Genomic DNA, 57,671 nt, shown 5'->3' on the forward strand with positions numbered 1-57,671 from the left:
GTCGACGAGCTGGCCCACGGTTTCGACGGCGGCGCGCTCTGCCTTGGCATAGTCGAGCATTTCGGACTGGCCGAATTTCCTGGCGATCTCCTCGTGGCTGGCCTTGGCGCCGCCGAGGCAGTTGAAGCCGCCATTGCGGCCCGAGGCGCCCCAGAACGGGTGCTGGGCGTCGAGCACGGTGACGCCCACGCCGGCCTCGGCGAGGTGGAGGGCGGCGGAGAGGCCGGTGAAGCCGGCGCCGACGATGACGACGTCGGTGGTGGTGTCGCCGTCGAGCGCGGGCCAGTCGCCGGGCGCCACGGTATCGGCCCACCAGCAATCGCGGATCGGTTCGGGGCCGTAGGCCTGTGCTTCCCAGATGCGGGCGAGTTCGGTCATGTGCGTATGGCTGCCTGTTCGTCGGCCCGCTGGCGCAGGGTGGCCCGCTTGGAGATCAGCGAGGCGGTGATGACGCCGACCGTGACGATGGCGATCAGGATGGTGGACAGCGCGTTGATTTCCGGGCTGACCCCCAGGCGGATCGACGACCAGATCTTGATCGGCAGGGTGGTGGAGGAGGGGCCGGCGGTGAAGGAGGCGATCACGAGGTCGTCGAGCGACAGGGTGAAGGCCAGCAGCCAGCCGGAGATGACGGCGGGGGCGATGATCGGCAGGGTGACGAGGCGGAACGCCTCGGCCGCGGTGCAGCCGAGGTCGAGCGCGGCCTCTTCGAGCGAGCGGTCGAAGCTGACCAGCCGGGAGGAGACGACGACCGAGACGTAGCACATCGAGAAGGTGGTATGGGCGAGGATGATGGTGAACACCCCGCGGTCGAGCCCGATGCCGATGAAAAGGAGGAGGAGCGAGAGGCCGGTGATGACCTCGGGCATGACGAGGGGGGCGTAGATCATGCCGGAGAAGAGGGTGCGCCCGGCGAAGCGGCCGGCGCGGACGAGCACATAGGCCGCCATGGTGCCGAGGATGGTGGCGATGGTGGAGCTGACGACGGCGACCTGAAGCGTGACCCAGGCGGCGTCGAGGAAGGCCTCGTTGCCGAGGAGTTCGCCGTACCAGCGGGTCGAGAAGCCGGCCCAGACGGTGACGAGCTTGGAGGCGTTGAAGCTGAAGATCACCAGGATGACCATCGGCAGGTAGAGGAAGGCGAAGCCGAGGGTCAGGGAAGTGGCGTTGAACCAGGTGAGGCGTCTCATGCGGTGGCCTCCGGGTGGGGGGCGATTTCTTGAAAAGAAATCTGTTCGAAATCTTTTGAAGATTTCGGGGGCGCGGTCGTCGTCATTGCTCGGCCTCCCGCTGTTTCTGTTCGTTCCGCTGGAAGAGGATGATCGGGATGATCAGGATCAGCAGCAGGATGACGGCCACGGCGGAGGCGACGGGCCAGTCGCGGTTGTTGAAGAACTCCTCCCACAACACCTTGCCGATCATCAGTGTGCGTGAGCCGCCGAGCAGCGAGGGGATGACGAATTCGCCGATCGTGGGGATGAAGACGAGGAAGCAGCCGGCGATGATGCCGTTCTTCGAGAGCGGCACGGTCACCAGCCAGAAGGCCGAGATGCGGGAACAGCCGAGATCTTCGGCCGCTTCGAGAAGCGAGCCGTCGAGCCGTTCGAGCGCCGCGTAGATGGGCAGGATCATGAAGGGCAGGTAGGTGTAGACGATGCCGATATAGACGGCGGTGTTGGTGTTGAGGATGGTGAGCGGCGTCGAGATCACGCCGAGGCCGAGGAGGAGCTGGTTGAGATAGCCCTCGGTCGACAGGATCCCCATCCAGGAATAGACGCGGATCAGGAAGCTGGTCCAGAAGGGGAGGATCACCAGCATCATCAGGGTCGGGCGCCAGTGATCGGGGGCGTTCGCCATGCCGTAGGCGATGGGGTAGCCGACGCAGAGGGTGAGGAACGTGGCGATGGCCGCGATCTTGACGGAGGAGAGGTAGGCCTTCCAGTAGAGATCGTCGGTGGTGAGGAACTCGAAATTCTCGAAATCGAGCTCGGCGAAGAAGTCCTTGATGCCCTGCCAGCCGGCCGAGAGGTCGAGCGTGGGGGTGTAGGGCGGGATGGCGAGGGCGATGTCCGACAGGCTGATCTTGAGGACGATCAGGAAGGGCACGAGGAACAGCGCCAGCAGCCAGAGGTAGGGGACGAGGATGAGGACGGCGCGGCGCATCTCTCAGCGCTCCAGCAGGACGCCGGCGGTATCGGACCAGCTCAGGTAGACGTCGTCTTCCCAGGTGAAGGGCCGGTGGGCGAGGCGGCGGGTGTTGGCGGTTTGCGCCTTGACGATTTTGCCGTTGGCGAGCTTGACGTGGTAGGTCGAGATGTTGCCGAGATAGGCGATGTCGTGGATCTTGCCCTGCAGGATGTTGCGGCGGTCGGCGGGCTTTTCCGCTGAAATAGAGACTTTCTCGGGCCGGATGGCGATGTGGCAGGACTGGCCGTTGGCGAGCTGCTTGTCGGTCTGGCAGAAGAGCTTGGGCTGGCCCTCGGCGAAGTCGATCTCGTGGCCGTTCTCGACCTTGGTGGCGGTGCCGTCGATGATCGTGACCTCGCCGATGAAATCGGCGACGTAGACGGAATTGGGCTGTTCGTAGATCTTCGCTGGGATGTCGGCCTGGACGATCTTGCCGTGATCCATCACCGCGACGCGGGAGGCGACGGTCATCGCCTCTTCCTGATCGTGGGTGACGATGACGAAGGTGGTGCCGGTCTTCTCCTGGATATCCATCAGCTCGAACTGGGTGTCCTGGCGCAGCTTGGCGTCGAGGGCGCCGAGCGGTTCGTCGAGGAGGAGGAGCTTGGGCGCCTTGGCGAGAGAGCGGGCGAGGGCGACGCGCTGGCGCTGGCCGCCGGAAATCTGGTGGGGTTTGCGGCGGGCGAACTGTTCGAGCCTTGTGAGCTTGAGCATTTCGGCGACGCGGGAGTCGATCTCGTCCTTGGGCCGGCGGTCGCGCTTGAGGCCGAAGGCGATGTTTTCCCAGACGGAGAGGTGGGGGAAGAGCGCGTAGGACTGGAACATCATGTTCACGGCGCGCTTGTTGGGCGGGATCGGCGCGATGTCCTGTCCGCCGAGGAGGATGGTGCCCTCGGTCGGGGTCTCGAAGCCCGCGAGCATGCGCATCATCGTGGTCTTGCCACAGCCCGAGGGGCCGAGAAGGGCGAAGAATTCACGCTCGTAGATGTCGAAGGACTGGTTGTCGATGGCGGTGAAGTCGCCGAAGCGCTTGCTGACGTTCCTGAACTGGATCAGCGGTTTGGCGTCCGGGTCGTTCCACGGCTCGAAAACGGTCTGCCCCATGCCTGTTCCCCGATTTTGCATGTGGAAAGGGGCCCGCGCGGGTGGTCGCGCGGGCCGGAAAGGCGGGTCTTAGGTGCCCGACTTGATCTTGGTCCAGAGGCGGGTGACGACCCGCTGCACCTTCGCCGGGTAGGGCGTGGTGGTGTAGAGGTTCTCTAGTGTTTCCTCATCCGGGTAGATCGCCGGGTCGCCGATCACGTCCTCGACCAGGTGCTCCTGCGAGGCCTTGTTGCCGTTGGCGTAGTAGACGTAGTTCGACGCCGCGGCGATGTTCTCGGGATCCATGATGAAGTTGAGGAAGGTGTGCGCACCCTCGGGGTTGGGGGCGTCGACCGGGATGGCCATCTGGTCGAACCACATCAGCGCGCCTTCCTTTGGCGCGTTGTAGGCGATGGTGACGCCGTTGTCGGCCTCGTCGGCGCGGTCGCGGGCCTGGAGGATGTCGCCGGACCAGCCGAAGGCGACGCAGATGTCACCGTTGGCGAGCGCGTTGATGTATTCGGAGCTGTGGAACTTGAGGATATGCGGGCGGACCGCTTCCAGCACCGGTTCGACCTTGGCGATCACGTCGGGATCGTGGCTGTCGGGGTCTTCGCCGATATAGGCGAGCGCCGCCGGGATCAGCTCGGTCGGGGCGTCGAGGACGTGGACGCCGCAGGAGGCCAGCTTTTCCATGTTGGCGGGGTCGAAGATCAGGTCGAGCGAGCCCATGGGCGCGTCTTCGCCCAGCGCTTCGGTGACCTTGTCGACATTCACGCCGAGGCCGGTGGTGCCCCACATGTAGTTGATCGAGTATTCGGCGCCCGGGTCATAGGCGTCGGTGCGTTCCTGGATGGTGTCCCACATATGCTCGAGGTTGGGGAGTTGTTCCTTGTCGAGCTTCTGGAAGGCGCCGGCCTGGATCTGGCGTTGCAGGAAGGTGCCGGAGGGGACGACCACGTCGTAGCCCGAGCCGCCGGCGAGCATCTTGGTTTCGAGCACTTCGTTCGAATCGAAGACGTCGTAGACGAGGTCGAGGCCTGTTTCCTCCTCGAACTTGGCGAGCAGGTCCTCGTCGATATAGTCGGACCAGTTGTAGACGCGTACCTCCTGGGCGGAGGCGGCGACCGTGCCCAGTGCAAGCGTGGCGGCGGTCGTCAGTATCAGCGATCTCATGTCATTCTCCCGTTGGATCGGCGTTGGATCGGCATCGTGTCATGCCCTGCCGCGGATTTGATCAAAATTTTCCGGGCATGGCAATATAGTAATGTTTCCACCTTGCCGTTAAACTCGCAAGAACAGGTGTGAGGTGGGTGAAAACATGAACCGACGACTGCAGATCGCGGCACAGAAAATGGGCGCTCCGGGGGAAGATACCGGGCGTTTGCCGGCGCATGAGCTGATTTACCGGCAGTTGCGGGCGCTGGTTCTGTTCGGCGACCTTGCGCCGGGGCAGCCGGTGACCATCCAGGGGCTGACCGACCGTTTGAACGCGGGCATGACGCCCGTGCGCGAGGCGATCCGGCGGCTGATCGCGGAAGGGGCGCTGGAGTTCCAGGGCAACAGGCGGGTTTCGGTGCCGCAACTGACGGCGAATCATGTCAGCGAGTTAATCGTTGCGCGCCAATGGCTTGACCCCTACCTGACCCAATGCGCGACCGAGCGGGCGAGCAAGGAAGACCTGGACCAGCTGGCCGATCTGGATGCCGAGCTGGACCTGGCGATCGAGACTGGGGACCTGCGGATTTACCTGGAGCGCAACTACTCGTTTCACAAGGCGATCTATGACCTGGCCGATCAGCCGATCCTGGCGAACATGGCCGACGGGCTGTGGCTGCGATTCGGACCGTCGCTTCGGGTGGTCTGTGGGCGTATGGGGACGCAGAACCTGCCGGACAAGCACAAGGAGGTGCTCGACGCGATGCGGGCCGGCGACGGCGAGCGCGCGGCGCGGGCGATCTGCGACGACGTGGTGCAGGGGATGGAGCAGGTGCGGCTGTCTTTCGGCAAACCGGGGCCTGCGACCTGATTCGATTGACATTGATTAATTTGATCATATTCTGGTCGTGACCGCGGCAGAGGCCGCATTCACGTGATTCCTGCCAGAAGAGGTTTTGCCATGACGATGATCACCAATCACATGCCCACGGCTGAACTGCAGGCGCTCGACGCGGCGCACCACCTGCATCCGTTCACCCACGGCAACGACCTGAACAAGAAGGGCGTGCGCGTCATCACCCGGGCCAAGGGCGTGACGCTAACCGACAGCGAAGGCAACGAGATGCTGGACGCGATGGCGGGGCTGTGGTGCGTGAACCTCGGGTACGGCCGCGACGAGCTGGCCGAGGCGGCGGCGCGGCAGATGAAGGAGCTGCCCTATTACAACACCTTCTTCCAGACGACCCACGTGCCGGCCATCGCGCTGGCCGAGAAGATCGCGGCGCTGACGCCCTATGATCTGAACCACACGTTCTTTGCCAGCTCGGGGTCGGAGGCGAACGACACGAACCTTCGCCTCGTGCGGACTTACTGGGCCGAGAAGGGCCAGCCGGAGCGCAAGATCGTGATCTCGCGCAAGAATGCCTATCACGGGTCGAGCATGGGCAGCGCCAGCCTTGGCGGCATGGTGCCGATGCACGAGCAGGGCGACCTGCCGATCGAGAATATCCACCACATCAACCAGCCGCACTGGTACGCCGAGGGCGGCGACATGGACCCGGAGGAATTCGGGCTGATGCGCGCGCGGGAGCTGGAGGAGAAGATCGAGGAGCTGGGCCCGGAGAAGGTGGCCGCGTTCATCGGCGAGCCGATCCAGGGTGCCGGCGGCGTGATCATTCCGCCGAAGAGCTACTGGCCGGAGATCCAGCGGATTTGTGACAAGTACGGTATCCTGCTGATCGCCGACGAGGTGATTTGCGGGTTCGGGCGGACGGGCGATTGGTTCGCCTGCGAGAGCTTCGGCATCAAGCCGCATATCATGACGATCGCCAAGGGCCTGAGCTCGGGCTATGCGCCGATCGGCGGGTCGGTCGTGTGTGACGAGGTGGCAGAGGTGCTGAACGGCTGCGAGTTCGCGCATGGCTATACCTATTCGGGGCATCCCGTGGCCTGTGCCGTGGCGCTGGAGAACCTGCGGCTGCTGGACGAGGAAGGGATCGTCGAGCGGGCCGGGAAGGAGACGGCGCCGTATCTCAAGGGCAAGTGGGAGGCGCTGGCCGATCACCCGCTGGTGGGCGAGGCGAAGATCCAGGGCTTGATGGGCTCGATCGCGCTGACGCCGCACAAGGAGAGCCGCGCGGCCTTTGCCGCCGACAAGGGGACGGCCGGGCTGATCTGCCGCGAGCATTGCTTTGCCAACGGGCTGGTGATGCGCCACGTGGGCGACCGGATGGTGATTTCGCCGCCGCTGGTGATCACCAGGGAGGAGGTCGACATGCTGGCCGAGCGGGCTTGGAAGGCGCTCGACCTGGCGCATAAGCAGCTTCAGGACGAAGGGCTTATGAAGGCGGCGAACTGAGGCTTGTTGGGCCGGGATAGGGTCTAATCAAGGAAAAGGCAGCCGGGTTGGCTGCCTTTTTTGCGTTTGGGGCCGAGTGATGCCGGGCTGAAGCCCGGCCTACGGGGCTTATGGGGCCTACGGGGCTCAGTCCTTGATGAACAGCTTGCGGGGCATGTCGCAGAGGGTTTCGGCCTCGCCGGTTTCGGTGATGAGGATGGTTTCCGTGGTTTCCAGCCCCCAGGTTTCGAGCCAGAGGGCGGGCATGAAGTGGAAGGTCATGCCGGGTTCGAGCACGGTTTCATCCTCGGGGCGGATCGAGGCGGTGCGTTCGCCCCAGTCGGGCGGGTAGCTGAGGCCGATGGGATAGCCGCAGCGGCCTTCGCGGTGGATGCCGTGTTTCTGCAGCACGCCGATGAAGGCGTTGGCGATGTCGCAGGTGCGGTTGCCGGGGCGGGCGGCGGCGAGGCCGGCCTCGATGCCCTCGAGCTGGGCCTTTTCGGCGTTGAGCACCTCCTTGGGGGGCTTGCCGAGGTAGACGGTGCGGCAGAGCGGGGCGTGGTAGCGCCGGTAGCAGCCGGAGAGTTCGAAGAAGGTCGCTTCGCCCTTGCGCATCTCGTCGCCGTTCCAGGTGAGGTGGGCGGCGGTGGCGTCGAGGCCGGACGGGGTGAGCGGCACGATGGCCGGGTAGTCGCCCCAGAAGTCATCGACACCGGCGATGCCGGCGCGCATGATCTCGGCCACCAGCTCGTTTTTCTTCAGGCCGGGTTCGGCCTTGTCGATGGCGGTCTGCACGACCTTCTCGGAAATCTTCGCGGCCTTGCGGATGAAGGCGATCTCCTCGTCCGACTTGATCAGGCGCTGCCAGTTCACCAGCGCAGTGGCGTCGACGAAGGTGGCGTCGGGCAGCATCTCGGTGAGGACCTCGTGCGCCTTGGCGGAGTAATAATAGTTCTCCATCTCGACGCCGATGCGGACGGAGCCGAGGCCCAGCGCGTAGATGCGGCCGGCGAGATCCTGCATCGCGTGGCGCTCGGTCGATTGAACGAAATGGTCGCCGTAGCCGAGGATCTGTTCCTCGGCCATCCAGCAGGTGCGGCGGGCGCCGAAGGAATCCATGCGCCGGCCCCACCAGATCGGGTCGCCCTCCATCGGGACCAAGACGCCCTGGTGCACGTAGAAGGACCAGCCGTCATAGGCCGTCAGCCAGTTCTGGTTCGAGGGGTCGGTGACGAAGAGCAGGTCGATGCCCGCCGCCTCCATCGCCGTGCGGGTCAGGTCGAGCCGCCGGTCGAATTCGGCCTGGGTGAAGGGAAGGTCTTTCTGAAGCATGGGTTATCCTGAATTATCGGTCGTGTCCGGGGTACCGTGGGGGGCAATGCCGTGCCTTGCCCCAAGAAACCCGCCCCCTGATGTCGTTTTTGAACCTCCAAACGGCGGTGCAGTTGACGTAGGCAGGACCGGGGGCAAGAGTGCCCGGAAGACGAGGGAGTGAACCATGACGCCGACCTTGGCCGATATCCATGCCGCCGCGCAAGTCTTGCGGGGGGTGGCCGATGGCACACCGCTGGTGCCGTCGCCTTTCATGACGGAGGCCGGGGGACAGGACTTCCTGCTGAAGCTGGAGAACATGCAGCCGATTGGCGCCTTCAAGTTGCGGGGGGCATTCAATGCTGTTGCCAGTGTTACGGATGCGCCGGGGGTGACCTGTTGTTCGACCGGCAATCACGGGCGCGGTGTGGCGTTCGCGGCGCGGGAGAAAGGGATGCGGGCGGTGATCTGCATGTCGGAACTGGTGCCGCAGGCGAAAGTGGATGGCATCAGGGCGCTGGGCGCCGAGGTGCGGATTGCCGGGCGGAGCCAGGATGATGCGCTGGCGGAGTCGCTGCGGCTGGTCGAGGAGGAAGGGCTGGTGGAGATTTCGCCCTTCGACGATGCGGCGGTGATCTGTGGGCAGGGGACGATCGGGCTGGAGATGTTGGCGAAACGGCCCGATTTAGAGACGATTCTGGTGCCTTTGTCGGGCGGCGGGCTGGCCGCCGGGGTGGCGCTGGCGGCGAAGGCGATCAAGCCGCATATCCGGGTGGTGGGGATCACCATGGATCGGGGGGCGGCGATGTACGAGAGCATCAAGGCCGGGCGGCCGGTGGAGGTCGAGGAAGTGGCCTCGCTGGCCGATAGCCTGGGCGGGGGGATCGGGATGGCGAACAAGCTGTCGTTCCCGATGTGCCGGGATCTGCTGGATGAGGTGGTTCTGGTGAGCGAGGAGGAGATCTATCACGCCATGCAGGTGCTGTATTACGAGGACCGGATCGTGGCGGAGGGGGCCTGTGTTGTCGGTATGGCGGCGGTTTTGACCGGGAAGGTCAAGCTGAGCGGGCCGACGGCGACGATCGTGACGGGGCGGAACCTCGATATGGAAATGTTCACGCGGATCGTGACGGGGCAGGACGTGCAGCTTGGCGATGTGACGGTCAAGGGCAAGCCTTACAGGAGGGCGGCATGACACGCGTCGTCTGCCTGCTGGGGAGCCCGCGGCCGGGCGGGAACAGTGACCAGCTGGCGTCGCGGTTCTGCGAGGTGGCGGCGAAGCAGGGGGCGGAGATCGTGACCCATGCGCTGCGCGGGTTGCAGTATTCGGGATATGTGGGCGATGGCAGCGCCGGTCTCGACGGGCCGGAGGATGACCTGACGCCGGTGCTGGAGGATGTTAAGGGCGCGGATGTGCTGGTGCTGGCGACGCCGATCTATTTCTGCAACATGACCGGGCAGATGAAGCTGGCGCTGGACCGGTTTTTCGGCCTGTTCAGACCCGATTACCTGACCAATCCGGAGCCGACGGAGTTCAAACCGGGCATGGCGCTGGTGCTGGTGCAGGTACAGGGCGAGGGGCCGGAATTTTATGGCGACCTGCTGGAACAGTACGGGCCGGCGCTGAACCGGATGGGGTTCGTGCGGCGGGAGTTGATCCGAGCGTGCAACGTGCGGGCGGCGGGGGACGTGATGGAAGACGCGGGCGCGTTGGCGCAGGCCGAGAGGCTGGCGGAAGAGTTGGTGCAGGGAGAGAGTGATGGCGAATGATATCCGGATCATGACGGAGGCGGAGCTGCGCGAGGTGGTGGCGCTGGACCTCGAGACGGTGGACGTGATCGAGGCGGCGTTTGCCGCGCTGGCGGGGGGCGAGGTGGTGATGCCACCGATCCTGTCGATGGACCTGCCGGCGGCGAATGGCGAGGTGGATGTGAAGACCGCCTATATTCCCGGTTTCGAGGGGTTCGCGATCAAGGTGAGCCCGGGGTTTTTCGACAATCCGAAGCTGGGGCTGCCGTCGCTGAACGGGCTGATGATCCTGTTCTCGGCGCAGACGGGGCTGGTGAAGGCGTTGTTCCTGGACAATGGCTATCTGACGGATATCCGCACCGCCGCCGCGGGGGCGGTGGCGGCGAGGCACCTGGCGCCGGAGGTGGTGAAGACCGCCGGGGTGATCGGCACCGGGGTGCAGGCGAGGCTGCAGATGCAGGCGGCGCACCTGGTGCGGCCGTTCGAGCGGGTGATCGTCTGGGGGCGCGACGAGCAGAAGGCGGCGGAATGTGCCAAGGACCTGATGAATTCGCTGGGGGTGGAGGCGGAAATCGTCTCTGATCCGGCGCAACTCGTGGCGGAAAGCCAGCTGGTGGTGACGACGACGCCGGCGCGGGAGCCGGTGCTGAAGGCCGAGTGGCTGCACCCCGGGTTGCATGTGACGGCGATGGGGTCGGACCAGGATGGCAAGAACGAGATCGAGGCGGCGGCGCTGGTGAAGGCGGACCTGTATGTCGCCGACCGGGGCAGCCAGACCGAGAAGGTGGGCGAGCTGCGCAGTGCGATCGCGGCGGGGCTGTGGACGGGAGGCGCGCCGGTGGAGCTGGGCGATGTGATCACGAAGAAAGCCGGAGGTCGCAAGGCCGCCGGGGATATTACCATTGCCGACCTGACCGGGACGGGCGCGCAGGATACGGCGATTGCCAGCCACGTGGCGGCGAAGCTGGCCGGTGGGGATGCCGGGACGGTGATACAGTCATGAAGCTGGGGGTCTATCAGTGTCGCGCGGGGGCGACGCAGGACGAGAAGCTGGCCGGGCTGGAGAAGCACATGGCGGGGCAGCATTGCAGCCTGGTGCTGTGCCCGGAGCTGTTCGCGACGGGCTATGACGCCAAGGCGGATTACGGGAAGCTGGCCGAGGCGCCGACCGGGCCGTTCGCCAAGCGGATGGCGGGGCTGGCGATCCTGCATGGCACGGCTTTGGCCTGGGGCTATGCGGAGCGGGGGGAGGATGGCGTTTACAATTCCGCCGCGCTGATCGGGCCGGAGGGGCAGATGCTGGCCAATCACCGCAAGCGGCTGGCCTCGCCGCAGAGTTTCGAGGTGGAGGCGTTCGGGCTGGGCGAGGCGGTGACCTTTGCCGAGGTCGGGGGCGTGCGGGTGGCGATGATCATCTGTTACGAGGTGGAGTTTCCCGAGAGCCTCCGGCAGGCGGCGCGGGGCGGGGCGCAATTGGTGCTGGTGCCGACGGCGCTGGGCCGTGATTGGGGCATCGTGGCCGAGAAGGTGGTGCCGACGCGGGCGTTCGAGAACGGGATCTATATCGGGTATGCGGATCATGCGGGCGAGCTGCACGGGCTGGGCTTCTATGGCGGCGGGCGGATCGTGGCGCCGGATGGCGAGGTGAGTGCCGTGCCGGTGGGCGAGGAGGGGTTCGTGACGCTCGATATCGACCTCGACCGGGTCGCGGCGGCGCAGGCCCGGCTGCCCTACCTTGTCGATAGCCGGAAGCTTTGAGGCATGGTGCGTCTGGACGACCGGGATCTCGCCATCCTGAAGGTGCTGTCGGTCAGGGGGCGGATCACCAAGGCGGAGCTGGCCGAGGAGGTGGGATTGTCGGCGAGCCCGTGCTGGGAACGGCTGCGCAAGCTTGAGAAGGCGGGGGTGATCGAGGGGTACCGGGCCGAGATTAGCCTGAAGAAGCTGGGGCCCTATGTTCGGGTGTTCGTGGCGGCGGAGCTGGCCGATCATACGGCGGCGGCGTTCCGGGTGTTCGAGGATTCGGTGCAGGGCTACGAGGAGATCGTGGGCTGCTGGGCGCTGGGCGGGGGGTTCGATTACCTGCTCGAGATCGTGACGCGGGATATCGACAGTTACCAGCGGCTGATCGACACGATGCTGGATGCGCGGGTGGGGCTGGCGAAGTACTTTACCTACGTGGTGACGAAACGGGTGAAGGGGGGCATGGCGCCGCCTTTGGATATCCTGACGGGGGATGGGGGTGTGCCGGGCTGAAGCCCGGCCTACGGGGCTGTGGCCTTGCAGAAGAATCTTCTGCAAGGCTGGCATTGTTCAGTCTCACCTCCCGGCGGAACGGATCATACTTCGGCTCAACAAGGAGACGGAGTATGGCAATGCTGGACACGGCAATCACGGCGACGGCGGATATCGGCGACAAGGCCCTTGTTCGCAGCTTTTCCTATATCGGCGGCAAGTGGTGCGCGGCGGGCTCGGGCGAGACGCTGGCGGTCACCGATCCGGCGACGGGGGATTTCATCGGCGAGGTGGCGATGCTGTCGGCCGAGGAAAGCGCCGGGGCGGTCGACGCGGCGCAGGAGGCGTTCGACAGCTGGTCGATGACCTTGCCGCAGGAGCGGTCGGCCATCCTGCGGCGGTGGTTCGACCTGATGATCAAGCACAAGGAAGACCTTGCGCGGATCATGGTGCTGGAGCAGGGCAAGCCGCTGTCGGAAGCGCGGGGCGAGATCGATTATGCCGCCAGTTTCGTGGAGTATTACGCCGAGGAGGCCAAGCGGCCGAATATCGAGGGGGTGACGAGCCACCTGCCCGATGCGGAGGTCGAGCTGTGGCTGGAGCCTGTGGGGGTCGTGGCGCTGATCACGCCGTGGAATTTCCCGTCGGCGATGCTGACCCGGAAGGCGGCGGCGGCGATTGCGGCCGGGTGTTCCGTGGTCGCGCATCCGAGCCACGAGACGCCGTTCTCGGCGCTGGCGCTGGCGGAGCTGGCCGAGCGGGCGGGCGTACCGGCGGGGGTGTTCAACGTGGTGACGGGCCGGGCCTCGACCGTGGTGCCGCCGTGGACGGCGGATGCGCGGGTAAGGGCGCTGTCCTTCACCGGGTCGACGGCGGTGGGGCAGCTGCTGTACCGGGATTCGGCGCAGACGGTGAAGAAGCTGGTGATGGAGCTTGGCGGGCATGCGCCGGTGATCGTGTTCAAGAACGCCGATCTGGACCGGGCCGTGGGCGAGGCGATCAAGGCCAAGTTCGCGACCTCGGGGCAGGATTGCCTTGGCGCGAACCGGATCTTCGTGGAGCGGCCGGTCTACGAGGAGTTCTGCAAGCGGTTCGCGGAGGCGACGAAGGCTTTGAGCATCGGACGGGGGATGGACGACCCGGATATCGGCCCGCTGATGAACGAGGGCGCGGTGGCCAAGCAGGAGGAGCATGTGGCGGATGCGCTGGAGAAGGGCGCGAAGCTGCTCTGCGGGGGCAAGCGGCACGCGCTGGGGCCGCTTTTCTACGAGCCCACGGTGCTGGCCGATGTGCCGGACGAGGCGCTGATCATGCGGGACGAAACGTTCGGGCCGGTAGCGCCGATCGCGCCGTTCGATACCGAGGCCGAGGTTGTCGCCAAGGCGAACGCCACGGAATACGGGCTGGTGGCCTATGTGCACAGCCACGATCCGCGGCGGATCTACCGGATGACCCGGGCGCTGCAGTTCGGGATGGTGGCGGTGAACCGCACCAAGGTGACCGGCGCGCCGATCCCGTTCGGGGGCGTGAAACAGTCGGGGCTTGGCCGCGAGGGGGCCCGCCGGGGCATGGAAGAGTTCATGGAGATCAAGTACGTCTGCCGTGACTGGGCCTAGATCGGAGGATGGCATGAACGTACTTTTCATTCTCGCGCATCCCGAGCCGACATCGTTCAACGGCCAACTTGTCGAGGCCGGTCGGGAGCATTTCCAGGCCCTCGGACATGATGTCGAGGTGATCGACCTTCATGCGCGGGGGTTCGACCCGGTCGAAAAGGCGGAACACTACAGCGATCGGCTCAATCCTGACCAGTTCGCGCCTTTGGCCGAGCAACGCCACGCGTGGAATTCGAACACCGTCCCGCCGGAGATCATGGAGCAGATCGTTGCGCTCGAGCGGGCCGATCTGGTGGTCTTCCAGTTCCCGATCTGGTGGCATTCGGTGCCGGCGATCCTGAAGGGCTGGTGCGACCGGGTTTTTGTCAGCGGCGGGTTGTATACCAGCCGCATGCGGTACGATGCGGGGTATTTCCGTGGCAAGCGGGCGATGTGTTCGATCACGTCGGGGGCTCCGGCCGAGGCTTTCGTGCCCGGTGGCCGCGGCGGCGAGCTGGACCAGATTCTTTGGTCGATGCAGTTCTCGCTCTATTACATGGGGTTCGACGTGCTGCCGCCGCATGCCTCGTTCGGGGTGGCGGGCCACGGGTTTTCCTACGTCTCGGACGAGGCGTTCGAGCAGCAGTTCAAGACACTGAAACAGAATTGGATCGACCGGCTGAGCGGGCTTGGAACCGACACGCCGCTGACCTATCCGGGCTGGGACGACTGGGATGACCTGGGCCAGCCCAAGACTATTCACACCAACAAAGCCAAGGATACCCAGACATGCTGAGGAACGATCAACTGGACCAGTGGGACCGCGAGAATTTCTTTCACCCTTCGACGCACCTGGCGCAGTTCGCGCGGGGCGAGGCGCCGAACCGGATCGTGAAGGGCGGCAGCGGCAGCCATATCGAGGATCGTGACGGCAACAAGCTGCTCGATGCGTTTGCGGGGCTTTATTGTGTGAACGTGGGTTATGGCCGGACGGAGATCGCCGACGCGATTGCAGAGCAGGCGCGCGAGCTGGCCTATTACCACGCCTATGTGGGGCACGGGACCGAGGCGAGCATCACGCTTTCCAAGATGATCCTCGACCGGGCGCCCAAGCATATGAGCAAGGTGTATTTCGGGCTGGGCGGCAGTGACGCGAACGAAACCAACGTCAAGCTGATCTGGTATTACAACAACATCCTCGGCCGGCCGGAGAAGAAGAAGATCATCAGCCGCTGGCGTGGGTATCACGGGTCTGGCCTGATCACCGGGTCGTTGACCGGGCTGGAGCTGTTTCACAAGAAGTTCGACCTGCCGCTGGTGCAGATCAAGCATACGGAGGCGCCCTATTACTATCGCCGCGACAATCTCGACCAGAGCGAGGCGCAGTTCGTGCAGCATTGCGTGGACAAGCTGGAGGAGATGATCGAGCGCGAGGGGGCCGACACGATTGCCGCCTTCATCGGCGAGCCGGTGCTGGGCACCGGGGGGATCGTGCCGCCGCCCGAGGGGTATTGGGAGGCGATCCAGAAGATCCTGGTCAAGCACGACATCCTGTTCGTGGCCGACGAGGTTGTCACCGGGTTCGGCCGGCTGGGCAGCATGATGGGGTCGGATCATTACGGGCTGAAGCCCGACCTGATCACCATCGCCAAGGGCTTGACCAGTGCCTATGCGCCGCTTTCGGGCAGCATCGTGGGCGAGAAGATGTGGAAGGTGCTGGAGCAGGGCACCGACGAGTTCGGCGCGATCGGCCATGGCTGGACCTATTCGGCGCACCCGATCGGGGCGGCGGCCGGGGTGGCGAACCTCAAGCTGCTGGACGACCTGGACCTGATTTCCAACAACCGCGAGGTTGGCGGATATCTCAAGAAGACCATGACCGAAGCGCTGGGTGATCATCCGAACGTGGGCGAGGTGCGTGGCGAAGGGATGCTGTGCGCGGTGGAGTTCGTGAAGGACCGCGACAGCCGGACGTTCTTTGATGCCGGTGACAAGATCGGCCCGCAGGTGGCCAGTGCGCTGGCCGAGAGTGGCGTGATCGGGCGGGCGATGCCGCAGGGCGATATCCTTGGTTTTGCACCGCCCTTCTGCCTGACGAAGGAGGAGGCCGACGAGGTGGTGACCAAGACGGTTGCCGCGACGCAGAAAGTATTGGGCTGATTCCGGCGTCGATCCGGGGTGGATCACCGAAAAGGTGACACGGGAATGAAGCTTTGACCGGCGCGCCGGCAGGAAAATCGACTTTAGTTTGACCAGAAGCTGAACGATTGTCCTGCTGCCGGTCAAAGCGATAAAAAACTTCGCTTGCCTGCTTGCACAGTGGCGGGTTTGTGGTTTTAGTTTGAATGACCGCGGGAGAACACGCGGCGTAACACTGATGGGGAGCCGTTTTTGACTGAATCGCAGAACAGCGATGCGTTCGTTGCGTTCGAACGCGTTCAAAAGAGTTATGACGGGGAAACGCTTGTCGTCAAAGACCTGAACCTGTCGATGCCCAAGGGCGAGTTCCTGACAATGCTGGGGCCGTCCGGATCGGGCAAGACAACCTGCCTGATGATGCTGGCGGGGTTCGAGACGGCGACGCACGGGAAGATCCTGTTGAACGGGGTGTCGATCAACAACATCCCGCCGCACAAGCGCGGGATCGGGATGGTCTTTCAGAACTATGCCCTGTTCCCGCACATGACCGTGGCCGAGAACCTGAGCTTTCCGCTGGAAGTGCGGAAGCTGTCGAAGTCGGATCGCGAGGAGAAGGTGCGCCGCGCGCTCGACATGGTGCAGATGGGTGCCTTCGGCAACCGGCGCCCGGCACAGTTGTCGGGCGGGCAGCAGCAGCGGGTCGCACTGGCCCGGGCGCTGGTGTTTGAGCCGGAGCTGGTGCTGATGGACGAGCCGCTGGGCGCGCTCGACAAGCAGCTGCGGGAGCACATGCAGTTCGAGATCACCAACCTGGCGCATGAGCTGGGCATCACCACGGTCTACGTGACGCACGACCAGACCGAGGCGCTGACCATGTCCGACAGGGTGGCGGTGTTCGACGACGGGCGGATCCAGCAGATCGCCGCGCCGGACGTGCTGTATGAAAGCCCCGAGAACAGCTTCGTGGCGCAGTTCATCGGCGAGAACAACACGCTGGAAGGCACGATCAAGGAGATCAAGGGCGATATCGCGGTGGTCGAGCTTGACGATGGCGAGCTGATCGATGCCAAGCCCGTGAACGTCAGCAAGCCCGGTGAGCGGACGACCATCTCGATCCGGCCCGAGCGGGTCGAGGTCGACGTGAAGAAGCTGGGCGAGAAGGCCCATACGCTGAAGGCGGAGGTGGCCGAGTTCATCTATATGGGCGACGTGTTCCGCACCCGGCTGAAGGTGGCGGGCAAGGACGATTTCATCATCAAGACCCGGAATTCCGCCGACCAGAGGCGGCTTCAACCCGGCGAGCAGATCGAGATCGGCTGGCTGCCCGAGGATTGCCGCGCGCTGGATGCGGTCTAGAGTTTAGAGAGTTTCGTGCCCGGACGGGCGCGAATGACGTGAGGCCTCGTGATCTTCACCCGTAGAGCGGGGCCCATAGAGCAAGAAACGGGAATGAAATGGGAGAATGACATGAAACTGACGACGACTCTCCTGGCCTCCACGGCGGTTGCCGTATCGACCGCCGGTGCGGTGATGGCCCAGGACATGGCGGATTCGATGACGCTCGTCTCTTGGGGCGGTGCCTATCAGAACAGCCAGGTCCGCGCCTATGCGGAGCCCTACAAGGAAATGCACCCCGACCTCGAAGTCGTCTGGGATGAAAGCTCGAACGAGGCCGTGGCCAAGCTGCGCGCCATGGACGAGGCCGGCAATGTGACCTGGGACGTGGTCGACGTGGTTGCGGCCGACGCGCTGCGCCTGTGCGACGAGGGCCTGGCGATGGAGATCGACCCCGACGAGATGCTGGCGGCCGCGCCGGACGGCACCTCGGCCGAGGACGATTTCGGTGACCTGCTGGTCGGTGACTGCTTCATTCCGCAGATCGTCTACTCGACGACATTCGGCTATCGCACCGACATGGTGCCGGAAGGCGTAGAGCCGCCGAACGACATCTGCGACGTGTTCGACCTGGAAACCTATCCGGGCAAGCGCGCGCTCGAGAAGCGGCCGATCAACAACATGGAATGGGCCCTTCTGTGCGACGGTGTCGCCAAGGACGAGGTCTATGACGTTCTGGCCACCGAAGAAGGCCAGCAGCAGGCGCTCGACAAGCTGGCGACGATCAAGGACGACGTGATCTGGTGGTCGGCCGGTGCCGACACGCCGCAGCTTCTGGCGGATGGCGAAGTGTTCATGGGCTCGACCTATAACGGCCGCCTGTTCAGCGTGATCGAGGAGCAGGGCCAGCCCGTCGCCATGATGTGGGACGCGCAGGTGTTCGACCTTGACGGCTGGATCATCCCGGCGAACCTGCCGGAAGACCGCCTGGCCCGTGCGCTCGACTTCATCATGTTCGCCACGGACACGCAGCGGCTGGCGGACCAGGCCAAGTACATCTCGTACGGCCCGGCCCGTGAATCGTCGGCCCCGCTGGTTGGCAAGCATGCCGACCTGGGCATCGACATGGCGCCGCACATGCCGACCGATCCGGAGAACTCGAAAAACACCTTCCTCTACAACTACGAGTTCTGGGCTGACTATCGCGACGATATCGACGCGAAGTTCCAGTCGTGGCTGGCCGGCTGATAGGCCTGCATAGCTGAACCAAACGGGGAGGGCCCGGTGCGCCGGGCCCTCGCTGCAAAGACAGAGAAAACCCAACAGGGTGACGGGGACAAGCATGAGCGACGGCACAACCGATCCGAAGACGGTCGATGCTCCGAAAGCGGATGATCCGCGCGACCAGGCCAAGGCCGTGGACAATGTCGACAAGGACGGGCGGATGCTCTCTGCCGACGGGACGCCGCTGAAACGCAGCCTTGCCCGGGCGCTGAGGGTGCAGAAGATGCGGGCGCTGATGCTGATCGCGCCGCTTCTGATCTTCGTGCTTGTCACGTTCATCGCGCCGATCGTCGACATGCTGTTCCGGTCGGTGGAGAACCAGATCGTTGCCAATACCCTGCCGCGTACCGTGGCCAGCCTGTCGGACTGGGACGGGTCGCAGGAAGGTGCGCCGGGCGAGGAGGTTTTCGAGAATTTCTATTACGACCTGTTCATCGCCGCCGAGGCCAAGGAGCATACGCGGCTCGGCTCGCGGCTGAACTATGAACAGACCGGCCTGTCGTCGCTCTTCCGCGGCAGCGGGCGGAGCGTGGACAATATCGGCGAGGACCAGATCGACGCGCTGGAAGACCTCAACGAGGCCTGGGAAGACGAGGCGTTCTGGTACGAACTGATGACCGGCGGGCCGAATTCGGCCCCGACCTCCGAGCCGCTGGATATCCAGCGGGGTTTGCTGGAGACGCTGACGGGTGACAATTTCAGCGGCGAGATGGAATTCCTTCCCGGGTCGGCGATCACGCGGGTGCTGCCGCGGACGGTGAACCAGTATGCCGCGTTCGCGCTGTTCACCGTGTTCGTCGAAGAGGACGTGGTGGCCGAAGAGGAGCCCTGGGAAGCCGTCAAGGTCGCGCTGATCCAGGAGCTTCAGGCGGGGGCCGACCTGTCGGAGTATGACGGGCCCGGCGCCGAGGAGCTTCGCGCGGCGCAGGAGATGCTGGCGGACCAGCCGCAGATCGCGTTCAAGGAGGCCTTCCTCGAGATCGACGAGGATTGGGGCGAGAATGCCAACTGGCGCACGATCCAGACATACAGCCCCGAGTTTACCAGCGGCTATTTCCTCAACGCCGTCGATATGCAGAAGGGCATCGACGGCGCCGAGGCGCGGCCGGAAAACCAGCAGATCTACATCATGCTGTTCAAGCGGACGCTGTTCATGTCGCTGGTGATCTGCGGGTCGTGCATCCTGTTGGGCTATCCGGTGGCCTACCTGCTGTCGAACCTGCCGATGCGCACCGCCAACATGCTGATGATCCTGGTGCTGCTGCCGTTCTGGACCTCGCTCCTGGTGCGGACGAGCGCGTGGAAGGTGATGCTCCAACAGCAGGGGGTGATCAACGACGTGCTGGTCTGGCTTGGGCTGGTGGATGATTTCGGCCGGCTGGTGATGATCAACAACCAGTTCGGCACGATTGTGGCGATGACGCATATCCTTCTGCCGTTCATGATATTGCCGATGTATTCGGTCATGTCGACGATCCCGCCTTCATACGTGCGGGCGGCGCGGTCGCTTGGCGCGACGCAGTGGACGGCGTTCTGGCGGGTCTATTTCCCGCAATCGGTGCCGGGGATCGGGGCGGGGTCGATCCTCGTCTTCATCCTGGCGATCGGGTATTACATCACGCCCGAGATCGTCGGTGGCACGACCGGCACGTTCATTTCCAACCGGATCGCCTATCACATTTCGTCCTCGCTCAACTGGGGCCTCGCGGCCGCGCTGGGGACGATCCTGCTGGCGGCGGTCCTGATCCTTTACTGGGCCTATGACAGGATCGTGGGCATCGACAACGTGAAGCTGGGGTAGGCACAGATGGCCACGTACACACTCAAGTATGTCGAGAAGAAACCGCTGAGCTTTTCGGTGCCCGTGGTGGCCGCCGCGGGGGCGTTTGCCGGGATTTTCGTGGGCGCCGCGCAGGGCTCGATCTGGCAGGGGGTGCTTGCCGGGGCGGTGCTTCTGGCGATCCTGACCTACCTGGCGCAAGGCATCCTGCCGGAAAGCATGGAAAAGCCGTTCCGCTGGGCGATGGTGGCGCTGTTCGCCGCCGGGGGCTACGTGTTCGGCGAGATACCGGGGATCGTCGTGGGGGCCATCTTCGGGCTGTTCTATGGCTGGTTCATCTACTGGATCGGGCAGGGGCGGTACCGGGCGCACCTGCTGCCCTACCTGACGCCGGGGCAGGTGCTGGGGCATTTCACGTTCCGGGTGATCTGCGGGATGATCTTTTTCTTCCTGATCACGCCGATCGTGGTGGTGATGCCGCTGAGCTTCAACGCCGAGGATTTCTTTACCTTCACGCCGGAGATGCTGTCCTTTGACCCCGAGGGGTATTCGCTGAAGCATTACCGCGATTTCTTCAACTCGCCGGACTGGCAGCAGGCGCTGTGGAACTCGGTGGCGATTGCGCCGGTGGCGACGCTGCTGTCGGTGAGCTTCGGGACGCTGGCGGCGATCGGGCTGAGCTCGGAGCACGTGCCGTTCCGCCGGGCGATCATGGCGATCCTGATTTCGCCGATGATCGTGCCGCTGATCATCTCGGCGGCGGGGATGTATTTCTTCTACTCGCGGCTGGGGCTTCAAGGCACCTATTGGGGTGTCGTTCTGGCCCATGCCGCGCTGGGGATTCCATTCGTCATCATCACGGTGACGGCGACGCTGGTGGGGTTCGACCGGTCGCTGACGCGGGCCGCGGCGAATATGGGGGCCGACCCGGTGACGACCTTCTTCCGGGTGCAGATGCCGCTGATCCTGCCGGGGGTGATTTCGGGTGGGCTGTTTGCCTTCATCACCTCGTTCGACGAGGTGGTGGTGGTGCTGTTCGTGGGCTCGGCCGGGCAGAAGACGCTGCCATGGCAGATGTTCACCGGTCTTCGTGAGCAGATTTCACCCACCATTCTGGCGGTTGCCACGATCCTGGTTTCGATCTCGATCGTGCTGCTGACGACGGTGGAGCTGTTGCGGCGCCGGTCGGAGCGGATGCGGGGGCTTTCGCCGGGGTGATTGGCCCGGACTGGTGTTCGAGACGGTCGGGCAATTGGTGCCCGGCCTTTTTGTTTCGTCGGGCTGCGTGCCCGGATAGGTGCGCGGATGCGGGGTGGACGGGCCGGTGCGATGGCCTGTCGAGTGCCTGTTGTCGGTCACGTAAATGCGCAGAGCATGCGACAAAGACGTTTCTTTTTGTTCGAAACCGCGCAAAGATCACATGGTGCGGCAAAGTGACACACGGTTTTTGGGTGTCGGGTTTGCGTGGCCGCACCGGCTGCCCGGCTTGAAGCCGGGTGTCGTGTTTGGCTCGTTATCCGGGCCTTTCGGGGGGTGGAAATGATTTATCTAATTGGGATTGTCGCAATCATCGTGTTCATCGCACTTATCGGTGCCTTGGGCCGGTCGGACAAGCAGTATGCCGCGGCCCAGGCCAGTGCGGATTTCGAAAGGCGCATGGCGTCTCGCGTCGTGGCTTACAGGGATTACCTGCGCCGGGAAGGGGACGAGAGCTGGCAGAAACTGTCGGATCATGAACTGGAGGACCTGATCGGGAATGCGATACGTGGGCTGGCGGCCGATTTTCGTGAGGCACGAGGTCTGGCCAAGGCCGTATTCTGGGTGCCCGGTGCCGTGTTCACCATCATTGTCGTCTACAATATCGAATCCTGGCGGCAGTCGCTTACCGAGATGGGGCCACTTCTGGTGATTGGCATATGGATCGCGATCGTCTTTGGGTCAGGCTTCGTCGCAGCGCTGGCCGTTGCCTATTGGCGAGACACGGCAATCGCGAGGAAATGGACCCGGGCCGGCTGGGACATCAACAGGTTGTCGGTCTGATCGGACGTGAAGTGGCAGGGCTTGGGGCATCTGCCTGACTGGCGGAAGACGTGACGGTATGATGCGCCGGAGCCACAAGGCGTAGAGGGAGATCACGGCGCGGGTAGACCGCGCCGTGAGGGATTTCAGGAAGCTTTACGCCTGAGCCGTCAGATCGCCATGCCTTCGGGGTCGAGCGTGATGCTCCACAGCTCGGTATCGGCGCGGTCCATCAGGCGGACGGTCATCTGCTGGGTGGCGCCGTCGATATCGACCAGGCCGAAGAATTGCAGGCCGGCCGAGGGGGGCAGGTTGGCGCCCTGTTCCTCGGTCGGGGCCTTCACGTATTTCACTTCCGGGCCGAAGGTCATGTCGAGGTCGTTCGGGCCGAAGGTGCCGGCGTGGAGCGGGCCGGAGACGAACTCCCAGAAGGGGGCGAAATCCTGGAATTGGGCCTTGTTGGGATCGTAGTAATGCGCCGCCGTGTAGTGCACGTCGGCGGTGAACCAGACGGTGTTGGTGATGTTGGCCGTCTTGATGAAGCGCAGCAGCTCGGCGATCTCCAGCTCGCGGCCCTTGGCCGGGCCATTGTCGCCGTTGGCCACGGCTTCCTCGCCGCCGCCCACGACAAGGCCGATGGGCATGTCGGAGGCGATGACCTTCCAAGTGGCCGAGGATTGCGTCAGCTCGCGCTTGAGCCAGGCCATCTGCTGGGCGCCGAGGATGCGGCTTTCGTCGGTCAGGGTGTCCTGCATGTTTTCGGAGTTGGGACCGCGATAGGAGCGCAGGTCGAGGAAGAAGACCTCGAGCATGGGCCCGTAGAAGATCTTGCGATAGACGCGGCCCGGCTCTGCCGGGGTGTAGCGGATCGGCGTCATCTCGTGGAAGGCGCGGGCGGCGCGGGCGGCGAGGACGTGGATGGACTTCTCGGAATAGCGGTCATCTTCCATCAGCGAGCGGGAGGAGGACCAGTTGTTCACGACCTCGTGGTCGTCCCACTGGAAGAAGGTCGGCGCGACGGCGTTGAGGGCCAGAACGTGCTCGTCCATCATGTTGTATTTCCACTGGGCGCGGTATTCGTCGAGGGTTTCGGCGACCTTGCGCTTTTCGTCGATGAGGGTGGTGTTCTTCCAGATGACCTGGCCATCCTGTTCGACCTCGTCGGTCATCGGGCCATCGGCATAGATGGTGTCGCCCGAGTGGAGGAAGAAATCGGGGGTGTGACGGGCCATGGTGGCGTAGGTGGCCATGCCGTCATCGTCGATGCCCCAGCCCTGGCCGGCGGTGTCGCCAGACCATGCGAAACGCACGTCGCGGCGCCCGGCGGGCGCGGTGCGGAAGCGGCCGGTGACCGGTTCGCTGGTGCCGTTGATGTCGGAGAGGTCATGGGCGGTGAAGCGGTAGAAGATGTCCTGATCCGAGGGCAGGCCGTCGATCAGGCGTTTCACGGCGAAATCGCTTTCCGGCAGGGCATCGAGCGGGGGAAGCTTCATGGCGTTGTCGAAGCTTTCGGTGGTCGAGACCTCCATCATGACCTTGGCGGGGCGGTCGGTGCGCGTCCAGATCATGCCGGAGGACTTGTCGACATCGCCCGACTGTACGCCGTGGGTAAAGGCCGGTCGCGACGAGGCGCGGCTGAGAGCGGGCATGGCGAGCGTGGCGGCGAACGCGGTGCCGGAGGCCAGAACGGCGCGGCGGGTGGGACGGATCAGCTTGGTCATGTGGGTCTCCTTCGCGGTTTCCTGAAAACTCGGGTGTGCCGCGGTAATGACCGGGGTTTCGTGACCGTTAGCCGAAGGCTGTTTGAAGAAATGGCGAAGGTTTTGTGAAGGCGGGCGTCAGGGGGGCGCGGATCTCGTCGATGATATCGCCCTGCGGGCTCTCACAGAGGGCAACGAGCCTGCCTTTGCCACGGGCGTTTCCGGGTGAAACAGTGCCTGTTTCCGCGTTGCGGCGGAGGTCGTCGAGCGTGGTGACGGGCAGGCCGGCGCGGCGGGCGCGCTGGGCCAGTTCGGGATGCGTGGGGTGGATGGCGATGCCGGCCTCGGTGACGACGGCGCCGATGGTGGCGCCGGGGGTGGTGAGGCAGGTGAGATTGCGCACCAGCTTGGGGAAGCCGCCCGCGGCAAGCTGGGTGGTGACGATGGGCAGGGTGGCGCCCGCGGCGGTGTCGGCATGGCCGCCGGAGCCGCCGATGATCCGCCCGTCGCTGGCGCAGGTGACGTTGACGTTGAAATCCATGTCGATCTCGGCCGCGCCGAGGATCATGACGTCGAGCTGTCTGGCGATGCTGTCGGGGCGGTCGGGGCTGGCGTAGGCTTCGGCGGACATCGGCAGGTGGTCGGCATCTTCGGCATAGGAGCGGACGGCGGGCAGGTCGAAGGCCTGCACGTCGCGGAGGGTGTGGAACAGGCCGGCGCGGAACATCTCGACCAGCGCGCCGGTGATGCCGCCCGCGGCGAAGGCGCCGGTGACGGTGCGCTCGCGCATGATCGGGGCGAGGGCATGGGCCACCGCGACGGAGGTGGCGCCGGCGCCGGTCTGGAAGCGGAAGCCGTCCTGCAGGAGGCCGGAGCAGGCGATCAGTTGCGCGGTGAGGTCGGCGATGGCCTGCCCCTTGGGCGAGGGGACGCGGCCGGTGGTGCCGGAGGCGATCTGGGAGGCGTCGCCGATATGGTCGGTCTCGATCACGGTGTCGACCTGATCGGCAGGGATGCAGATGCGGGGCAGGTCGGTGCTGACGTGATCGGTGAGGGCGATGACGTGCCGGGCATGGGCCGCGTCGACCATCGGGTAGCCCAGCGGGCCACAGGCGGCGGGGCCGGTGGCGCCGGTGAGGTTGCCCGCGGCGTCGACCGCAGGGGCGGCGATGAAGGCGGCGTCGATGGGCAGGCGGCCGGAGGCGATGGCCGCCGCGCGTCCGCCATGGGTTTGCAGGCGCACCGGATGGGGCAGGAGGCCGGCGCGGACCGCGTCGGCCAGCGGGCCGGTCATGTAGGAGGTGGTGATGCGGGTGACGGTGCCGTTCTCGAGAAACGGGATCAGCGCGGCATGGCAGGGAAAGAGGGAGGAGGGCGCGATGTGCAGGTCGCGCAGGCCGGCGGCGGAACAGGCGGCGAGCACCTGCCGCATGACATCGTCGCCGTTGCGCAGGTGGTGGTGGAAGGACAGCGTGGCGCCGTCCTTCACCCCGGCTTTTTCAAGGGCCTCGCGGAGACGCAAGGCTTACGTACGAACGAGTTGCTCGTAGCCTTCGGCGATGTCGCGGGTGAGGGAGCCCACCTCGAAATTGTAGTCGCCGATCTGGCCCACGGGGGTGACCTCGGCCGCGGTGCCGGTGAGCCAGCATTGCTGGAAGCTTTCCAGCTCTTCCGGCATGATGTGGCGTTCGTGGACCTTGACCTGGCGGTCCTCGAGCATGCCGATCACCGTCTGGCGGGTCAGGCCGTTGAGGAAGCAGTCGGGCTTGGGCGTGTGCACCTCGCCGTCCTTGACGAAGAAGATGTTGGCGCCCGTCGCCTCGGCCACGTAGCCGCGATAGTCGAACATCATGGCGTCGGAGCAGCCTTTCGCTTCGGCCGCGTGTTTCGACAGGGTGCAGATCATGTAGAGGCCGGCCGCCTTGGCGTGGCTGGGGATGGTTTCCGGGCTCGGGCGCTTCCACTTGGAGACGTCGAGCTTGGCGCCCTTCATCTTGGCGTCGCCGTAATAGGCGCCCCATTCCCAGGCCGCGATGGCCAGGCGCACCGGGTTGCGGGCGGAGGCGACACCCATGTCGGGGCCGGCCCCGCGCCATGCGACGGCGCGCACGTAGGCGTCGGTCAGGCCGTTGGCATGGAGCACTTCCTGCTTGGCCGCCTCGATCTCGTCGACGGTGAAGGGGATCTCGAAGTCGAGCTGGCCGGCGGAATAGTGCAGGCGCTCGGAATGCTCGCGGCTTCTGAAGATCTTGCCGTTATAGGCGCGCTCGCCCTCGAATACCGAACTGGCGTAATGCAGCGCGTGGGTCAGGATGTGTACGTTCGCATCGCGCCAGTCGGCGAGCTTGCCATCCATCCAGATCTTTCCGTCGCGGTCATCGTAGCCAGCCATCTTTTGTACTCCTCATCAAGGCTCGCGTTTCCATTTGTTGCGTTACTTACGTCCGAACCGGACATAAAGTTGCGTGGAAACTGCGATTCGCTACCAGTTTGATCTTGGAATGTCAACAAAGCTGACATAATGTCGGGGGTGGAAAGTGGAACTTGTGATGTGGAGGAGCCATGCCGGACGTTCAGGGCGGTGAAAACCTGCTGTTTCTGACCGACGAGCAGCTTCGACAGGGGATCGAGGCGATGTTCTTCGCCTATCGCGGGTTCACCGCCGACCCCGACCGTATTCTCGCGACGATGGATTACGGGCGGGCCCATCACCGGGCGCTGCACTTCATTGCGCGGAGCCCGGGCACGACGGTCAACAACCTGCTGGGTATCCTGGGCGTGACGAAGCAGTCGCTGAACCGGGTGCTGCGGACGCTGATCGAGAACGGGCTGGTGGAAAGCCGGATCGGGGCCACCGACAAGCGGGAGCGGAACCTGTTCCTGACCGAGGAAGGCGTCGCGCTGGAGCGGAAAATCTCGGATGCGCAGCGGGCACGGATGCGGGCGGCGTACCGCGCGGCGGGGCCGGAGGCCGTGGCGGGATTCCGACAGGTGCTGGAGGCGATGATGGAGCCGGAGTTGCGCAAGATGTACCACCGTATCCGGGAGAACGGCGCATGAGCGAACCGGCCCCGCACCTGCTGATCGTGGATGACGACGAGCGTATCCGCGGATTGCTGCGCAAGTTCCTGGCGCGGCACGGGTTTCTCGTCTCGGCGGCACGGGATGCAGCCCATGCACGGCGCATCCTGTCGGGATTGGAGTTCGACATGATCGTGCTCGACGTGATGATGCCCGGGGAGGATGGCGTGGCGCTGACGAAGGCGCTGCGCGAGACGGTCCTGACGCCGATCTTGCTTCTGACCGCGAAGGGCGAGACCGAGGACCGGATCAAGGGGCTGGAGGCCGGGGCGGACGATTACCTTGCCAAGCCGTTCGAGCCGAAGGAGTTGTTGCTGCGGATCAACGCGATCCTGCGGCGGATGCCGGCGGCGCCGACCGAGACGATGGCGCCGAAGGTGCTGCAACTGGGCGCCGTGCGGTTCGATATCGAGCGGTCGGAGTTGTTGCGCGGGGAGGAGCCGGTGCGGCTGACCGCGACCGAGGTGCAGCTCATGCGGATCTTCTCGGAGCATCTGCGCGAGCCGGTGAGCCGGGCGAAGCTGGTCGAGGACCTGGGCCGCGACAAGGGGCAGGCGCAGGAGCGGGCGGTCGATGTGCAGATCACGCGGCTGCGGCGGAAGATCGAGCAGGATCCCAAGCAGCCGCGCTACCTTCAGACGGTGCGGGGCGAGGGGTACATGCTGGCGCCGGACTGAGCCGCCGGGATTCCGAGGTATCCCGGCACGGTGACGGACAGGGCGGGCCCAGGCGGCGGACCGGGTGATCTGGACATTCCGTTCGCCAAGTGGTTTCCCTTTGGCCAACCATTTTCCGGGAGGACCGAGTGATGCTTGATACGACCACGAACCTGAAATCCCTTTTGAAAGATCCCAGCCTTGTGGCCGAGCGGGCCTATGCCGGCGGCGAATGGGTCGATGGCGACGACGGCACGTTCGAAGTGACCAACCCGGCGCGCGGTGACGTGATCGCCAACGTGGCCGACATGAGCCGGGCACAGGTGGCCAAGACCATCGAGGCTGCCGGCAAGGCGCAGAAGGAATGGGCGCAGTGGACCGGCAAGGAACGTGCCAACGTGCTGCGCAAGTGGTTCGACCTGATGATGGAGAACCAGGACGACCTGGGAATCATCCTGACCGCCGAGCAGGGCAAGCCGCTGGCCGAAGCCAAGGGCGAGATTGCCTATGGCGCCTCGTTCATCGAGTTCTTCGCCGAGGAGGCCAAGCGCATCTACGGCGAGACCATCCCCGGCCACCAGCGCGACAAGCGGATCACGGTGATCAAGCAGCCAATCGGCGTGGCCGCGTCGATCACGCCTTGGAACTTTCCCAACGCGATGATCACGCGCAAGGCCGGCCCCGCGCTGGCCGCGGGCTGTGCCTTTGTCGGGCGTCCGGCGGCCGAGACGCCGCTGTCGGCCACCGCGATGGGCGTTCTGGCCGAGCGGGCGGGCATTCCCAAGGGGGTGTTCAACATCGTGACCTCCTCGAGCTCGTCCGAGATCGGCAAGGAGTTCTGCGAGAACCCGATCGTGCGCAAGCTGACCTTCACCGGTTCGACCGAGGTGGGGCGCATCCTGTTGCGGCAGGCCGCCGACCAGGTGATGAAATGCTCGATGGAGCTTGGCGGGAACGCGCCGTTCATCGTGTTCGACGATGCCGATCTCGATGCCGCGGTCGAAGGCGCGATCATGTGCAAGTTCCGCAACAACGGGCAGACCTGTGTGTGTGCCAACCGGATCTATGTTCAGGCCGGGGTGTATGACGCCTTTGCCGAGAAGCTGAAGGCCGCGGTCGAGAAGCTGAAGATCGGCGACGGGCTGGAAGAGGGCACGACGCTTGGCCCGCTGATCAATGGCGACGCCATCGAGAAGGTGCAGGAGCACGTGGCCGATGCCACGTCGAAGGGGGCCAACGTGCTGATGGGCGGCGGCGACCCGATGGAGGGGCAGGGCTATTTCCTGCCGCCGACGATCCTGACCGGTGTGACGCAGGACATGGTGGTCAGCAAGGACGAGACGTTCGGCCCGCTGGCGCCGCTCTTCAAGTTCGACACGGTCGATGACGTGATCGAGATGGCGAATGACACGATCTTCGGTCTGGCCAGCTATTTCTACGCCAAGGACCTGAGCCGGGTCACCAAGGTGGCCGAGGCGCTGGAATACGGGATCGTCGGGGTGAATACCGGCATCATCTCGACCGAGGTGGCGCCGTTCGGCGGGGTCAAGCAATCCGGGCTCGGCCGCGAGGGCAGCCATCACGGGATCGACGATTTCCTCGAGATGAAATACATCTGCACCTCTGTCTGAGGCGCGGTATCGGTGACAGCGGAACGCTCTCGCAGAATTTGCGGGGGCGTTCCTGAATTACCTGGCCTCACCGACCAGATCCAGGGCGACCTTGCAGAAGTTCGTGATCAGCTTGGATTGGGATCGCTCGGTCAGGTAGGCGAGGAAATACTTGGTCCGGACGTCCATATCGGAGATCCGGACCGCCCGCAGGTTCGGATGGGGCACGAACTCGAAGTCGGCGACAAAGCCTATTCCCAAGCCCTGTTCCACGCCCTTCCAGATCGCTTCACGGCTACCGAGTTCGAGAATTGTCCTGGTTTCGATCTGACGCTTCTGCAGCGCGCTTTCGATCGCCATGCGCGTCGTGGAGCCGGGTTCGCGGCGCAGGACTTTCTGACCGGCCAGTTCCGAGAATTCGATCTCTGTGCGGGAGGCGAACGGGTGGTCGGTGTTGACGAAAACGACGACCTCGTGCGTGCTGTAGGGTAATGTGGTGACCCGCTTGTCCGCGGGCACTTCGGCGATGATGCCGACATCCGCCTCGTAGGAAACGATGCGTTCGAAGCAGCGGGCCGAATTGCCGAAGCGCACTTCGACATCGATGAGCGGATAGGCGTTCTTAAACGCGACGATCATGTCCGTCGCGTGGAAGGGGCCGACCGCCGCGAGGTTCAGAGACCCGCTGTGAAACCCCTGGTAGCTTTCAAGCAGTTCCCTCGCATCCCTCTCGGCCTGCATGAGACGGGTTGTGGCCTCGAACAGCTCCTTCCCGGGTGCGGTCAACCGCACGCTTCGGCCAACGCGGTTGAACAGTTCGATTTCGTACCGTTGTTCCAAGGCCTTGACCTGGGCCGAGAGGGTTGGCTGGCTGACGTTCAAGACCTTTGCGGCACGTGAGAAACCGTTGTTTCGCGCCACTGCGTCAAAGGCTCTGAGTTCCGATTTAAGCATAGAATGAGTATATAGATCGTATCTAAACAATCAATTTGTTTAATATACATCCGCTTTGCATTGTTGGTGAGCCGGTCGAATCCGGCGGCCGAACAGAGCAATGAGGGGCGACCATGTGGAAATATCAGAACCCGGTAAACGTGATCTTCGGAGACGGGCAGTTTCGCTCTGTTGCCGAATTGATCGGAGGTCGCCGTTACGCATTGGTTACCTACCCTGAACCGCCGTTCGAAGAGCTTGCAACGGCACTTGCGAGCCAGGCCGGGGCGCCCGTTCTGACGATCAGCGACGTGGCGCCGAACCCTGATTTCGAACTGCTCGCGGCGCAATCCGGGCGCTTTGCGGGCCACGGGGATATCGACGTGATCGTTGCTCTCGGTGGTGGGTCGGTCATCGACTCCGCCAAGGTGTTTTCGGCGGCCGGTGGAAGTTTCGACCGGGTTCAGACTTTCCTGGAGACCAAGGAAGGGGGCGACGCGTTTGCCTTTCTGCCCATCATTGCGGTGCCCACGACGGCAGGGACCGGCAGCGAGGTCACCTGCTGGGCGACCGTCTGGAACGAGGCGCAGGGCAAGAAGTATTCGCTTGCCCATCCGCGGCTCTATCCGGAAACTGCCCTTGTCGACCCCGAGCTGATGCTGGGCAAGCCCTACGGGCTCACGATGGCCACGGGGCTAGATGCGTTGTCGCATTCGCTGGAAAGCATCTGGAACGTGAACGCGAACCCGGTCTCGGCGCGCCATGCCGTTGCTGCCGCCAAGCTGATCCTGCACGCCCTGCCCAGGCTTTTGCGTGACCTGGGCAATGCCAACCTGCGCAGCGACATGGCCGAAGCGTCATTGTGTGCGGGGCTGGCCTTTTCCAACACCAAGACGGCGATCGCGCACAACCTGTCCTATCCGATCACGCTGGGTTGGGGGGTGCAGCACGGCATCGCCTGCTCGTTCACGCTGCCGACCGTGCTGAGCTCGGTCATCGGCATCGGCGGGTTTCGCGAAGCGGCCCTGAGGGAGATCTTCGGTGACGACCTCGAAGCCGGCGCCCGCCAGTTGATCCGGTTCCTCAACGATCTGGACGTCGGCACACGGTTTGCCGATCACGGGGTCCCCGCGGAAAAATGCGCCGCCATCATCGACGAGGCTTTTGCCGGCGAGCGCGGGAAGAACTTTGTCGGCAGCAAGGAGAGCTTCCTGGCCGCCGCGACGCGGCAGGATGTCATGAAGCTATCGGCTGCATGAGCAAATGAAGTGAAGACAAGAAAACTATCAACGGGAGGAAATACAATGACAAGACACGCTACTTTCGGGGCCGCCGTCTTCGGCATGGCCATCGCGGCCGGTGGAATGGTCGCCGCACAGGATTGCAAGGACCCTGATGTCCTTCGCTTTTCCATGATCCCGACCGAGGAGACGACACAAGAACTGTCGCTTTATGATCCGATGGTCAGCAAGCTGAAGACTGCCACCGGCAAGGATGTCGAATTCTTCCTGCCGACATCCTATGCATCGGTGGTCGAAGCCATGCTGGGCGGGTTCGTCGATATCGGCATGCACGGCCCGTATTCCTACGTGATTGCACAGGAGAAGGACCCGTCGCTGAAGGTCTTTGCAACCTATGCAAAACACAAGGGCCACTTCCAGGAGGAGGGCCCCGGCTACAAGGCGGTGCTCGTGTCGCGCTCGGACTCGGGTATCGAGACGCTCGAGGACCTTCCGGGCACCGTTGTCGGCCTGACCGACCCGGCCTCGACGTCTGGCAACCTTCTGCCGCGGGTTTCCTTCACCGAAGTGATCGGCAAGGACCTAGAGGAGGAATTCTCGCGCGTTGTTTACACGGGCGGGCACGACCTTTCGGCGATGGCCGTTTACGAGGGCCAGGTCGACGTGGCGTTTGTCGCGACGCACCGTCTGGACAACGTGATCGACCGGGGCCTGGTCAAGATGGAGGATTTCCACGTGATCTGGTCGTCGCCCGTCATCCCGCAGGACCCGTTCGTCGTGTCGGGCAAGCTTTGCGACGAACTGGTCGAGAAGATCACCGCCGCCTTTCTGACGCTGGGAGAAACGGAAGAAGGCCGCGAGTACCTCAAGAACGTCAATGCCAGCAAGTTCGTGGCGATGACGGATGCCGATTACGATATCATCCGGGCGCTGAAGAAGGCCAAGGACGAAAAGTGACCTGCGCGCACCCTGCCCTGTCGCCGGGCGACGGGGCAGGATCATTACTGGGAGGAGATACAATGAACGTGCTCACGGTTTCGGATCTGAAAGTACGCTATTCCGCGAAGGGCCCTGAAATTCTCAAGGGCATCGACTTTGAGGTGAAGGATGACGATTTCCTAGCCATCATCGGCCCCAGCGGCGCGGGCAAGTCCACACTGATCCGGGCGGTGAACCGGCTGGTGGAGCCCACGAGCGGCAGGATCACGTTGCTTGGCGAGGATGTTTGCAGCTTGAATCCCCGGCAGTTGCGCGGATTGCGCCGCAACGTCGGGATGATTTTCCAGGAGTTCAACCTGATCAATCGCATGTCCGTCATGGACAACGTGCTTTCCGGCCGGCTCGGCTATACCGGGAACCTGCGGTCACTGTTTCGGGCCTTTCCGCAGACGGACATCAACCAGGCGCTCTATTATCTCGACCGCGTCGGCCTGAGCGACCATGTCAACAAGCGTGCGGATGAACTTTCCGGCGGCCAGCGCCAAAGGGTCGGGATCGCCCGCGCGCTGATGCAGCGCCCGAAGTTGCTGCTGCTGGATGAGCCGACCTCGGCGCTCGACCCCAAGATCTCGCGCGAGGTCATGCACTTGATCCGCGACATCGCGCGGGAGCTGAAAGTGCCCGCGCTGTGCAACATCCATGACGTTCAACTGGCCAAGGAATTCTGCAACCGCATCATCGGCATGCAGGACGGCTACAAGAAATTCGACGGCGCGACCGAGACACTGCGCGATGCCGACCTGGAAGAAATCTACGCGATGGAGGTTCTGTGATCATGACCTCCCTCGACGTAAATCCCGCGGCGATAAGCCTGCAGGCCGACCTGCGCAGGCGCCGCTTCACGAAACTGGCGCTGATCTGGCTGGCCGTTCTGCTGTTCATCGGATGGTGCGTCAGCGGCACGATCATCGAGGATACCGACTGGTCGCGTATCGGTGGGCGCAGCGGTGTGCTGGCGTCGGTCGGGCGCTACCTGACCCTTGATATCGGGCTGTTGCCGGAACTGATCGTCCCGACGCTCGAGACCTTCATGATGGCGTGCATCGGCACCGTGCTGGGATGTTTCTTTTCGCTGCCTGTCGCTTGGCTGGGCGCTGCGAACGTGACGCCGTCCAAGACGATCCTTTACCCGATCGGCCGTTTCCTGATGGTGCTGAGCCGTTCGGTGCATGAGATCGTCTGGGCGCTGATCTTCGTCAGTGCCGTGGGCCTGGGGGCATTGCCCGGCATCCTTGCGATAGCAATGCGGTCGGTGGGGTTCATCTCCAAGATCACCGCGGAGGCGATTGAGAATATCGACGCCAAACCGGTCGAGGCGATCCGTGCCGTCGGCGGCAACAAGTTCCAGGTCATGTATTACGGCATCCTGCCGCAGATCTATCCCGTGGTCCTGGCCACCGTGATTTTCGAATGGGACATCAACATCCGCCGCTCGGCCGTGATGGGCCTGGTGGGGGCAGGGGGCCTCGGCCTTCTCTTCTTCCGCCAGATGAACAGTTTCAACTACGGCGGCGTCAGCATGGTGATCCTGGCGATCCTGATGCTGATCATCCTGGGCGAAGTGATTTCGCACTACCTGCGCAAAGCCGTCATCTGAGGAGCGTGCCATGTCTGAACAAGCCATCTCCGCAAAGCTGCCCGGGACCGGGCCGAAATGGTCACGCTACAGGTATCCCGACTCGCTCTACAGTTTCGGTACCCTGCTGATCGTCATCCTGTTCCTGGGATATTCGCTGCACTTCCTCAATGTGGACATCGCCAAGCTGTTTGGCGCGATGGGGCGGCTGGTCGGTGTCGTCAGTGACCGGTATTACCCGCCGGACCTGCCCTACGTGCTGGACCGTGGCTACCTGGCGGCCATCCTCGACACCCTGCAGATGTCTTTCCTGGGCGGTTTCGCAGGTGTCTGCCTCGCCATCCCGCTGGCATGGTTCTCGGCGGGCAACGTGACCCCGCACAGGCTCATGTTCCCGGTGGGCCGGCTTGGCGTGATCTCCTGCCGGGCCATCCATGAAACCATCTGGACGATCCTGTTCGTGTCGGTTCTCGGGTTCGGCAAGCTGGCCGGTGTCAGCGCCCTGACGATGTTCTGTGTCGGCTTCGCCGGAAAGCTTTTCGCCGATGAGATCGAGGCCATCGACATGGGGCCGGTCGAAGCGATGCGGTCAGCCGGCGCCAGCCCGTTCCAGGTGTTCGTGTTCGCCGTCGTGCCGCAGGTGCGGGTCGCCTTTACCGGCATTGCGATCTACACGTGGGACGTGGCCTTTCGTGCAGCCACGGTCGTCGGCTTCTTTGGCGGCGGCGGCATGGGCTGGTACCTCAAACGCAACGTGCAGCAACTCGAGAACCTGCGTGTTGCCGCCATCATCCTGTCAATCATCGCGATGGTCCTGCTGGCCGAATTCCTGTCCGGCTACCTGCGGGCGGCCGTCAATCGCGCCAAGTAACCGACTTTCATATCGAGGAACGAAATCATGACCACTCAATCCCCCATCATCGCCAATGACCGCAGTTACGCCATGCCGGCGCGGTGTGCGATAGCGATCTGTCTTGACGGGTGCGAGCCTGCGTATCTGGAGGCGGCGATTGCGGACGGGCTGATGCCCAACCTGGAGCGGATGAAGCGGAGCGGGACGGACCGGCTGGCGCATTCGGTCACCCCGTCCTTCACCAACCCCAACAACCTGTCGATTGCCACGGGCCGTCCGCCGGCCGTGCACGGGATCTGCGGCAACTACCTGTACGATCCGGAGACCGGCGAGGAGGTGATGATGAACGACGTGCGCTTCCTGCGCGCGCCGACCGTGTTCAGCAGGTTCTACGAGGCCGGTGCGCGGGTTGCGGTGGTGACCGCGAAGGACAAGCTGCGCGCGCTGCTGGGGGCCGGGCTGAGGTTCGACGAGGATCGCGCGAAGTGCTTCTCGGCCGAGAAGTCCGACACCTCCACGCGGGAGGAGCACGGCCAGGAGGCGGCCAGCACGTGGCTGGGCATGGCGCAGCCGGAGGTCTATTCGGCGGAGCTGTCCGAGTTCGTCTTTGCCGCCGGCGTCAAACTGCTGCGGGAATGGAAGCCGGATGTCATGTACCTGACGACCACGGATTACGTGCAGCACAAGTATGCCCCCGACCAGGCCGAGGCAAAGGCGTTCTACGAGATGTTCGACCGCTACCTGGGCCAGCTTGACGAGCTTGGCGCGGCCATCGTCGTCACCGCCGACCACGGCATGAAGCCCAAGCACGATGCCGCCGGCGATCCGCAGGTGATCTACGTGCAGGACCTGCTGGACGCGTGGCTGGGCGAGGCCGCGGCGCGGGTGATCCTGCCGATCACCGACCCTTACGTGGTGCATCACGGCGCCCTGGGCGGGTTCGGCACCGCCTACCTGCCCGCGGGCGCGGACCGCGCGGAGATCATCGCGCGCCTGGCCGCGCGGCCGGAGCTTCTGGAGGTGATGGGCCGGGAGGAGGCGGTCGCGCGCTTCGAGCTGCCGGGCGACCGGATCGGCGACATCGTGATGATCTCGACCGAGAACATGACCATCGGCACCTCCGAGCACCGCCACGACCTGGCGGCGCTGAACGAGCCGCTGCGCAGCCATGGCGGCCTGACCGAGCAGGAGGTGCCCTTCATCTGCAACCGCGTCCTCGACCTGCCCTCGGCCCCGGCCCTGCGCAACTTCGACGCGTTCTTCTACGCGACGAAGGCGGCGGCGCTCGAGGAGGTGGGCGCATGAACAGGATGGCGGCGGTGGAGATCCGCAATGAGGGCATGCGCATCGGCGGCGAGGAAGTGTTCACCGAGGAGGTGATCGAGGTGCGGTACCCGTTTACCGACGAGGTGGTGGGGACGGTGCCGGCGGGCACGGCGGAGCACGCGCGCCGGGCCTTCGAGATCGCCGCCGGCTATACCCCGTCGCTGACCCGCTACGAGCGCAGCCAGATCCTGCAGCGGGCGGGCGTGCTGATCGGCGAGCGGCGCGAGTACCTGGCTAGGTGGCTGACGCTCGAGCTGGGCATCTGCCACCAGCACGCGATCTACGAGACCCGGCGTGCCCAGGACGTGTACCAGTTCGCCGCCGCCCAGGCGCTGCAGGATGACGGGGAGATCTTTTCCTGCGACCTGACCCACAACGGCAAGGCGCGCAAGATCTTCACCCGGCGCGAACCGGTGCGGGCGATCAGCGCGATCACCCCGTTCAACCACCCGCTGAACATGGTCAGCCACAAGATCGCCCCGTCGATCGCCACCAACAACTGCATGGTCTGCAAGCCGACCGAGCTGACGCCGCTGACGGCGATCGCGCTGGCCGATATCCTCTACGAGGCGGGGCTGCCGCCGGAGATGTTCCAGATCGTCACCGGCTGGCCCGGGGAGATCGGCGAGGAGATGATGGTGAACGAACACATCGACATCATCACCTTCACCGGGGGCGTGCCGGTGGGCAAGCTGATCGCGCGGACGGCGGGCTACAAGCGGCTGGCGCTGGAGCTGGGCGGCAATGACCCGCTGATCGTGTGCAACGATCTCGATGATGCCGACCTGGACAGGGCGGCCGGCATCGCCGTGGCCGGGGCGACCGGCAATTCGGGCCAGCGCTGCACGGCGGTCAAGCGCATCCTGGTGCAGGACAGCGTGGCCGACAGGTTCGTGCCGCTGGTGCTGGAACGGGCGAGGAAGATCAGGTTCGGAGACCCGCAGGACCCCGAGACGGAGCTGGGCTGCGTGATCCACGCGCAGGCGGCGGAGCTGTTCGAGAACCGGGTCCTGGCGGCCGGGAAGGCGGGGGCGCGCATCCTCTACCACCCCGAACGCCGCGGGGCGCTGTTGCCGCCCATCGTGGTGGATCACGTGCCCCATGACAGCGAACTGGTGATGGAAGAGACCTTCGGCCCGATCATCCCGATCGTGCGCGTGCCCGACGATGACGAGGCGGTCATGCGGATCTCGAACGCCACCGCCTTCGGCCTTTCCTCGGGCGTTTGCACCAACGACCTGACCCGCGCCATCGCCTATATCAACGGGCTCGACGTGGGCACCTGCAACATCTGGGAACAACCCGGCTACCGCATCGAGATGTCGCCCTTCGGCGGCATCAAGGACAGCGGAAACGGCGTCAAGGAAGGCGTCATCGAGGCCATGAAGTTCTTCACAAACGTCAAAACATACTCGCTTCCATGGCCGGAGTAGATACAATATTCTCCCCAGCTTGCAGGGCGCTCGTGCCCCGCGGCCTTCTCGGGGGTGACAAGAGGCGTAAATGGCCATCGTTTCGTTTCTGACGCAGCTTTTCGGCGCGACCTTCCTGCTGCTGTTCGCGGTGAGGATGGTGCGCACCGGTATCGAGCGCGCGTACGGCGCTTGGTTCCGGCGCCTGATGACGTCAGGAAACAGCCCCCTGTACCAGGCCCCGCTGGGCATCATGATGGCCATCGTCCTGCAAAGTTCCGCGGCGGTAACCGTACTGGTCGCCGGTTTCGCGGGCGGTGGCGTGGTGTCATTCGTTCCCGGCATCGCGATGGTGCTGGGCGGCGATCTCGGCTCGGCGCTGCTAATCCAGGTCCTGTCGCTGCGCCACGACTGGCTGTCACCGCTGTTGCTGGTGATCGGCGGCGTGCTGTTTCTCAAGACGGAGCGGCGCGCGCTGCGGCAGGCAGGGCGGATCGTGCTGGGGATTGCCCTGATCCTGATCTCGCTGGATCTGTTGCGCGATACGATGGAGCCGATCCGGGACAGCAACTTCCTGCCCGCCATCGCGTCCTATCTCGAGCGCGACTATGTCACGGCGTTTCTTGCCGGTGCCGTGCTGGCCTTCGTGATGCACTCTTCCGTCGCAACGATATTGATGTGCGTTGCGGTGGTGGGCATCGGCGCGCTGCCGATGTCGGTCGGCATATCGCTGGTGCTGGGGGCGAATCTCGGCTCTGCCCTGATCCCCGTCTGGCTGTGCCGGGATTATTCCGCGCAAGCGCGACGCATACCGGCGGCCAACCTGATCATTCGCGGCGCCGCGGCCGTGCTTGCCCTGTTCGTCGTGAATTCGGGGATTGCCGCCGATCTGGCGCGGAGCCTTGACGGCGCGCACGGCCTGATCCTGCTGCATATCGCCTTCAACGCGACATTGCTGGTGCTGATCCCGGTGTGCCATTTGCTGGAGAGACCGTTGGCCGCGCTCTTTCCGGAACCGGTCGACAGCAGCCTCGCACTCGAGAATCCACATTTTCGATCGGTCTTGAGCGACAAGGCCGATTTGCCGCCGGAACAGGCGCTTGCCTACCTGCGGCGCGAAGTCCTGAGGATGGCCGGTATCGTGGCGGAAATGCTGTCTCCCGTCATGGACATCTATGGCGAACCGGACCCGCAGAAGGTGAAATCCATCAACGAACAGGACGAGGTGGTGAACCGGGCGCTCGATGGCGTCCGCCGCTTTTTTTCGGCCCTGCCCGAGGTAGCCCTCAGCAAGAAGCAACACAAGGAACGGCGCGCCCTTGTCGACTATGGCATTGCCCTGGAGGCGGCGGGCGACATCATCGTCAAGCGGCTTCTGCCGCTTGCGGACGAGATGCACAAGGATCAGCTTCGGTTCAGCGAGGCCGGGCGCAACGAACTGCAGGATATCCACAGGCGCGTCATGGAAAATCTTTCCATCGCCACGAACGTGCTGGTCAGTGACGATGTGGTGAGCGCACGGACCCTTCTCGAGAACAAGGCAGAGATGGGCAAGGTGGAGCGCCGCAGCCGGAAAAACCACCTCAGACGTCTGGATCGGGGCGACGTGGAAAGCTTTGCCACAAGCGACAAGCATGTGGAGACGGCTTACCTGCTGAAGGAATTCAATTCCTGGATCACGACCGTCGCCCATCCGATCCTGATGCGCGAAGGGGAGCTGCTCGCGTCCAGATTGGTCAAGTCATGATCGGTAGGGCGGATTTGCCGGATTTCCGGGGGCTGCCGCGGCCGTTCCCGGCCTATTGCCACGGGAGGACCTGGAGGGATGGATACGGGCTTTGACAGGTTCGCCGTCATTGCCGACGTTCACGGAAACGTCGATGCCTTGCGGGCCGTACTGGAAGATATCCGGCATCAGGGAGTGGAGCAGATCCTGAACCTGGGGGACCACTTCAGCGGGCCGCTTGCGGCCGGTGCGACGGCCGATCTGATCCGTGGTCACGGGATGATCTCGATCAGGGGAAACCATGACCGGTGGCTGGCCGAAGTTCCGCCGGAGGAGCATAGTGAATCGGAGGCCCTGGCCTGGCCACAGCTTTCGCCATTCCATCGGCAATGGCTGCAAGACCTGCCCCCGGTGCGCAGGATCGGCGACCAGATCCTGATGTGCCATGGCACCCCTGAAAGCGATACCGAATACCTGCTGGAACGGGTGACGCCCGACGGGAAGGTGGTGCTGGATACCGCGGAGTCCATCGCCGCCAAGGCGGGAGAGTCCGACTGTTCGTTGATCCTGTGCGGCCACACGCATATCGCCAGGCGGGTTGATCTGCCGGACGGCCGGACGATCCTGAATCCCGGCAGTGTCGGTTGCCCCGGTTACCGGAGCACCGAACCCGTGGCGCACGTGGTCGAAACCGGTTCGCCGGTGGCGAGCTACGCCCTGGTCGAGCGATGTGGCTCCAACTGGATAACGGCAATTCGCGGCATCCCCTACGACGCCGCCAACATGATCGCGCTCGCACGTCAAAGCACACGTGCCGGCTGGGTGCCGTTCCTTTCGACAGGCAGGGGAGCGGGCGAAAATGCCGACACGGGACAGTCGGCAAGCTGACGGGATTCGCATCGCCGCATGGAGCGGCGCGGTCGTGAACCTGGTCGGAGAATGCCGGCCGCATCCGATTCGTATCCGGTTTGACGGTGATAAACGCGACGCCGGGCGCACCGCGTCGGAATTGCCGTTCCGTGTTCCGGTTCGCGTGATCGGGATGCATAGGCAAAACTAATCATATCATCGACATTAGCAATTTTCCAGATGACACGCGCTGCTCTAAACAGGCCTCATAGGATGGTCGCACAAGGAGCCTGTGATGGTCGACGCTGCACTGAAAATCCCGCCGCCGAGAATGGGTGAACCCTATCTCCTGACGCCTGGACCCTTGACGACGTCCTATGCCGTCAAGGAAGCCATGCTGCGCGACTGGGGCAGCTGGGACGATGACTTCCGCGCGATGACACGCAAGATGCGCCAGCAATTGCTGGCCATGGTCGGACCAGGCCGCGAAGACTACGACTGCGTGCCGATCCAGGGCTCGGGATCCTTCTGTGTCGAAGCGATGCTGGGATCCTTCGTGCCGAAGGACGGCAAGGTTCTGGTGCTGGCCAACGGCGCTTACGGCCTGCGCGCGGCCAGGACGATGGAGTATCTTGGCAGGGCGTTTCGCTTGCTCGACAAGGGTGACTATCTGCCGCCGCGCGGTTACGAAGTGGCCCAGATCCTGGCGGACGATCCGGCGATCACGCATGTACTGATCATCCACTGCGAAACCAGCTCCGGCATTCTCAACCCGGTCGAGGAGATCGCGGAGGCGGCGCATGCGGCCGGAAAGAAAGTGCTGATCGACAGCATGTCGGCCTTTGGCGCGATCCCGCTCGAAGCGGCGCAGCTGCGGTACACCGCCATGGTGTCGTCGGCCAACAAATGCATCGAGGGTGTGCCGGGTTTCGGGTTCGTTCTTGCCCGCAAGGACGAGCTGGCCAGGGCCAAGGGCAACAGCCATTCCCTGTCGCTGGACGTTCATGCGCAGTGGGAGGCGATGGAGAAAACCGGCCAGTGGCGGTTCACTCCGCCGACCCATGTGGTCGCGGCCTTTCTTGCTGCACTGGATGCGCATGAAGCAGAGGGCGGGGTTGCAGGGCGCGGTGCGCGCTACACCCGCAATCGCGACGTCATGGTCGCCGGCATGCGTGAGCTGGGGTTCGAGACCCTGCTGGCCGACCGCTGGCTCAGCCCGATCATCGTGACGTTCTTTTGCCCCGCGGATCCGGCGTTCGAGTTCGACAGGTTCTATCGCGGAATGAAGGAACGGGGGCTCATCATATACCCCGGCAAGCTGACCGTCGTGGACAGTTTCCGCGTGGGGTGCATCGGGCAGATGGACGAGCATGTGATGCGGCGCGTTGTCGAGGCGGCGCGGGACACACTCACGGATATGGGCGTTGCCTCGGCGGCTCCGCCGCAGGCGGCGCTGGAAGAGCGCAAGATACTCGCCGCATAGATTGCAAGGAAGAACAAATGCCAATGACCAAAACCATCATCGCCAATGACCGCAGTTACGCCATGGCGGCGCGGTGTGCGATAGCGATCTGTCTTGACGGGTGCGAGCCTGCGTATCTGGAGGCGGCGATTGCGGACGGGCTGATGCCCAACCTGGAGCGGATGAAGCGGAGCGGGACGGACCGGCTGGCGCATTCGGTCATCCCGTCCTTCACCAACCCCAACAACCTGTCGATTGCCACGGGCCGTCCGCCGGCCGTGCACGGGATCTGCGGCAACTACCTGTACGATCCGGAGACCGGCGAGGAGGTGATGATGAACGACGTGCGCTTCCTGCGCGCGCCGACCGTGTTCAGCAGGTTCTACGAGGCCGGTGCGCGGGTTGCGGTGGTGACCGCGAAGGACAAGCTGCGCGCGCTGCTGGGGGCCGGGCTGAGGTTCGACGAGGATCGCGCGAAGTGCTTCTCGGCCGAGAAGTCCGACACGTCCACGCGGGAGGAGCACGGCCAGGACGCGGCCAGCACATGGCTGGGCATGGCCCAGCCGGAGGTCTATTCGGCGGAGCTGTCCGAGTTCGTCTTTGCCGCCGGCGTCAAGCTGCTGCGGGAATGGAAGCCGGATGTCATGTACCTGACGACCACGGATTACGTGCAGCACAAGTATGCCCCCGACCAGGCCGAGGCAAAGGCGTTCTACGAGATGTTCGACCGCTACCTGGGCCAGCTTGACGAGCTTGGCGCGGCCATCGTCGTCACCGCCGATCACGGCATGAAGCCCAAGCACGATGCCGCCGGCGATCCGCAGGTGATCTACGTGCAGGACCTGCTGGACGCGTGGCTGGGCGGGGCCGCGGCGCGGGTGATCCTGCCGATCACCGACCCTTACGTGGTGCATCACGGCGCCCTGGGCGGGTTCGGCACCGCCTACCTGCCCGCGGGCGCGGACCGCGCGGAGATCATCGCGCGCCTGGCCGCGCGGCCGGAGCTTCTGGAGGTGATGGGCCGGGAGGAGGCGGTCGCGCGCTTCGAGCTGCCGGGCGACCGGATCGGCGACATCGTGATGATCTCGACCGAGAACATGACCATCGGCACCTCCGAGCACCGCCACGACCTGGCGGCGCTGAACGAGCCGCTGCGCAGCCATGGCGGCCTGACCGAGCAGGAGGTGCCCTTCATCTGCAACCGCGTCCTCGACCTGCCCTCGGCCCCGGCCCTGCGCAACTTCGACGCGTTCTTCTACGCGACGAAGGCGGCGGCGCTCGAGGAGGTGGGCGCATGAACAGGATGGCGGCGATGGAGATCCGCAACGAGGGCATGCGCATCGGCGGCGAGGAAGTGTTCACCGAGGAGGTGATCGAGGTGCGGTACCCCTTCACCGACGAGGTGGTGGGGACGGTGCCCGCGGGCACGGCGGAGCACGCGCGCCGGGCCTTCGAGATCGCCGCCGGCTATACCCCGTCGCTGACCCGCTACGAGCGCAGCCAGATCCTGCAGCGGGCGGGCGTGCTGATCGGCGAGCGGCGCGAGTACCTGGCCAAATGGCTGACGCTCGAGCTGGGCATCTGCCATCAGCACGCGATCTACGAGACCAGGCGCGCCCAGGACGTGTACCAGTTCGCCGCCGCCCAGGCGCTGCAGGATGACGGGGAGATCTTTTCCTGCGACCTGACCCACAACGGCAAGGCGCGCAAGATCTTCACCCGGCGCGAACCGGTGCGGGCGATCAGCGCGATCACCCCGTTCAACCACCCGCTGAACATGGTCAGCCACAAGATCGCCCCGTCGATCGCCACCAACAACTGCATGGTCTGCAAGCCGACCGAGCTGACGCCGCTGACGGCGATCGCGCTGGCCGATATCCTCTACGAGGCGGGGCTGCCGCCGGAGATGTTCCAGATCGTCACCGGCTGGCCCGGGGAGATCGGCGAGGAGATGATGGTGAACGAACACATCGACATCATCACCTTCACCGGGGGCGTGCCGGTGGGCAAGCTGATCGCGCGGACGGCGGGCTACAAGCGGCTGGCGCTGGAGCTGGGCGGCAATGACCCGCTGATCGTGTGCAACGATCTCGATGATGCCGACCTGGACAGGGCGGCCGGCATCGCCGTGGCCGGGGCGACCGGCAATTCGGGCCAGCGCTGCACGGCGGTCAAGCGCATCCTGGTGCAGGACAGCGTGGCCGACAGGTTCGTGCCGCTGGTGCTGGAACGGGCGAGGAAGATCAGGTTCGGAGACCCGCAGGACCCCGAGACGGAGCTGGGCTGCGTGATCCACGCGCAGGCGGCGGAGCTGTTCGAGAACCGGGTCCTGGCGGCCGGGAAGGCGGGGGCGCGCATCCTCTACCACCCCGAACGCCGCGGGGCGCTGCTGCCGCCCATCGTGGTGGATCACGTGCCGCATGACAGCGAACTGGTGATGGAAGAGACGTTCGGCCCGATCATCCCGATCGTGCGCGTGCCCGACGATGACGAGGCGGTCATGCGGATCTCGAACGCCACCGCCTTCGGCCTTTCCTCGGGCGTTTGCACCAACGACCTGACCCGCGCCATCGCCTATATCAACGGGCTCGACGTGGGCACCTGCAACATCTGGGAACAACCCGGCTACCGCATCGAGATGTCGCCCTTCGGCGGCATCAAGGACAGCGGAAACGGCGTCAAGGAAGGCGTCATCGAGGCCATGAAGTTCTTCACAAACGTCAAAACATACTCTCTTCCATGGCCTGAATGACCGCTTTCCTTCCTCTCACAGGCCGGGCCGGCAGGCCCGGCATTTTTCATGAAGGGCCCCGGATGGCGCTTATCGTATACTGGGATCGCGCGGATAGCTCGCCGGTCCGCCGGCCACGCCCTTCTGGGCCAGCCGATCCCGCGGCAGATCATCGCGGCAAGCGGGAACCGGTCGGACCAGGGCGATCTTCTGGAGAGTTTGGCAATTGACCCCTGAAGTATTCCTGATCGTCCTGTTCGCAGCCTTTCTTCACGCGCTCTGGAACGCGATCGTGAAAGGAGCCGGCGACCGGACGGTTGTTCTGGGGCTTGTCGCCCTGGGGCATGTTGCGCCGGGCATTGCACTGATGGTGACGAACCCGATGCCGTCACTGGCGGCCTTGCCCTACATCATTGCCTCGACCGTAATCCACTGGGGGTATTACGTGCTGCTCAACGTGGCCTACCGCACCGGTGATCTCAGTGTCGTCTACCCCATCGCACGCGGCCTTTCGCCCATTCTCATTGCGCTCGGCGCCCTGTTCTGGGTGGGCGAAGAGCTTCCGTTGGCCGCCTGGATGGGGGTTGTCGGCGTGTCATTCGGGATATTGCTGTTGGCCGGGGGGGCGTTCACCTCGGGCGTCGGGCGCGGCGGGCTGGTCGCCGCGGTTGGTGTCGCGGTCATCATCGCAAGCTATTCGATCGTCGACGGGATCGGGGTGCGCGTTTCCGGCAGCCCGCTGGGCTATATCGGATGGCTATTCGTGGCCGAGATCTTCGTGGTGATCTTCGTCTTTCTGACGTGCTGGACCAGGGTAAAGGCAATGTCGAGGCGCGCCTTGAGCGTCGGGTTGTTCGGCGGCGTCGTGTCGGCCGCGGCCTATGGCCTTGTCCTGTTCGCCAAGACGATTGCGCCTCTCGGCATCGTCTCGGCCTTGCGCGAAACATCGGTCATATTCGCGGCGTTGATAGGCGTGTTGTGGTTTTCCGAGGGGCCGCGGCGGAACCGGATGATTGCCGCCGGCATCGTCGCTGCCGGCATCGTCGCCATTGCCGGGGTGAAGACCTGACCCATGATCATCGTCTCGTTCATCGTCGAGCTGATGGGGGCAACCATGTTGTTGCTCTTTGCGGTGCGCATGGTGAGGACCGGTATCGAGCGGGCGTTCGGCCCCTCGTTCAAACGCGTGGTCACCGAAAGCCGCAACCGCGTCAGTGCGTCGGTCACCGGTCTGGTCCTGGCAATCATCCTGCAAAGTTCCGCGGCGGTGGCCGTGCTCGTCGCCGGGTTTTCCGCAACAGGCGCCGTTTCCTTTGGCGTGGGGTTGTCCGTGGTGCTGGGGGCCGATCTCGGCTCGGCCCTCCTGATCCAGATTTTCTCTTTCAACCTGACGTGGCTTGTTCCCGTTCTGCTGGCCATCGGCGGTGGGTTGTTCGTAAAGTCCGAGCGGCGCAAGCCAAGGCAGGCGGGGCGAATCTTCCTTGGGATCGCCTTTATCCTGATCTCGCTGCGGTTTCTGCGCGAAACGATGGAGCCGATCCGCGACAGTTCCTTTCTGCCGGTCATCGCCGATTACCTGGCCTCGGATTACCTGACGGCCTTCATCGTGGGCGGCCTGCTGGCTTTCCTGATGCATTCCAGCGTTGCGGTCATCCTGATGTGTGTAACCCTGGTGTCTGTCGGGGCAATCCCGGTGATTGCCGGTGTGTCCCTGGTGCTTGGAGCCAACCTGGGCAGTGCGATCATTCCGGTCTGGCTTAGCCGTGGCATGCAAAACGGCGCGCGCCGTGTGCCGATGGCCAACCTGGCCGTGCGTGGCACCGGCGCGCTGGCGGCTGTCTATGTCATCAACCAGTTCGGCCTGTTGCCCTATCTCGGCGTCACGACCTCGGCCCAGACCCTGATCAACGTGCACATCCTGTTCAACCTGGTCCTGCTTGTCACGCTGGTCATGGCCAATCGGCTGGAAGCGCCGTTCCTGCGGATGCTGCCAGACGATCTGGCCAGTGTCGAAGAGCAGTCGCCGATCTACCGGTCGACCCTCGACGATACCATGCTGAACAACCCGCAACTCGGCCTGGCAAACCTCAAACGCGAAGTGCTGCGCATGGTCCAGCTGGTGGAGACCATGATGGCGCCGGTCATGGAGCTATACAGTGGCTTCGACCCGGAGCGCGCCCGGATGGTGTTGGTGCAGGATAGCTTCGTGAACGCCGCCCTGGATGACGTGCGCCGCTATGCGGCAGCCTTGCAGAACACGACATTGTCGGAAGAGGACACCCGGCGGGTTCACGAAATAACCGAATATGCCATTGCCGTGGAGGCGGCGGGGGACATCGTCGTGAAACGACTGGTGCCTCTCGCCAAGGAGAAGTTCAAGAAGGACATTCGTTTCTCGGATAGTGGCAAGGGCGAGATCAACGTCATGCATGAAAAAGCGTTGGCGAACATGATGTTGGCGTCGAATCTCGTGGTGTCCGATGATCTTGAGAGCGCAAGGCTGCTGCTTGAAGAAAAGCAGGAGATGACGCTTCTGGAGCGAAAGAGCCGCAAGCGCCATCTCAAACGGCTGAGCGACGGCGTGCAGATCAGTTTTGATTCAAGCGACATACACCTCGAAACGGTAGGCGCCTTGCGCGACTTCAACAGCCACCTAGCCGCCGTCGCCTACCCGATCCTGCATAGGGGCGGGCAGTTGCTTGAGACGCGACTGATCGACCAGGATTTCGACGATCTGGACGTTCGCCAGCGCTAGGGTGGCAGGCTCAGACCCCGGAAAACTGCGGTGGGCGATGATTGCCCGGGCCCCGAAAGCGCCGGTGCGGGCGGATGATCAGATCATGTGTCGTGTGATCTCATATAAGCCCATCCTATTCGTGCAAAGGAATTATCAATTTGGATTACTTCTTATATCTGCGAAAATGGCGTCACATCGGGAATACAAGAACAATAATCCTGAGAACCAAGAGGGAGATGACAATATGAACTTCGTTAAAAAGGTCCTTGCCAGTGTCGCAGTGATGGCGCTTGGCACTGGCGGTGCATTGGCTGAAACCGAACTTACCGTCTACACTGCGATCGAGGCTGAAGATCTGGCGCGCTACGCGGAGACGTTCAACGCGGTGCATCCGGATATCAAGATTAACTGGGTGCGCGATTCCACCGGCGTGGTTACTGCCAAGCTTCTGGCAGAGCGCGATAACCCGCAAGCCGACGTGATTTGGGGCCTCGCCGCGACGTCGCTTCTGCTTCTCAAGTCCGAAGGGATGCTCGAGCCCTATGCGCCCGTCGGTGTCGAAAAGCTGGACCCGAAGTTCGTTGACCAGGGCGATGTGCCGTCCTGGGTCGGGATGGATGCCTGGGTGGCCGCCATTTGCTACAACACCGTGGAAGCGGAAAAGCTGGGGCTGACCCCTCCAACGTCATGGCAGGACCTGACCGACCCGCAATACAAGGGCCATGTGATCATGCCGAACCCCGCGTCCTCGGGCACGGGATTCCTGGACGTTTCGAGCTGGCTGCAGATTTTCGGCGAAAGTGAAGGCTGGGCCTATATGGACGCGCTGCACGAGAATATCGCGCGCTATACCCACTCCGGCTCTGCGCCGTGCAAGCTTGCGGCATCGGGTGAAACCACGATTGGTATTTCCTTCGCGTTCCGTGGGGCGAAATCCAAGGCCGAAGGCGCACCGATCGAGATCATCGTTCCCTCTGAAGGGGTGGGCTGGGACATGGAAGCCACGGCGATTGTCGCTGGCACGGATGCGCCGGAGGCCGCACGAAAGCTGCTCGACTTCACGATCACCAAGGAAGCCAACGAGATGTACAACGTAGGCTACGCTGTCGTTGCCTACCCGGGGGTTGCCAAGCCGGTCGAGCACTTCCCCGAAGGGCTGCTGGAGGCCATGATCGAGAACGACTTCGAGTTCGCCGCCAACAATCGCGCGGCGATCCTTGAGGAATGGCAAAGCCGTTACGACGGCAAATCGGACGCCAACTAACGTTCGGATCGACGGAGAAGCGTGGAAGACCGCGCTTCTCCCCCTTCATTTCCCCACCTACCTGGCCTGCACTCATGAACACGTTCAACGACGCGAACCTGTCACACGGGGCCAAAAGGATCTCGCCCGTGACAAGCACCGCAAGCTCCCCCTACCTGGAAATCGAAAACCTGTGGAAGGCCTTCGGCAAGTTCGTCGCGCTCAAGGATGTGACGCTGCATATCAATGAAGGCGAGCTGGTGTGTTTCCTGGGGCCGTCCGGTTGCGGCAAGACAACCCTGCTCAGGGCGATCGCGGGGCTGGACCTGCAGTCACAGGGGTGCGTCAGGCAGGGGGGCAGGGATGTGTCCAACCTTCCGCCCTCCCAGCGGGATTTCGGAATTGTCTTTCAGTCCTACGCGCTGTTTCCAAACCTGACGATCGAGAAGAACATCGCTTTCGGGCTGGAGAACACCAACCGAAGCAAGGCCCAGATCACCGCGCGCGTGGATGAGCTTCTGTCGCTCGTCGGGCTTGCGGATCAGCGAAAGAAATACCCGGCGCAGCTGTCGGGTGGGCAGCAGCAGCGCATTGCCCTGGCGCGCGCCATCGCGACCAATCCCGGCCTGTTGCTGCTGGACGAACCACTTTCGGCGCTGGATGCAAAAGTGCGCGTTCACCTTCGGCACGAGATCAAGGAGCTTCAGCGCCAACTGGGCGTGACAACCGTCATGGTGACCCATGATCAGGAAGAGGCCCTGGCGATGGCCGACCGGATTGTTGTCATGAACAACGGCGTGATCGAACAGGTCGGAACCCCGACCGAGATCTATTGCGAGCCCGAGACGCTTTTCGTTGCAGATTTCATTGGAGAGATGAACAAGATTCCCGCCACGGCAGGAGAAAGCGGCGCGGTGGTGTTCGGTGGCGCCGAGATGAGCGCGCTGGCCCATGATTTTGCGCCGGGGGAGGAGATTATCGCCGCGATCCGTCCCGAAGACATGATCCCCCATGCCGTCAACCGCAACAACCACGACCCGGAAGACGTGATCGAAACCGAGCGCAACGCGCTGCGCGTGGTCGTGAGGGAGATGGAGTTCCTGGGCTCGTTCTGGCGGTGCCGTTTGCAGAACGATCGCTTTGGTGCGGACGATCTGTTTGCGGATTTTTCGATCAACGCAGTGCGTCGCCTCGGATTGAAGGCCGGTGGGTCCATGATTGTCGAATTGCCGAAAGGCCGCCTCATGGCGTTTGCGCGTCCGGGCCCGGCAAAATGACCGATACCACGCAGATCGCGATGCCATCGGGCTCTGTCGTGCGTGGCAAGCTGTCACGCGACGATATCATCATGCGCGGCAGCATGATCGTCATCGGCCTCTACCTTCTGGTTACGATGGTATTGCCGCTGTACGCGATGCTGTCGAAATCCTTTACCACCTACACGTTCGACCTTTCCGCCTACGAAGTGCAAGTCAGCGATGAAAGCGGCAGCAGTTTTTCAGAGCCGGTCACCTTTGCGGAGCTGAATGAAAAGCTGGATGTGGTCACGGTTTCGGACCAGGTTACGGGAACCGACGGGCGGCTGTCGGCGACGCAGTTCTTCCCCGATTTCAGCTTTCGCAGCCCGGTCAGGTACCGGATCAGAAACCTGAGCGAAGAGGGGCGTTACCTTGTCGGGTCGACGCTGGAGACTTCGACGGAATGGCGCGAGCTGGATAGCAATACTTTCAGACGGGTTCAGCTGAGGCCGGTCGAATCCTACGGTATCGGAAACTTTGCCACCTATTTCAGATCGCCCGCGCTTTCGAACTCGATCAAGAATTCGGTGATGATCGCCACGGTCAGCACCATCATCACCGTGACGCTGGCTTTCTGGTTTGCCTATGCATTGAACCGATCCTGCATGCGGTTCAAGGGCGTGTTCCGTCTGATCGCGATGGCACCCATTCTTGTGCCTTCGCTTTTGCCGGGAATCGCGTTGGTCTATCTGTTCGGCAATCAGGGTATCCTGAAGGAACTGATGTTCGGGACCAGTATCTATGGCCCGACCGGGATCGTCATCGGTTCGGTTTTCTTCACTTTCCCGCACGCTTTCCTGATCATCTCGACGGCGCTTGCCATCTCTGACGCGCGGCTGTTCGAGGCTGCCATATCCCTGCGGGCCTCGCCCTGGCGTACCTTCTGGACCGTCACCATTCCCGGCGCGCGTTACGGTCTGGTCTCTGCCGCCTTCGTTGTCTTCAACCTTGTCATCACCGATTTCGGTTTGCCGAAGGTCATCGGTGGACAGTTCAACGTTCTGGCGGTCGATATCTACAAGCAGGTTATCGGGCAGCAGAACTTCGAGATGGGGGCCGTGGTCTCCGTTGTGCTGGTCCTGCCTGCCATCGTGGCCTTTGCCATCGACCGTATTGTGCAAAGCAAACAGGTTGCCCTGATCTCGGCGCGGTCGGTGCCCTATCAGCCACTGCCAAACCGGAAGACCGATTGGCTCATGTTCGCCTATTCATGCATGATCGCGGTGTTCATCATCGGGATCCTGGGCATCTGCCAGTTGGCGGCGCTGGTGAAGTTCTGGCCCTATGACATGAGCCTCAGCCTGAAAAACTATCAGTTCGACCTGATGGATGGCGGCGGCTGGGGGGCATATTACAACTCGATCAAGCTGGGCCTGCTGACGGCGGTGATCGGGACGGTGGTGATCTTCTTCGGAGCGTACCTGGTAGAAAAGTCGAACGGGTTCAGAACCGGTCGTACGATCTTCCAGATGTTCGCGATGCTGCCGATGGCCATTCCGGGGATGGTCCTGGGGCTTGCCTATATCTTCTTTTTCAACAATCCGGCAAACCCGCTGAACTTTCTCTACGGGACGATGGCAATCCTCGTGATCTGCACGGTGACACACTTTTACACGGTGTCCCACCTGACGGCGACCACCGCGCTGCAACAGATGGACCGCGAGTTTGAATCTGTGTCGGCCTCCCTGAAGCAGCCCACGCTCAAGCTTTTTGGCAGGGTCACGGTGCCCGTGTGCCTGCCCGCAATCCTGGACATTTCGATCTACCTGTTTGTCAATGCGATGACGACCGTTTCAGCGGTGGTTTTCCTGTATTCGCCCACGACATCGCTGGCCTCGGTCGCGGTGCTGAACATGGATGACGCAGGCGATATCGCGCCGGCGGCGGCGATGGGGATGATGATCTTCTACACGAATGCCGGCGCGCGGATCTTCCACCTGATTGCATCGCACGGCATTCTCCGGCGCACGCAAGCCTGGCGCAGAAGGTGAGCAGACGGATCGTCGGTGCATCACCCGCTCCTTCGCGTTGAAAAAACTTTCGGGTCAGCCAAGGATTGACCATTCGCGCGCGTCCAACAAACGTGATGCGCATGGAAACAAGTGACGAAAGCCTTGCAAGGGCCGCGGCGGGAGGGGACAGGCACGCCTTCACCCTGCTGTTGGAGCGGCATTACGACAGGGTTTTCCGCCTGGCCTTCCGACTGACCGGCGCCGCGGCCGAGGCCGAGGACCTGACGCAGGATGTCTGCGCGGCGCTGCCCTCGCGCTTGCAGGGGTTTCGCGGCGAGGCACGGTTCGGCACCTGGCTGTGGCGGGTGGTAGTCAACGCCGCCCATGACCGGCGGCGCAAGGCCGCGACACGGGCGCGCCACGCCGAGGGCTGGGGCGACTGGGAAGTGAACCGGCGCGCCGTGCAGGACGAGGTGGCGGAGGCCGTCGACTGGCTGACACAGGCGATGCGGGCGCTGCCGGAAGAGCTGCGCGACACGCTGGCGCTGGTGCTGGACGATCTCAGCCATGACGAGGCGGCCGAGGTTCTGGGCGTGGCGCCCGGCACGGTGAGCTGGCGCATCTCGGAGGCGAAGAAGCGGTTGCGCGCGCAGCGCGAGAAAGAGGATCAGGCATGACCGACGACCTCGATGATCTGAAACAGGCGATGCAGGCCGCCACCCCCGCGCCGGAAGCGGGCCGGAAGGCTGCGAACTTCACCATTGCGCAGGAAAATTTCGACCGGCTCCAAGAAAGCCGGGCGGGGGTGCGTCTTACCTCTGATCGCCCTGGGAGGGGCTGGTTCAGAGGAGTAGCAAGAATGATAACGACAACCCTTTCTTCGCGCGGGATGATGTCGGCGACCACCGCCCTGGTGGCGCTGGGCCTCGTCGTGGTGGTGCCCGACTGGCAGGCCGGGCGTGACATGTTGCGCCCGGAGCCGATGGTGCAGAAGACCGTGGCGACAGAGGAAGACCGGGCGCGGAAGTCGCAAGAGACCGTGGGCGGGCTGGCCGAAATGGAAGCCGCCGAGTCGCTGGACGCCGACGACATGGCGGGCGCCGCCCCGCCCAGCCCGGCGCCCAGGATGCAGGCCGCGCCGACCGAGGCGTTGCGCGGCTTTGCCACCGAGACGCTGAACAACACCGCGCCGGCCGGAGAGCGGGACGCGCTGATCCGGCCCGAGAACAATACGGAAGCGTATGCCCATGCCGATCCCAACACGCTGAAAGTGACGGCGGAGGAGCCGGTTTCGACCTTCTCGATCGATGTCGACACGGCCTCCTATGCCGTGGTGCGTTCCTCGCTGATCGGGGGCGTGATGCCGCCGCACGAGGCGGTGCGGATCGAGGAGATGATCAACTATTTCCCCTATGACTACGCCGCACCGGCCGAGGGCGAGGCGCCGTTCCGGTCGACCGTGAGCGTGACCGACACGCCGTGGAACCCGGATACGCAGCTTGTGCATATCGGTATCCAGGGAGAGTTGCCGGCGGTCGAGGACCGGCCGCCGCTGAACCTTGTCTTCCTGATCGATACGTCGGGGTCGATGGAGCACCCCGACAAGCTGCCGCTGCTGAAGCAGTCGCTGGCACTGATGCTGTCGAAGTTGTCGGCGCAGGACCAGGTGTCGATCGTGACCTATGCCGGCAGTGCGGGGCAGGTGCTTGAGCCCACGTCCGCCGCCGAGCGGGATACCATCCTCGGTGCGCTCGACAACCTGAGCGCCGGGGGCAACACCGCCGGGCAGGAGGGGCTGCAGCAGGCCTATGCCGTGGCCGAGGGCATGACCGAGGAGGGCGAGGTGAGCCGCGTGATCCTGGCCACCGATGGCGATTTCAACGTCGGGATCAGCGACCCGGAGGAGCTGGAGCGCTATATCGCCGGCAAGCGTGAGAGCGGCACCTACCTGTCGGTACTGGGCTTCGGGCGCGGCAATCTGGACGATGCGGTGATGCAGTCGCTGGCGCAGTACGGGAACGGGCAGGCGGCCTATATCGACACGCTGTCGGAGGCGCAGAAGGTTCTGGTGGACCAGTTCACCGGGGCGCTTTATCCGATTGCCGATGACGTGAAGATACAGGTGGAGTTCAACCCCGGTGTCGTCGCCGAGTACCGCCTGATCGGGTACGAGACGCGGGCGCTGAACCGGGACGATTTCAACAACGACGCGGTCGATGCCGGCGATATCGGCGCGGGCCATTCGGTGACGGCGATCTACGAGGTGACGCTGGTCGACTCCGAGGGGCGGCTGACCGATCCGCTGCGCTATGGCGCGGTGGAGACGCAAAGCACGAGCGAGGAGCTGGGCTATCTCAAGCTGCGCTACAAGGCGCCGGGCGAGGAGACGAGCCAGTTGATCGAGACGCCGATCGTGGCGGGGGGCGAGACCACCGACGACATGCGCTTTGCCGCCGCGATTGCCGGGTTCGGGCAGATCCTTCAAGACAGCCCCTACCTGAACGGCTGGAGCTATGACGACGCCATCGCGCTGGCCAACTCCGCCAAGGGCGAGGACGCCTATGGCTATCGCGCCGAGGCCGTGCGGCTGATGCGGCTGGCGCAGAGCCTCGACCGGAACTGAGACAAGGGCCATATCGAGCAGCTATCTGGCCCTCTTGGCAAGGCGGTATAGCTCCGCCGTCTTGCCACCCCCGCGCGCGCCACTGTCCCGGCGCGCGCGGTTTCTTGCGAATAAACCGTGGAACGGCCTTCGTCTTCAGGGGTTCAAGGCCTAGGTGGTAATTATGGAAACGATCCCTGTTGGAGATGTCACATGGTGCGATTTGCCCTGTCCCTTTTTCTTGCGCTGGTGCTGAGCCTGCCGGCGAGCGCGCAGGAGGGCGGCCGGACGATCTCCGGCCAGTTGAATTACCTGCAAAGGATCGCCCTGCCCGAAGGGGCGGAGGTGTTTGTCGAGGTGAAAGGCGCGCTCGATACGACGCTGGGCGAAAGCCGGTTCATGACGGATGGAAAACAGGTGCCGATGCCCTTCGAGGTGGAGGTGCCGGCCGGGCTGAGCGGGACGCTGACCGCGACGGTGCGGGTCGATGGCGACCCGATGTGGCTGGCCCAGGGGATCCGCATTGGCGCGGGGTCCGAGGATATCGACCTGGGTGACGTGAGGCTGCGGCAGTATACGCCGCTGGCCTTCACCTCGTATTTCTCCTGTGGCGAGACGAGCGTGGAGTTCGGGCTGGTCGACGATACCCCCACCCTTCGGGTCGGCGGGCAGGATTACGCGATGGAGGAGGCGCCGGCCGAGGAAGGATCACGCTACGTGGCACAGGCGGATCCGGAGGTGACCTTCTGGTCGCACGGCACCGAGGCGACCCTGACGCTGGGATCGGAGCCGGAGCCAGGCTGCGCCAAGGTCGAGCATACCCCCGAGCCCTATACCGCCGTCGGCAACGAGCCCGGCTGGTACGTGACCATCGGCGAGGGCGAGGCCGAGCTCGTGGCAGATTACGGCGATCTTCAGCTGACCACCCCGAGGCCCGAGGTGGAGGTCGAGACCGGCGCCTATGTCCTCAACATGCCCGATATCGACGCCCGGCTGCGGCTGGAGGAGGAGATCTGTCACGACGACGCCACCGGCATGCCCTATCCCCATCGCGCTGCGCTGGCGCTGGGCGGGCAGGAGATGCGCGGCTGTGGCGGCGATGCCGCGAGCCTGCTGACCGGGGCGGAATGGCAGATCGAGGATGTGGGCGAAATGGGCATCATCGACAACTCGAACATCACAATCAGTTTCGACGCCGATGGCCGGGTCTCGGGTCGCACCGGGTGCAACCGGTTCTCGGGCGTCTACATGCTGGATGGCGAGGGGCTGGGCTTTGGCCAGATGGCGGCGACGATGATGGGCTGCCCCGAGGCGATGATGACGCAGGAACAGCGGGTGCTGGACGCGCTGCAGCACGTGGTGCGGTTCGACATCGACGAGACCGGCGCGCTGCTATTGATCGGGCCGGCGGGCGAGACGCTGCTGACGGCGCGGCGGCCGGCATGAAAAACCCGGCCGGGATGACCGGCCGGGCAAATATCTGACGATCGTTGGCCGGGCGAAGCGCCCGGCCGGATCCCTTAGTTGACGGTTTCCGCGTCGACCACGTCTTTCCGGACCGAGTCGCCGCTGGCGATGGCGATGCGGCGGGGTTTCAGTGCCTCGGGCACTTCGCGGACAAGGTCGATATGCAGCATGCCGTCGGCATGGGACGCGCCGGTGACGCGCACGTGATCGGCAAGCTGGAACTTGCGCTCGAACGCGCGGGTCGCGATGCCGCGATGCAGGAAGCTGCGCTGGCTGTCATCCTCGGCCTTGCGGGCCGACACGACGAGCGCGCCGTCCTTGACCTCGACCATCAGGTCGTCGGCGGCAAAGCCGGCCACGGCGATCGAGATGCGATAGGCATCATCGGCGGTCTTCTCGATGTTGTAGGGGGGGTAGGTCGGCTGATTGATGTCGGCGGCAAGTACGCGGTCCATCATGTCGGCGATCTGGTCAAACCCGACGGTTGCACGGTAAAGCGGTGCAAGATCGAAGTTACGCATGGGTCATCCTCCTTTGAGCGATCCCTTATGTGAATGCCTTCCCATCGGGACAGGCAGTGATATCACCGGCCCGCTTGGCGGCGCCGGTGCCGTTTATCTGGGAAAGTCTTCGGAGGATTTCAAGAGCCGCCGGGCTTGGCGAACTTCGCCCCGGTGTCGCGGCGCTCGCCCAGGGTCGACATCTGCGGCGCGCCGGGCTGGAAGAACCCCTCTCCGGCGTCCAGCGCGCTTTTCAGGTCGTGCAGGGGCTGGGTCAGCTGGGTGCCGAGCGAGACCTTGCGCCCCTCGACCTGCGCCATGGCCGAGACCACGGAGACCACCCGGGGCTGGCCCGAGGTGAAGCTGAAGATCGGCGCGCCCGAGGCGCCGAAATCGACGTCGCAGGACATGATCAGCACGCCCTGCTGGCGGGCGACCACGTCGCAGATTTCCTGCAGCGACGGCGCCTCCGACCGGTCGCGGGCATAGGAGACGATGCCGATCTCCTGCCCCTTGTGCGGGCGCTCGTCGGTCAGGAAGGGCACGACCTGGGTGTTCTGGATGGGGTGGAACAGCTCGAGCAGGGCCACGTCGTTGCGCACCCGGTCGGCCGAGACGGCATCCTCGAAGACGTAATCGGGGTGCGGCACCGCCCGGCGGATCTTGCGGTAGGCCGAGGCGCGGCCGTTGCGCCAGCCGGCGAGGAAATCGATACGGGCGTGGTCGACGCGGGCGCCGGTGGTCTTGTCGTAGAGGCAATGCGCCGCCGTCAGCACGAGATCGGGGGCGATCAGCGCCCCGGTGCAGAAGCCGCGCCCGTCGATGTCGAGCCTGCCGACCGCCTCCCACCCACGGCCGTCATCGCCGGTGTCGAGCCGTTTGAGGCGGGTATCGGCCAGCACCGTGCCAGCCGTCAGAACCAGTAGGATAAGCGCCGCGACAGGTCTGAACATTGCCCCTCCGATTGCTCTTGTTTCGGAGGTGGCTAGCAATCCAATTGGGCCAAATTAGGGCGTCCCGCGCAGGATCGGAACGGGTGTGTCGGCGTTGTCCAGGGCGGGCGGTTTCGGCCCGCCGGTGGCCCAGTCGAGCAGTTCGACGGTATGCACCACGGGCACCTCCGTGCCGCTGCCGATCTGCATCATGCAGCCGATATTGCCGGCGGCGATGATGTCGGGTTTCTTCGCTTCCAGTGCGCGCACCTTGCGGTCTTTGAGCTGCTTGGAAATGGCCGGCTGCATCAGGTTGTAGGTGCCCGCGCTGCCGCAGCAGAGATGGCTGTCGGCGGGTTCCGACACGGTGAAACCGGCGCGTTTGAGCAGGTCTTTCGGATAGGTCTTGATCTTCTGCCCGTGCTGCAGGGAACAGGCGGCGTGGTAGGCCACGTTGATGCCTCTGTCCGTCCCCTCCGGCAGATCGAGCGTCATCAGCAGTTCCGAGACGTCCATCGCGATGCCCGACACCCTGGCGGCGTCCTCGGCCAGGGCCTCCTGCCGGAACATGT

51 protein-coding genes (2 of these 51 cut by a window edge) are annotated in these 57,671 nt (G+C 64.0%); 38 read left to right on the forward strand and 13 right to left on the reverse strand.

Annotated elements, in window-relative coordinates:
• The 5 genes from ACO07J_RS18580 to ACO07J_RS18600 form a co-directional block, all read right to left on the reverse strand.
• On the reverse strand, positions 1-378 hold the 5' portion of the coding sequence (locus tag ACO07J_RS18580; RefSeq protein WP_422031720.1) for an NAD(P)/FAD-dependent oxidoreductase. It extends 960 nt beyond the left edge of the window; 378 of the gene's 1,338 nt are visible here — the first part of the coding sequence; the start codon lies at positions 376-378; the stop codon falls past the left edge of the window.
• Positions 375-1,190 (reverse strand): ABC transporter permease, encoded by an 816-nt coding sequence (locus tag ACO07J_RS18585; protein ID WP_422031722.1) that lies wholly within the window; start codon positions 1,188-1,190, stop codon positions 375-377. Before ACO07J_RS18585 ends, ACO07J_RS18580 begins: the two co-directional genes overlap by 4 nt.
• Before the next feature lie 82 nt (positions 1,191-1,272).
• Positions 1,273-2,163, reverse strand: a complete 891-nt coding sequence (locus tag ACO07J_RS18590) for an ABC transporter permease subunit (protein ID WP_422031724.1) — start codon at positions 2,161-2,163, stop codon at positions 1,273-1,275.
• 3 nt (positions 2,164-2,166) lie between these two features.
• Positions 2,167-3,291, reverse strand: a complete 1,125-nt coding sequence (locus ACO07J_RS18595; protein ID WP_422031726.1) for an ABC transporter ATP-binding protein — start codon at positions 3,289-3,291, stop codon at positions 2,167-2,169.
• 69 nt (positions 3,292-3,360) lie between these two features.
• On the reverse strand, positions 3,361-4,446 hold the full coding sequence (locus ACO07J_RS18600) for a polyamine ABC transporter substrate-binding protein (RefSeq protein ID WP_422031728.1): 1,086 nt from the start codon (positions 4,444-4,446) through the stop codon (positions 3,361-3,363).
• Positions 4,447-4,591: 145 nt separating this feature from the next.
• On the opposite strand from ACO07J_RS18600, the gene ACO07J_RS18605 reads away from it, so the two are divergent.
• Both ACO07J_RS18605 and ACO07J_RS18610 read left to right on the forward strand, forming a co-directional pair.
• Complete coding sequence (locus ACO07J_RS18605) at positions 4,592-5,299, forward strand: GntR family transcriptional regulator (protein ID WP_422031730.1); 708 nt, start codon at positions 4,592-4,594, stop codon at positions 5,297-5,299.
• Between the two features lie 90 nt (positions 5,300-5,389).
• Positions 5,390-6,787 carry an aspartate aminotransferase family protein gene (locus tag ACO07J_RS18610; protein WP_422031732.1) on the forward strand — a complete coding sequence of 466 codons (1,398 nt, stop codon included), beginning with the start codon at positions 5,390-5,392 and terminating at the stop codon, positions 6,785-6,787.
• 126 nt (positions 6,788-6,913) lie between these two features.
• Here ACO07J_RS18610 and ACO07J_RS18615 read toward each other — a convergent pair whose 3' ends face one another.
• Positions 6,914-8,098 carry a M24 family metallopeptidase gene (locus ACO07J_RS18615; RefSeq protein WP_422031734.1) on the reverse strand — a complete coding sequence of 395 codons (1,185 nt, stop codon included), beginning with the start codon at positions 8,096-8,098 and terminating at the stop codon, positions 6,914-6,916.
• A 166-nt stretch (positions 8,099-8,264) separates the two neighbouring features.
• On the opposite strand from ACO07J_RS18615, the gene eutB reads away from it, so the two are divergent.
• The 13 genes from eutB (at position 8,265) to ACO07J_RS18680 (ending at position 22,234) form a co-directional block, all read left to right on the forward strand.
• On the forward strand, positions 8,265-9,272 hold the full coding sequence (eutB, locus tag ACO07J_RS18620) for a hydroxyectoine utilization dehydratase EutB (RefSeq protein WP_422031736.1): 1,008 nt from the start codon (positions 8,265-8,267) through the stop codon (positions 9,270-9,272).
• Positions 9,269-9,847, forward strand: coding sequence for a flavodoxin family protein (locus ACO07J_RS18625; RefSeq protein ID WP_422031738.1), 579 nt, complete (start codon positions 9,269-9,271; stop codon positions 9,845-9,847). The genes eutB and ACO07J_RS18625 overlap by 4 nt, the downstream gene beginning before the upstream one ends.
• Positions 9,837-10,829 (forward strand): cyclodeaminase, encoded by a 993-nt coding sequence (locus tag ACO07J_RS18630; protein WP_422031740.1) that lies wholly within the window; start codon positions 9,837-9,839, stop codon positions 10,827-10,829. The genes ACO07J_RS18625 and ACO07J_RS18630 overlap by 11 nt, the downstream gene beginning before the upstream one ends.
• On the forward strand, positions 10,826-11,584 hold the full coding sequence (locus tag ACO07J_RS18635) for a nitrilase-related carbon-nitrogen hydrolase (protein WP_422031742.1): 759 nt from the start codon (positions 10,826-10,828) through the stop codon (positions 11,582-11,584). The genes ACO07J_RS18630 and ACO07J_RS18635 overlap by 4 nt, the downstream gene beginning before the upstream one ends.
• Before the next feature lie 6 nt (positions 11,585-11,590).
• Complete coding sequence (locus ACO07J_RS18640; protein WP_422033438.1) at positions 11,591-12,082, forward strand: Lrp/AsnC family transcriptional regulator; 492 nt, start codon at positions 11,591-11,593, stop codon at positions 12,080-12,082.
• A 119-nt stretch (positions 12,083-12,201) separates the two neighbouring features.
• Positions 12,202-13,677: an NAD-dependent succinate-semialdehyde dehydrogenase gene (locus tag ACO07J_RS18645; RefSeq protein WP_422033440.1), complete on the forward strand. Its 1,476-nt coding sequence runs from the start codon at positions 12,202-12,204 to the stop codon at positions 13,675-13,677.
• Between the two features lie 13 nt (positions 13,678-13,690).
• Positions 13,691-14,452 (forward strand): NAD(P)H-dependent oxidoreductase, encoded by a 762-nt coding sequence (locus tag ACO07J_RS18650; RefSeq protein ID WP_422031744.1) that lies wholly within the window; start codon positions 13,691-13,693, stop codon positions 14,450-14,452.
• Entirely contained in the window at positions 14,446-15,816 is a 1,371-nt protein-coding gene (locus ACO07J_RS18655) for an aspartate aminotransferase family protein (RefSeq protein ID WP_422031746.1), read from the forward strand. Before ACO07J_RS18650 ends, ACO07J_RS18655 begins: the two co-directional genes overlap by 7 nt.
• Positions 15,817-16,047: 231 nt before the next feature.
• Positions 16,048-17,151, forward strand: coding sequence for an ABC transporter ATP-binding protein (locus ACO07J_RS18660; protein WP_422031748.1), 1,104 nt, complete (start codon positions 16,048-16,050; stop codon positions 17,149-17,151).
• Between the two features lie 111 nt (positions 17,152-17,262).
• Complete coding sequence (locus ACO07J_RS18665) at positions 17,263-18,378, forward strand: extracellular solute-binding protein (RefSeq protein WP_422031750.1); 1,116 nt, start codon at positions 17,263-17,265, stop codon at positions 18,376-18,378.
• 94 nt (positions 18,379-18,472) lie between these two features.
• Complete coding sequence (locus ACO07J_RS18670) at positions 18,473-20,215, forward strand: ABC transporter permease (RefSeq protein ID WP_422031752.1); 1,743 nt, start codon at positions 18,473-18,475, stop codon at positions 20,213-20,215.
• A 6-nt stretch (positions 20,216-20,221) separates the two neighbouring features.
• Positions 20,222-21,412 (forward strand): ABC transporter permease, encoded by a 1,191-nt coding sequence (locus tag ACO07J_RS18675; protein WP_422031754.1) that lies wholly within the window; start codon positions 20,222-20,224, stop codon positions 21,410-21,412.
• Between the two features lie 321 nt (positions 21,413-21,733).
• Entirely contained in the window at positions 21,734-22,234 is a 501-nt protein-coding gene (locus tag ACO07J_RS18680) for a hypothetical protein (RefSeq protein ID WP_422031756.1), read from the forward strand.
• Between the two features lie 149 nt (positions 22,235-22,383).
• On the opposite strand, the gene ACO07J_RS18685 is transcribed toward ACO07J_RS18680, so the two are convergent.
• The 3 genes from ACO07J_RS18685 to ACO07J_RS18695 form a co-directional block, all read right to left on the reverse strand.
• Positions 22,384-23,934 (reverse strand): alkaline phosphatase D family protein, encoded by a 1,551-nt coding sequence (locus tag ACO07J_RS18685; protein WP_422031758.1) that lies wholly within the window; start codon positions 23,932-23,934, stop codon positions 22,384-22,386.
• Positions 23,935-24,001: 67 nt separating this feature from the next.
• Positions 24,002-25,435 carry a citrate lyase subunit alpha gene (locus ACO07J_RS18690; protein WP_422031760.1) on the reverse strand — a complete coding sequence of 478 codons (1,434 nt, stop codon included), beginning with the start codon at positions 25,433-25,435 and terminating at the stop codon, positions 24,002-24,004.
• Between the two features lie 3 nt (positions 25,436-25,438).
• On the reverse strand, positions 25,439-26,305 hold the full coding sequence (locus tag ACO07J_RS18695; RefSeq protein ID WP_422031762.1) for a branched-chain amino acid aminotransferase: 867 nt from the start codon (positions 26,303-26,305) through the stop codon (positions 25,439-25,441).
• 170 nt (positions 26,306-26,475) lie between these two features.
• On the opposite strand from ACO07J_RS18695, the gene ACO07J_RS18700 reads away from it, so the two are divergent.
• The 3 genes from ACO07J_RS18700 (at position 26,476) to ACO07J_RS18710 (ending at position 29,281) form a co-directional block, all read left to right on the forward strand.
• Positions 26,476-26,973 carry a MarR family winged helix-turn-helix transcriptional regulator gene (locus ACO07J_RS18700; protein WP_422031764.1) on the forward strand — a complete coding sequence of 166 codons (498 nt, stop codon included), beginning with the start codon at positions 26,476-26,478 and terminating at the stop codon, positions 26,971-26,973.
• A complete protein-coding gene (locus ACO07J_RS18705; protein ID WP_422031766.1) occupies positions 26,970-27,671 on the forward strand; it encodes a response regulator in 702 nt (233 codons plus the stop codon). The genes ACO07J_RS18700 and ACO07J_RS18705 overlap by 4 nt, the downstream gene beginning before the upstream one ends.
• A 131-nt stretch (positions 27,672-27,802) precedes the next feature.
• The gene (locus ACO07J_RS18710; protein ID WP_422031768.1) at positions 27,803-29,281 is read left to right on the forward strand and encodes an NAD-dependent succinate-semialdehyde dehydrogenase; all 1,479 of its coding nucleotides are present in this window, start codon (positions 27,803-27,805) and stop codon (positions 29,279-29,281) included.
• A 57-nt stretch (positions 29,282-29,338) separates the two neighbouring features.
• On the opposite strand, the gene ACO07J_RS18715 is transcribed toward ACO07J_RS18710, so the two are convergent.
• Entirely contained in the window at positions 29,339-30,214 is an 876-nt protein-coding gene (locus ACO07J_RS18715; RefSeq protein ID WP_422031770.1) for a LysR substrate-binding domain-containing protein, read from the reverse strand.
• A gap of 113 nt (positions 30,215-30,327) precedes the next feature.
• On the opposite strand from ACO07J_RS18715, the gene psrA reads away from it, so the two are divergent.
• From psrA to ACO07J_RS18815, 20 genes are all read left to right on the forward strand, one after another.
• On the forward strand, positions 30,328-31,452 hold the full coding sequence (gene psrA, locus ACO07J_RS18720; RefSeq protein WP_422031772.1) for an iron-containing alcohol dehydrogenase PsrA: 1,125 nt from the start codon (positions 30,328-30,330) through the stop codon (positions 31,450-31,452).
• A 45-nt stretch (positions 31,453-31,497) separates the two neighbouring features.
• Complete coding sequence (locus ACO07J_RS18725) at positions 31,498-32,391, forward strand: phosphate/phosphite/phosphonate ABC transporter substrate-binding protein (protein WP_422031774.1); 894 nt, start codon at positions 31,498-31,500, stop codon at positions 32,389-32,391.
• Between the two features lie 68 nt (positions 32,392-32,459).
• Positions 32,460-33,206 carry a phosphonate ABC transporter ATP-binding protein gene (gene phnC, locus ACO07J_RS18730; protein ID WP_422033442.1) on the forward strand — a complete coding sequence of 249 codons (747 nt, stop codon included), beginning with the start codon at positions 32,460-32,462 and terminating at the stop codon, positions 33,204-33,206.
• A 2-nt stretch (positions 33,207-33,208) separates the two neighbouring features.
• Positions 33,209-34,030 (forward strand): phosphonate ABC transporter, permease protein PhnE, encoded by an 822-nt coding sequence (phnE, locus tag ACO07J_RS18735; RefSeq protein ID WP_422031776.1) that lies wholly within the window; start codon positions 33,209-33,211, stop codon positions 34,028-34,030.
• Between the two features lie 10 nt (positions 34,031-34,040).
• A complete protein-coding gene (gene phnE, locus ACO07J_RS18740; RefSeq protein ID WP_422031778.1) occupies positions 34,041-34,880 on the forward strand; it encodes a phosphonate ABC transporter, permease protein PhnE in 840 nt (279 codons plus the stop codon).
• Positions 34,881-34,907: 27 nt separating this feature from the next.
• Positions 34,908-36,167 carry a phosphonoacetate hydrolase gene (gene phnA, locus ACO07J_RS18745; protein WP_422031780.1) on the forward strand — a complete coding sequence of 420 codons (1,260 nt, stop codon included), beginning with the start codon at positions 34,908-34,910 and terminating at the stop codon, positions 36,165-36,167.
• Positions 36,164-37,621, forward strand: coding sequence for a phosphonoacetaldehyde dehydrogenase (gene phnY, locus ACO07J_RS18750; RefSeq protein ID WP_422031781.1), 1,458 nt, complete (start codon positions 36,164-36,166; stop codon positions 37,619-37,621). The genes phnA (ACO07J_RS18745) and phnY (ACO07J_RS18750) overlap by 4 nt, the downstream gene beginning before the upstream one ends.
• A 70-nt stretch (positions 37,622-37,691) precedes the next feature.
• Positions 37,692-39,347, forward strand: a complete 1,656-nt coding sequence (locus ACO07J_RS18755; RefSeq protein ID WP_422031783.1) for a Na/Pi cotransporter family protein — start codon at positions 37,692-37,694, stop codon at positions 39,345-39,347.
• Positions 39,348-39,425: 78 nt separating this feature from the next.
• Positions 39,426-40,214 carry a metallophosphoesterase family protein gene (locus ACO07J_RS18760; RefSeq protein WP_422031785.1) on the forward strand — a complete coding sequence of 263 codons (789 nt, stop codon included), beginning with the start codon at positions 39,426-39,428 and terminating at the stop codon, positions 40,212-40,214.
• Between the two features lie 256 nt (positions 40,215-40,470).
• Positions 40,471-41,658, forward strand: a complete 1,188-nt coding sequence (locus tag ACO07J_RS18765; RefSeq protein ID WP_422031787.1) for a 2-aminoethylphosphonate--pyruvate transaminase — start codon at positions 40,471-40,473, stop codon at positions 41,656-41,658.
• Between the two features lie 17 nt (positions 41,659-41,675).
• Positions 41,676-42,935, forward strand: coding sequence for a phosphonoacetate hydrolase (gene phnA, locus ACO07J_RS18770; protein WP_422031789.1), 1,260 nt, complete (start codon positions 41,676-41,678; stop codon positions 42,933-42,935).
• On the forward strand, positions 42,932-44,389 hold the full coding sequence (gene phnY, locus ACO07J_RS18775) for a phosphonoacetaldehyde dehydrogenase (protein ID WP_422031791.1): 1,458 nt from the start codon (positions 42,932-42,934) through the stop codon (positions 44,387-44,389). Before phnA (ACO07J_RS18770) ends, phnY (ACO07J_RS18775) begins: the two co-directional genes overlap by 4 nt.
• A gap of 205 nt (positions 44,390-44,594) precedes the next feature.
• Positions 44,595-45,437 carry an EamA family transporter gene (locus tag ACO07J_RS18780; RefSeq protein ID WP_422031793.1) on the forward strand — a complete coding sequence of 281 codons (843 nt, stop codon included), beginning with the start codon at positions 44,595-44,597 and terminating at the stop codon, positions 45,435-45,437.
• 3 nt (positions 45,438-45,440) lie between these two features.
• Complete coding sequence (locus tag ACO07J_RS18785; RefSeq protein WP_422031795.1) at positions 45,441-47,123, forward strand: Na/Pi cotransporter family protein; 1,683 nt, start codon at positions 45,441-45,443, stop codon at positions 47,121-47,123.
• A 226-nt stretch (positions 47,124-47,349) separates the two neighbouring features.
• Positions 47,350-48,369, forward strand: a complete 1,020-nt coding sequence (locus ACO07J_RS18790; RefSeq protein WP_422031797.1) for a putative 2-aminoethylphosphonate ABC transporter substrate-binding protein — start codon at positions 47,350-47,352, stop codon at positions 48,367-48,369.
• A gap of 74 nt (positions 48,370-48,443) precedes the next feature.
• Positions 48,444-49,625: a putative 2-aminoethylphosphonate ABC transporter ATP-binding protein gene (locus ACO07J_RS18795; protein WP_422031799.1), complete on the forward strand. Its 1,182-nt coding sequence runs from the start codon at positions 48,444-48,446 to the stop codon at positions 49,623-49,625.
• Complete coding sequence (locus ACO07J_RS18800) at positions 49,622-51,637, forward strand: putative 2-aminoethylphosphonate ABC transporter permease subunit (RefSeq protein WP_422031801.1); 2,016 nt, start codon at positions 49,622-49,624, stop codon at positions 51,635-51,637. Before ACO07J_RS18795 ends, ACO07J_RS18800 begins: the two co-directional genes overlap by 4 nt.
• Positions 51,638-51,738: 101 nt before the next feature.
• Entirely contained in the window at positions 51,739-52,275 is a 537-nt protein-coding gene (locus ACO07J_RS18805; protein ID WP_422031802.1) for an RNA polymerase sigma factor, read from the forward strand.
• Positions 52,272-54,221, forward strand: a complete 1,950-nt coding sequence (locus ACO07J_RS18810; RefSeq protein ID WP_422031804.1) for a vWA domain-containing protein — start codon at positions 52,272-52,274, stop codon at positions 54,219-54,221. Before ACO07J_RS18805 ends, ACO07J_RS18810 begins: the two co-directional genes overlap by 4 nt.
• A gap of 192 nt (positions 54,222-54,413) precedes the next feature.
• Complete coding sequence (locus ACO07J_RS18815) at positions 54,414-55,646, forward strand: META domain-containing protein (protein ID WP_422031806.1); 1,233 nt, start codon at positions 54,414-54,416, stop codon at positions 55,644-55,646.
• A gap of 74 nt (positions 55,647-55,720) precedes the next feature.
• Here ACO07J_RS18815 and ACO07J_RS18820 read toward each other — a convergent pair whose 3' ends face one another.
• From ACO07J_RS18820 to glcF, 3 genes are all read right to left on the reverse strand, one after another.
• Complete coding sequence (locus ACO07J_RS18820) at positions 55,721-56,188, reverse strand: Hsp20 family protein (protein ID WP_350132652.1); 468 nt, start codon at positions 56,186-56,188, stop codon at positions 55,721-55,723.
• Between the two features lie 119 nt (positions 56,189-56,307).
• Positions 56,308-57,120: a trypsin-like serine peptidase gene (locus ACO07J_RS18825; RefSeq protein ID WP_422031809.1), complete on the reverse strand. Its 813-nt coding sequence runs from the start codon at positions 57,118-57,120 to the stop codon at positions 56,308-56,310.
• 54 nt (positions 57,121-57,174) lie between these two features.
• Positions 57,175-57,671: the final stretch of a glycolate oxidase subunit GlcF gene (glcF, locus tag ACO07J_RS18830; protein ID WP_422031811.1), read on the reverse strand. Its footprint extends 826 nt past the window's final position; only the last 497 of its 1,323 coding nucleotides appear in the window; the start codon falls outside the window, past its right edge; the stop codon is at positions 57,175-57,177.

The organism is Roseovarius sp. (assembly GCF_965228755.1).
Taxonomy (GTDB): Bacteria; Pseudomonadota; Alphaproteobacteria; order Rhodobacterales; family Rhodobacteraceae; genus Roseovarius.

Bases quoted from the DNA above. Each gene is read 5' to 3' on its own strand.
- ACO07J_RS18655 (WP_422031746.1), top strand. From the start codon at position 14,446: ATGCTGAGGAACGATCAACTGGACCAGTGGGACCGCGAGAATTTCTTT.
- phnY (WP_422031781.1), top strand. From the start codon at position 36,164: ATGAACAGGATGGCGGCGGTGGAGATCCGCAATGAGGGCATGCGCATC.
- ACO07J_RS18695 (WP_422031762.1), bottom strand. From the start codon at position 26,305: ATGGCTGGCTACGATGACCGCGACGGAAAGATCTGGATGGATGGCAAG.
- ACO07J_RS18635 (WP_422031742.1), top strand. From the start codon at position 10,826: ATGAAGCTGGGGGTCTATCAGTGTCGCGCGGGGGCGACGCAGGACGAG.
- ACO07J_RS18645 (WP_422033440.1), top strand. From the start codon at position 12,202: ATGCTGGACACGGCAATCACGGCGACGGCGGATATCGGCGACAAGGCC.
- ACO07J_RS18810 (WP_422031804.1), top strand. From the start codon at position 52,272: ATGACCGACGACCTCGATGATCTGAAACAGGCGATGCAGGCCGCCACC.
- psrA (WP_422031772.1), top strand. From the start codon at position 30,328: ATGTGGAAATATCAGAACCCGGTAAACGTGATCTTCGGAGACGGGCAG.
- ACO07J_RS18630 (WP_422031740.1), top strand. From the start codon at position 9,837: ATGGCGAATGATATCCGGATCATGACGGAGGCGGAGCTGCGCGAGGTG.
- ACO07J_RS18765 (WP_422031787.1), top strand. From the start codon at position 40,471: ATGGTCGACGCTGCACTGAAAATCCCGCCGCCGAGAATGGGTGAACCC.
- ACO07J_RS18790 (WP_422031797.1), top strand. From the start codon at position 47,350: ATGAACTTCGTTAAAAAGGTCCTTGCCAGTGTCGCAGTGATGGCGCTT.
- ACO07J_RS18665 (WP_422031750.1), top strand. From the start codon at position 17,263: ATGAAACTGACGACGACTCTCCTGGCCTCCACGGCGGTTGCCGTATCG.
- ACO07J_RS18670 (WP_422031752.1), top strand. From the start codon at position 18,473: ATGAGCGACGGCACAACCGATCCGAAGACGGTCGATGCTCCGAAAGCG.
- ACO07J_RS18685 (WP_422031758.1), bottom strand. From the start codon at position 23,934: ATGACCAAGCTGATCCGTCCCACCCGCCGCGCCGTTCTGGCCTCCGGC.
- ACO07J_RS18725 (WP_422031774.1), top strand. From the start codon at position 31,498: ATGACAAGACACGCTACTTTCGGGGCCGCCGTCTTCGGCATGGCCATC.
- ACO07J_RS18705 (WP_422031766.1), top strand. From the start codon at position 26,970: ATGAGCGAACCGGCCCCGCACCTGCTGATCGTGGATGACGACGAGCGT.
- ACO07J_RS18710 (WP_422031768.1), top strand. From the start codon at position 27,803: ATGCTTGATACGACCACGAACCTGAAATCCCTTTTGAAAGATCCCAGC.
- phnE (WP_422031776.1), top strand. From the start codon at position 33,209: ATGACCTCCCTCGACGTAAATCCCGCGGCGATAAGCCTGCAGGCCGAC.
- eutB (WP_422031736.1), top strand. From the start codon at position 8,265: ATGACGCCGACCTTGGCCGATATCCATGCCGCCGCGCAAGTCTTGCGG.
- ACO07J_RS18795 (WP_422031799.1), top strand. From the start codon at position 48,444: ATGAACACGTTCAACGACGCGAACCTGTCACACGGGGCCAAAAGGATC.
- phnY (WP_422031791.1), top strand. From the start codon at position 42,932: ATGAACAGGATGGCGGCGATGGAGATCCGCAACGAGGGCATGCGCATC.
- ACO07J_RS18800 (WP_422031801.1), top strand. From the start codon at position 49,622: ATGACCGATACCACGCAGATCGCGATGCCATCGGGCTCTGTCGTGCGT.
- ACO07J_RS18585 (WP_422031722.1), bottom strand. From the start codon at position 1,190: ATGAGACGCCTCACCTGGTTCAACGCCACTTCCCTGACCCTCGGCTTC.
- ACO07J_RS18605 (WP_422031730.1), top strand. From the start codon at position 4,592: ATGAACCGACGACTGCAGATCGCGGCACAGAAAATGGGCGCTCCGGGG.
- ACO07J_RS18675 (WP_422031754.1), top strand. From the start codon at position 20,222: ATGGCCACGTACACACTCAAGTATGTCGAGAAGAAACCGCTGAGCTTT.
- phnE (WP_422031778.1), top strand. From the start codon at position 34,041: ATGTCTGAACAAGCCATCTCCGCAAAGCTGCCCGGGACCGGGCCGAAA.
- ACO07J_RS18680 (WP_422031756.1), top strand. From the start codon at position 21,734: ATGATTTATCTAATTGGGATTGTCGCAATCATCGTGTTCATCGCACTT.
- ACO07J_RS18595 (WP_422031726.1), bottom strand. From the start codon at position 3,291: ATGGGGCAGACCGTTTTCGAGCCGTGGAACGACCCGGACGCCAAACCG.
- phnA (WP_422031780.1), top strand. From the start codon at position 34,908: ATGACCACTCAATCCCCCATCATCGCCAATGACCGCAGTTACGCCATG.
- ACO07J_RS18805 (WP_422031802.1), top strand. From the start codon at position 51,739: ATGGAAACAAGTGACGAAAGCCTTGCAAGGGCCGCGGCGGGAGGGGAC.
- ACO07J_RS18615 (WP_422031734.1), bottom strand. From the start codon at position 8,098: ATGCTTCAGAAAGACCTTCCCTTCACCCAGGCCGAATTCGACCGGCGG.
- phnA (WP_422031789.1), top strand. From the start codon at position 41,676: ATGCCAATGACCAAAACCATCATCGCCAATGACCGCAGTTACGCCATG.
- ACO07J_RS18825 (WP_422031809.1), bottom strand. From the start codon at position 57,120: ATGTTCAGACCTGTCGCGGCGCTTATCCTACTGGTTCTGACGGCTGGC.
- ACO07J_RS18600 (WP_422031728.1), bottom strand. From the start codon at position 4,446: ATGAGATCGCTGATACTGACGACCGCCGCCACGCTTGCACTGGGCACG.
- ACO07J_RS18650 (WP_422031744.1), top strand. From the start codon at position 13,691: ATGAACGTACTTTTCATTCTCGCGCATCCCGAGCCGACATCGTTCAAC.
- ACO07J_RS18760 (WP_422031785.1), top strand. From the start codon at position 39,426: ATGGATACGGGCTTTGACAGGTTCGCCGTCATTGCCGACGTTCACGGA.
- ACO07J_RS18815 (WP_422031806.1), top strand. From the start codon at position 54,414: ATGGTGCGATTTGCCCTGTCCCTTTTTCTTGCGCTGGTGCTGAGCCTG.
- ACO07J_RS18755 (WP_422031783.1), top strand. From the start codon at position 37,692: ATGGCCATCGTTTCGTTTCTGACGCAGCTTTTCGGCGCGACCTTCCTG.
- ACO07J_RS18700 (WP_422031764.1), top strand. From the start codon at position 26,476: ATGCCGGACGTTCAGGGCGGTGAAAACCTGCTGTTTCTGACCGACGAG.
- ACO07J_RS18590 (WP_422031724.1), bottom strand. From the start codon at position 2,163: ATGCGCCGCGCCGTCCTCATCCTCGTCCCCTACCTCTGGCTGCTGGCG.
- ACO07J_RS18820 (WP_350132652.1), bottom strand. From the start codon at position 56,188: ATGCGTAACTTCGATCTTGCACCGCTTTACCGTGCAACCGTCGGGTTT.
- ACO07J_RS18785 (WP_422031795.1), top strand. From the start codon at position 45,441: ATGATCATCGTCTCGTTCATCGTCGAGCTGATGGGGGCAACCATGTTG.
- ACO07J_RS18625 (WP_422031738.1), top strand. From the start codon at position 9,269: ATGACACGCGTCGTCTGCCTGCTGGGGAGCCCGCGGCCGGGCGGGAAC.
- ACO07J_RS18715 (WP_422031770.1), bottom strand. From the start codon at position 30,214: ATGCTTAAATCGGAACTCAGAGCCTTTGACGCAGTGGCGCGAAACAAC.
- ACO07J_RS18610 (WP_422031732.1), top strand. From the start codon at position 5,390: ATGACGATGATCACCAATCACATGCCCACGGCTGAACTGCAGGCGCTC.